This window comes from Escherichia sp. WS3063, assembly GCF_046486595.1.
Lineage (GTDB): Bacteria > Pseudomonadota > Gammaproteobacteria > Enterobacterales > Enterobacteriaceae > Escherichia > Escherichia coli.
The window spans coordinates 1-57,671 of record NZ_JBJQKY010000031.1 but is presented as its reverse complement, the minus strand read 5'-3'; the positions used below and the strand labels follow the sequence as shown (position 1 = coordinate 57,671).

The window sequence follows — 57,671 nt, the reverse complement described above, 5'->3', positions numbered from 1 at the left end:
TCAGCGGAAACGCTGCGTGCTTACACCATTTCCTCCACGCCAGGCGTGAGTGAATACATTACCCTGACTGTGCGGCGGATTGATGACGGTGTCGGCTCCCAGTGGCTGACGCGCGATGTAAAACGCGGTGATTATCTCTGGCTTTCGGACGCGATGGGGGAATTTACCTGCGACGATAAAGCAGAAGATAAATTCCTGTTGCTGGCGGCAGGCTGCGGCGTTACGCCGATTATGTCGATGCGTCGCTGGCTGGCGAAGAACCGTCCACAGGCCGATGTGCAGGTGATCTACAACGTGCGTACGCCGCAGGATGTGATTTTCGCCGATGAGTGGCGTAACTATCCGGTAACGCTGGTGGCGGAAAATAACGTTACCGAAGGCTTTATCGCTGGTCGTCTCACTCGCGAACTGCTGGCAGGTGTCCCTGATTTAGCCTCACGTACCGTGATGACCTGTGGCCCTGCTCCATATATGGATTGGGTAGAGCAGGAAGTGAAAGCGCTCGGCGTGACGCGTTTCTTTAAAGAGAAATTCTTCACCCCAGTAGCGGAAGCGGCGACCAGCGGTCTGAAATTCACCAAACTGCAACCGGCACGAGAATTTTACGCCCCGGTTGGCACCACGCTACTGGAGGCGCTGGAAAGCAATAACGTTCCGGTTGTCGCCGCCTGCCGTGCAGGTGTTTGCGGCTGCTGTAAGACAAAAGTGGTTTCCGGTGAATATACGGTGAGCAGCACAATGACGCTGACCGACGCCGAAATCGCTGAAGGTTACGTGCTGGCCTGCTCCTGCCATCCGCAGGGAGATTTGGTTCTCGCATAATCGCCTGATGCCCGATGATATTCCTTTCATCGGGCTATTTAACCGTTAGTGCCTCCTTTTTCTCCCATCCCTTCCCCCTCCGTCAGATGAACTAAACTTGTTACCGTTATCACATTCAGGAGATGGAGAACCATGAAACAAACGGTTGCAGCTTATATCGCCAAAACACTCGAATCGGCAGGCGTGAAACGCATCTGGGGAGTCACGGGCGACTCTCTGAACGGTCTTAGTGACAGTCTTAATCGCATGGGCACCATCGAGTGGATGTCCACCCGCCATGAAGAAGTAGCGGCGTTTGCCGCTGGCGCTGAAGCACAACTTTCAGGAGAACTGGCGGTCTGTGCCGGATCGTGCGGCCCCGGCAACCTGCACTTAATCAACGGCCTGTTCGATTGCCACCGCAATCACGTTCCGGTACTGGCGATTGCCGCTCATATTCCCTCCAGCGAAATTGGCAGCGGCTATTTCCAGGAAACCCACCCACAAGAGCTATTCCGCGAATGTAGTCACTATTGCGAGCTGGTTTCCAGCCCGGAGCAAATCCCACAAGTGCTGGCGATTGCCATGCGCAAAGCAGTGCTAAACCGTGGCGTTTCCGTTGTCGTGTTACCGGGCGACGTGGCGTTAAAACCTGCACCAGAAGGGGCAACTACCCACTGGTATCATGCGCCACAGCCAGTCGTGACGCCGGAAGAAGAAGAGTTACGCAAACTGGCGCAACTGCTGCGTTACTCCAGCAATATCGCCCTGATGTGCGGCAGTGGCTGCGCGGGGGCGCATAAAGAGTTAGTTGAGTTTGCCGGGAAAATTAAAGCGCCTATTGTTCATGCCCTGCGCGGTAAAGAGCATGTCGAATACGATAACCCGTATGATGTCGGAATGACGGGATTAATCGGCTTCTCGTCAGGTTTCCATACCATGATGAATGCCGATACGTTAGTGCTGCTCGGCACGCAATTTCCCTACCGCGCGTTCTACCCGACCGATGCCAAAATTATTCAGATTGATATCAACCCAGCCAGCATCGGCGCGCATAGCAAGGTAGATATGGCGCTGGTCGGCGATATCAAATCAACCCTGCGGGCATTGCTGCCACTGGTGGAAGAAAAAACCGATCGCAAGTTTCTGGATAAAGCGCTGGAAGATTACCGCGACGCCCGCAAAGGGCTGGATGATTTAGCTAAACCGAGCGAGAAAGCCATTCACCCGCAATATCTGGCGCAGCAAATTAGTCATTTTGCCGCCGATGACGCCATCTTTACCTGTGACGTTGGTACGCCAACGGTGTGGGCGGCACGTTATCTGAAAATGAACGGCAAGCGTCGTCTGTTAGGTTCGTTTAACCACGGTTCGATGGCTAACGCCATGCCGCAGGCGCTGGGTGCGCAGGCAACCGAGCCGGAACGTCAGGTGGTCGCCATGTGCGGCGATGGCGGTTTCAGTATGTTGATGGGCGATTTCCTCTCAGTAATGCAGATGAAATTGCCAGTGAAAATTATCGTCTTTAATAACAGCGTGCTGGGCTTTGTGGCGATGGAGATGAAAGCCGGAGGCTACCTGACAGACGGTACTGAGCTGCACGACACCAACTTTGCCCGCATTGCCGAAGCGTGCGGAATTACGGGTATTCGCGTGGAAAAAGCCTCTGAAGTCGATGAAGCCCTGCAACGCGCCTTTTCCATCGACGGTCCGGTGTTGGTGGATGTGGTAGTAGCCAAAGAAGAGTTAGCCATTCCACCGCAGATCAAACTTGAACAGGCCAAAGGATTTAGCTTGTATATGTTGCGCGCAATCATCAGCGGACGCGGTGATGAAGTGATCGAACTGGCGAAAACGAACTGGCTAAGGTAAAAAGGGTGGCATTTCCCGTCATAATAAGGACATGCCATGATTGATTTACGCAGTGATACCGTTACCCGACCGAGCCGCGCCATGCTCGAAGCGATGATGGCCGCCCCGGTTGGGGACGACGTTTACGGAGACGACCCTACCGTTAATGCTCTGCAGGACTATGCAGCAGAGCTTTCCGGTAAAGAAGCCGCCATTTTTCTGCCGACCGGCACCCAGGCTAACCTGGTCGCTCTGCTCAGTCACTGCGAACGCGGCGAAGAGTATATTGTCGGTCAGGCCGCACACAACTATCTGTTTGAAGCCGGTGGCGCAGCGGTGCTGGGCAGTATTCAACCGCAACCCATCGACGCGGCTGCCGACGGCACGCTACCGCTGGATAAAGTGGCGATGAAAATCAAACCCGACGATATCCATTTCGCCCGCACCAAATTACTCAGTCTGGAAAACACTCACAACGGCAAAGTGCTGCCGCGTGAATACCTCAAAGAAGCATGGGAATTTACCCGCGAGCGCAATCTGGCGCTGCATGTGGACGGTGCGCGCATCTTTAATGCTGTGGTGGCTTACGGCTGCGAACTGAAAGAGATCACACAATATTGTGATTCGTTCACCATTTGCCTGTCGAAAGGTCTTGGGACGCCAGTCGGTTCATTACTCGTCGGTAATCGTGATTACATTAAACGTGCCATTCGCTGGCGGAAAATGACAGGTGGCGGGATGCGCCAGTCCGGCATTCTGGCTGCCGCCGGAATATATGCCCTGAAAAATAACGTTGCGCGCTTGCAGGAAGACCACGACAACGCTGCCTGGATGGCGGAGCAGCTGCGTGAAGCAGGCGCGGATGTGATGCGTCAGGACACCAATATGCTGTTTGTTCGCGTCGGGGAAGAAAATGCTGCCGCGTTAGGCGAATACATGAAAGCGAGAAACGTGCTGATTAACGCCTCGCCGATTGTCCGCCTGGTGACGCATCTTGACGTCTCGCGCGCTCAGCTGGCGGAAGTCGCCGCCCACTGGCGCGCATTCCTGGCGCGTTAAGGAGGGAGACGTGCCGCAACGCATTTTAGTTCTCGGTGCCAGTGGCTACATTGGTCAGCATCTGGTGCGAACACTCAGCCAGCAGGGGCATCAGATCCTGGCGGCGGCACGTCATGTCGACAGGCTTGCAAAGCTGCAACTGGCAAATGTCAGTTGCCATAAAGTCGATCTCAGCTGGCCGGATAACCTTCCGGCCCTGTTGCAGGATATCGATACGGTCTATTTTCTGGTGCACAGCATGGGCGAAGGCGGCGATTTTATCGCTCAGGAGCGCCAGGTGGCTCTCAACGTCCGCGATGCGCTACGTGAAGTCCCAGTTAAGCAATTAATCTTTCTCAGTTCGTTGCAGGCCCCGCCACATGAGCAGTCGGACCATCTGCGCGCCCGTCAGGCTACGGCGGATATTCTTCGTGAAGCGGGTGTCCCGGTGACCGAATTGCGTGCCGGAATAATCGTTGGTGCAGGTTCAGCGGCGTTCGAAGTCATGCGCGATATGGTCTACAACCTGCCAGTGTTAACGCCGCCACGCTGGGTTCGTTCACGCACCACGCCCATCGCGCTGGAAAACTTGCTGCACTATCTGGTGGCGCTGTTAGATCATCCGGCCAGCGAACATCGCATCTTCGAAGCCGCCGGACCAGAAGTGCTCAGTTATCAGCAACAGTTTGAACATTTTATGGCGGTGAGCGGTAAGCGCCGCTGGTTGATCCCCATCCCCTTTCCGACCCGCTGGATTTCGGTGTGGTTTCTCAATGTGATTACTTCCGTACCGCCCACCACCGCCAAAGCGTTGATTCAGGGGCTGAAACACGATCTGCTGGCAGATGACACCGCGTTACGTGCACTCATCCCACAACGGCTGATTGCTTTCGATGACGCGGTACGTCGCACCCTGAAAGAGGAAGAAAAGCTGGTCAACTCCAGCGACTGGGGATACGACGCTCAGGCCTTTGCCCGCTGGCGACCGGAGTACGGTTATTTCGCCAAACAGGCGGGGTTTACCGTTAAAACGTCCGCCAGCCTTGCGGCTTTATGGCAGGTGGTGAATCAAATCGGCGGTAGAGAGCGTTATTTCTTTGGTAATATTTTGTGGCAGACCCGGGCGCTGATGGACCGCGCGATCGGTCATAAGCTGGCAAAAGGCCGCCCGGAGCGTGAATATTTGCAGACCGGAGATGCGGTGGATAGCTGGAAAGTGATTGTCGTTGAACCGCAAAAAAAACTTACGCTGTTATTTGGCATGAAAGCGCCGGGGCTGGGACGACTGTGTTTTACCCTGGAAGATAAAGGTGACTATCGTACTATCGATGTTCGCGCATTCTGGCATCCGCACGGTATGCCAGGGTTGTTTTACTGGTTATTGATGATCCCCGCGCATCTGTTTATTTTTCGCGGAATGGCAAAACGAATCGCCAGACTGGCAGAACAAAGCACAGATTAATCGACAAAACCTGCGTTATTCTTTCATGTTTCCCATTGCATCATGGAGGAAATCACGGAAGAATGCGCACGTTATTTTCTCAACAACAGTGGATTGATATGAAGGTACTGGTTACCGGCGCCACCAGCGGCTTAGGTCGAAACGCGGTAGAGTTTTTATGCCAGAAAGGCATCAGCGTGCGAGCGACCGGTCGCAACGAGGCAATGGGTAAATTGCTGGAAAAAATGGGCGCAGAGTTTGTTCCGGCGGATCTGACCGAGCTGGTCTCATCACAAGCTAAAGTGATGCTCGCGGGCATTGATACGCTGTGGCACTGCTCCAGCTTTACCTCGCCCTGGGGGACACAACAGGCTTTCGATCTGGCTAACGTTCGCGCCACTCGCCGCCTGGGTGAATGGGCTGTCGCCTGGGGTGTGCGTAACTTTATTCATATCTCTTCCCCCTCCCTGTACTTCGATTATCACCACCATCGCGATATTAAAGAAGATTTTCGCCCTCACCGCTTCGCTAACGAGTTTGCCCGTAGCAAAGCAGCCAGCGAAGAAGTGATCAATATGCTTTCGCAGGCAAATCCACAAACGCGCTTTACTATTCTGCGCCCACAAAGTCTGTTCGGACCGCACGATAAAGTCTTTATCCCCCGTCTGGCGCATATGATGCACCACTACGGCAGCATTCTGTTACCGCACGGCGGCAGTGCGCTGGTCGATATGACCTACTATGAAAATGCCGTGCACGCCATGTGGCTGGCAAGCCAGGAAGCCTGCGATAAGCTACCTTCCGGGCGTGTGTACAACATCACCAACGGCGAGCATCGCACACTGCGCAGCATCGTGCAGAAGCTGATCGACGAGTTGAATATTGACTGTCGTATTCGTTCGGTTCCTTACCCGATGCTGGATATGATCGCCCGCAGCATGGAGCGTTTAGGCCGCAAGTCAGCAAAAGAGCCGCCGCTGACCCACTACGGCGTCTCCAAGTTGAATTTTGACTTTACGCTGGATATTACGCGTGCGCAGGAAGAGTTAGGTTATCAGCCAGTCATCACCCTGGATGAAGGTATCGAGAAAACTGCCGCCTGGCTACGCGACCACGGAAAACTGCCGCGCTAATCCTGCCCGTATTTCTCCAGCAACGCTTCGGCAATTGCCTGTGTTTCTGCATCCGCTTCGCCGTTGTATAACGTCGGGCGGAAATGCATCTGGAACGCCATAATCACGCGCCGCTGCTCGCGCGGTGTCATATCAGGTTTAACGTCATAACCGTAGCGCGCCAAAAGCTCCAGCAATGATGCGGTATCTACCGGTGTGTGCGGCGCGCGCCCGGCAAGGTAAAAGTTCACCCGCTGCGCATCCGGCCAGGCACCAATCCCCTGCTGCGCCAGTTGCTGCCAGGGAAATAATGGCCCCGGATCGTCTTTGCGCTGCGGGGCGATATCCGCATGTGCCACTACGTTTTCCGGCTTGATGTGATAACGGGCAATAATATCTTTCGCCAGTGGAATAAGCGCCTGAATCTGTGCCGGTTCAAACGGGGCAAAATATTTCACTCCGGCTGATTTCTGCCAGCCACGGTTTTCCAGCTCAATGCCAATAGAGGTGTCGTTAAGGCGCGTTGCCCCGCGCCAGGCGCTAATCCCCGCATGCCAGGCCAGTTCCTGTTCCGGCACCAGTTGCCAGATGCGCGGTTTACCGTTGTATCGCGGTGGCACCGCAGGGACCAGATAATGCGAGCTGACCTGCTTGTCGGTCAGTGTCGCCAGCGAGCTATCAAAATCATCTGCGGTGTAGTGGATAACCAGCACTTTAATGCGCGGATACGCCGCCTGCGCCTGGCGTCGGGTATCAAGCTGATATCCCTCTTTCTCGACAATGCCCTTTTCGCCGGCACACCCTGCCAGTAACAGAGCGGCGGCGACCAGCCAGAAGACTCTTCTCATCGACGCGTTTTCACCGCCGTACCGCTGACGCTAACCATCAGCATACTGCCGTTTTGCCCGACCGTTTCATAGTCGATATCAATACCGACTACGGCATCGGCCCCCAGCGCCCGGGCCTGATCGCCGAGCTCCTCAAAGGCGATCTCCCGCGCTTTACGCAATTCTTTTTCATAAGCCCCGGAGCGTCCGCCAACGATATCGCGGATACCGGCAAAGAAATCACGGAAAATATTGGCACCTAAAATCGCTTCGCCGGTCACCACACCGCAATATTCGACGATGGTCTGGCCTTCCAGAGTTGGGGTTGTAGAAAATTGCATGATCGATCTCCTTGTTTGTTAAGCCTTCGATCTCTAAAGCATTATCGGACTGATATGCCATGTTGGGAAGAAGGTTTTGATCAGTTTAGGAAATCATCTCATTGTGTCAAAAGCAGGTACATAAGCCTGTACAATTATCTGTTTCGTAACCGGATATTGGTTTTATTATGGAGCACCGCTTACCTGTCGTATTATGTAGTACCAGCAACATTAATGAGTGGGAAGAGTCAACTTATATTGTAAATGATTCCTAAAGTCTTCCCCATCTTGCGCCTGAGGTATATACCTCTGGATTGCTTTTTGGTCAGCCGCCGCAAAACAAGAAAGTAATAAGATCTCAATGCTTTTGTCATTAATATAAGCGAAGATCATTCTTGCAAATTCGTATATAAACGCCCGATCCTGAGCGCTTAATAGTTTAATACAATATTTATTTTTAAGAGAATAAAGTATTTCAAGGAAAGCATCCGCAGCAACCTTCACGTTATTACCGGCGATCATATTATATATATCTCTTGCACAGATAGAGTACAGAGATAGTAAACAGCCATACAAATAATCATTTATTAATTCTTTTGTCCATTTTACTGGCAACCATGGTTTTATCTTGACACCATGCATACTACAGTCATGAAAAAGACATTTACTGAAATTAACTCTTATCATATCAACATTGAAAAAATGGCAGTTAATAAATTTTAAAGAATGAGTATTCACATTGTTAATTTTAACAGTTCTAAACGAAACGTTTTTGAATACATTGTTTACTATATTGCTATTTGTTATTTTAACATCACCTAAACTGCCGTTTTCAAAACAACATTTTTTCAATATGCTTTCATTCACAATAGTGTGTGATAAATAGAGATTACTTATGTTTTGCTTTATTAATGCCACGTCATTAAAATGACTATATTTAATAAAGCAACCATCATTGAGTAGTGTTTTAAGATTGACTAAATTAGTTGCATCTTCACGTACCATCGTGGCAACTGGAACAGGCAACGACATGAAAACTTCTTCATTCACCATCAAGTGGATCATGCATTGCGTTCCCTTTGTCATATCCACACTTACGCTACAAATATCGTTGTAATGCGAAGAGTGCATTTCAGGAAACAAATTAAACACGGTATCTTGAAAGGCACTAAATCGTGTTAATAAATCCTGATAATGAACAGGTTTTGTTTCAAAATTATCATCAGCAAATCCAAGCACTATTGCATGCTCGATATTTAACGCAGTTTCAAATGATTCTTCTTCTGTAAAATCATTATTTAAAACCTCACCTGACGTATTTTCACTGTCATAAAAAGTACTCATCAATGCGATATTGTTTGTTACAGCGTCTTTTGCGATATTCTCACTAATTGCATATCGCCTGCTATAATCATAAAAATGAATAAACGCATCCTTTATAAAGGATATATATTGCTCTTTGTTAAAGTCAATACGACTGTATAATTTTTCAAAAATCACATTCGCAATCTTACTACCCATAGTATGCCTGTATAATAATGGATGCGATTCAATCGTAAAATACTTATCTAATTGATGTTGTAATTTATTCTCATAGTCCAGTGGGAAAAGAAACTTTTGTCTTTCAAGTTTCCCATTCGATACATTACGTATTCCAATGGTAATTCTTTCATTACCCACTTTTATTTCAACTTCGTTATCTTCTGATTTGCCAAGATATTTTTTAACATCAGTCTCGAAAGCATTACTAAAAAATACATTAAATTGATAATTCGCTGATGGAATATTTTCCACTAGCAACTCATCATTTTTTATGAGATCACTATCAGCATTTATTGCTAATATCAGATGCAAGTAGATGGTGTCCCATGTAGACAACTCACCCTTACGACTGGAATTTAATATCGCGAAAAACTCCCTCAGTGAATCGAGGAAATTATCACTTTGATTCAGTTGTGTGCCTGGAAATGATGATGCTTGATCAGATATATTGTTTATCATATTAAAAATCACCCAAGGGAAAAGATATTCCACTGAACTCCTCGTGCTTTATTATTATAAAAGCACAACGCATTTATACTCATATTAATTAACGAAACACTGATACAGTTTGATTTATTCTTCGCTCAAACTCATTAGCTTAAATTCTTTACCCACAACTGTAGCATATATAATATTATCAAAAGTCAAAGCTGGGACTATCAAATTTCGCTCATTTTCAAAAATACAATGTAATTTTAGCAATCATCTTAATTGCAGGATCTCTTATTGCATGTGAAAAATTCTGTAATGATTAGACAATAACCGCGTTCATTTATCACGCGTTATAAATGTGAAACTGGCTTCTTGCAGATGCTCTTAACCTCTACAGGAGGATTTATCCCGCCATTTCAGAACTATCATATTTACCTTAAATGATCATTTCAGCCATATAACACGCTCAACCTCACAAATGGTTTACACTGTCTATTGTTTGGGTAATTTAAGTAAGTCAGCTACGAGCAACCTTGAGTGGGTAGCCAGCAATGGACTCAAACCCAATCAGGTGTTCAGATTGTTTCAGAATTGTATTAAAAACAATGTATTAAATAATCTGATAACGTTTGGTCGTAGTGTGACGCAGACAGCAAGCTAATAAGGAAATGATTATGCGCTACCGTTCACTATCTCTACTTATTCCATGTGCACTGCTGCTGAGTGCCTGTACCACCGTCACGCCAGCTTATAAAGATAACGGCCCCCGCACCGGTTCCTGTGTCCAGGGTGGCCCTGACAGCGTGGCTCAACAATTCTATGACTACCGCATTCAACATCGCAGCAATGACATTACCGCCCTGCGCCCCTATTTGAGTGACAAACTGGCAACCCTACTTAGCGATGCCAGCCGCGATAACAGTCATCGTGAATTGTTAAGTAGCGATCCGTTCTCCAGTCGAACCACCTTGCCAGACAGCGCCCACGTTGCCAGTGCATCGACTATCCCTAATCGTGATGCCCGTAACATTCCATTGCGCGTGGATCTCAAACAGGGTGACCAGGGCTGGCAGGATGAAGTGTTAATGATTCAGGAAGGCCAGTGTTGGGTCATCGACGATGTGCGCTACTTAGGCGGTAGCGTTCATGCCACAGCGGGTACGCTCCGTCAGTCCATCGAGAATCGCTAACGCCTTGATCAACCAATAAACCCCGTAAATTGTCCGGCATTTCGTGAGGAATGCCGACATTTATGCTCGCCGACCACCGCCCCCGTTATTTTGTGCTATGTTTATTGAATAATGCGCTTTGCTTTTAACTTTTAAAGCAGAAATATTGCATAATTATTCTGTCAAAGGTACTATCTTCGACCTCAATAGCTATCAGACTGCCAGTATACGAGTGTCAATGAGTATTCAATTAAACGGCATTAATTGCTTCTACGGCGCGCATCAGGCGCTGTTCGATATCACGCTGGATTGCCCACAGGGCGAAACGCTGGTGTTACTTGGCCCCAGCGGCGCGGGTAAAAGCTCGCTGCTGCGTGTACTCAATCTGCTTGAGATGCCGCGCTCCGGTACGCTCAACATTGCAGGCAACCATTTCGATTTCACCAAAACACCCTCTGACAAAGCGATTCGCGATTTGCGTCGTAACGTTGGCATGGTGTTTCAGCAATACAACCTGTGGCCGCATCTGACCGTGCAGCAAAACCTGATTGAAGCGCCCTGCCGTGTACTGGGGTTGAGCAAAGATCAGGCGCTGGCCCGTGCAGAAAAACTGCTGGAACGTCTGCGTCTCAAACCTTATAGCGATCGTTACCCGCTGCATCTTTCTGGTGGTCAGCAGCAGCGTGTTGCTATTGCCCGTGCGTTGATGATGGAACCGCAGGTACTGCTGTTCGATGAACCGACCGCCGCACTGGACCCGGAAATTACGGCACAAATCGTCAGCATCATTCGTGAGCTGGCAGAAACGAATATTACCCAGGTGATCGTCACCCACGAAGTTGAAGTGGCGCGTAAAACCGCCAGCCGAGTGGTGTATATGGAAAACGGTCATATCGTAGAACAAGGCGACGCGAGCTGCTTTACCGAGCCGCAAACCGAAGCATTTAAAAACTATCTCTCTCACTAATATTCGGGATAACAACAATGAAAAAAGTTCTGATTGCCGCGTTAATTGCAGGTTTTAGTCTTTCCGCCACAGCTGCCGAAACTATTCGTTTTGCTACCGAAGCCTCCTATCCTCCGTTTGAATCGATTGATGCAAACAACCAGATCGTTGGTTTTGACGTCGACCTGGCACAAGCGCTGTGTAAAGAGATTGATGCAACCTGCACTTTCTCCAACCAGGCATTTGACAGCCTGATCCCAAGCCTGAAATTCCGTCGCGTGGAAGCGGTGATGGCCGGGATGGATATCACCCCAGAACGTGAAAAGCAGGTGCTGTTTACCACCCCTTACTATGACAACTCTGCCCTGTTTGTGGGTCAGCAGGGTAAATACACCAGTGTTGATCAGCTGAAAGGCAAAAAAGTCGGCGTTCAGAACGGGACGACACACCAGAAGTTCATTATGGATAAGCACCCGGAAATCACCACCGTTCCGTATGACAGCTACCAGAACGCAAAACTGGATCTGCAAAACGGTCGTATCGACAGCGTATTCGGTGACACCGCAGTGGTCACCGAGTGGCTGAAAGACAACCCGAAACTGGCGGCAGTGGGCGACAAAGTGACCGATAAAGATTACTTCGGTACTGGTCTCGGCATCGCGGTACGTCAGGGCAACACTGAACTGCAGCAGAAACTCAACACTGCGCTGGAAAAAGTGAAGAAAGATGGCACTTACGAAACCATCTACAACAAATGGTTCCAGAAGTAATTCCTGATGAATGAATTTTTTCCTTTAGCAAGCGCCGCCGGGATGACCGTCGGCCTTGCCGTTTGTGCATTGATTGTCGGGCTGGCGCTGGCGATGTTCTTTGCGGTATGGGAGTCTGCAAAATGGCGTCCCGTCGCGTGGGCAGGTTCAGCGTTGGTGACGGTTCTGCGCGGCCTGCCAGAAATTCTGGTGGTGCTGTTTATCTATTTTGGCTCCTCGCAGCTGCTGCTGACGCTTTCGGATGGCTTCACTATCAATCTTGGGTTCGTGCAGATCCCGGTGCAGATGGACATTGAGAACTTCGACGTTAGCCCGTTCCTTTGTGGTGTCATCGCTCTGTCGCTGCTGTATGCCGCCTATGCCTCGCAAACGCTGCGCGGCGCGTTGAAAGCGGTGCCGGTGGGCCAGTGGGAATCCGGACAGGCGCTGGGGCTGTCGAAATCGGCTATCTTTTTCCGTCTGGTGATGCCGCAGATGTGGCGTCATGCGCTGCCTGGTCTCGGTAACCAGTGGCTGGTGCTGCTGAAAGATACCGCGCTGGTCAGTTTGATAAGCGTGAATGATTTAATGCTACAAACCAAAAGCATCGCTACCCGTACCCAGGAACCGTTTACCTGGTACATTGTGGCGGCGGCGATTTACCTGGTGATCACCCTGCTCAGTCAGTACATTCTCAAACGCATTGACCTGCGCGCGACACGTTTTGAGCGGAGGCCCAGCTAATGTTTGAGTATTTACCCGAACTGATGAAAGGGCTGCACACCAGCCTGACGCTAACCGTTGCCTCGCTGATTGTGGCACTGATTCTGGCATTGATTTTTACCATCATCCTGACGCTGAAAACGCCGGTGCTGGTGTGGCTGGTGCGGGGCTATATCACGCTGTTTACCGGTACGCCGCTGCTGGTGCAGATCTTCCTGATTTATTACGGACCGGGCCAGTTCCCGACGTTGCAGGAGTATCCGGCACTGTGGCATTTGTTGTCAGAACCGTGGTTATGTGCGCTGATTGCGTTGTCGCTGAACAGTGCGGCGTACACCACGCAGCTGTTTTACGGTGCCATTCGCGCGATCCCGGAAGGTCAATGGCAGTCCTGTAGCGCCCTGGGAATGAGCAAAAAAGATACGCTGGCGATCCTGCTGCCGTACGCGTTTAAACGCTCGCTCTCTTCTTATTCCAACGAAGTGGTGCTGGTGTTCAAAAGTACCTCTCTGGCTTACACCATTACGCTGATGGAAGTGATGGGATACAGCCAGTTGTTGTACGGACGCACCTACGATGTCATGGTGTTCGGTGCGGCAGGGATTATTTACCTGGTCGTCAACGGCCTGCTGACGCTGATGATGCGTCTGATCGAGCGTAAAGCGCTGGCATTCGAACGGCGGAATTAATGCAGCTGCATGCTGATGCCGGATGCGGCGTGGACGCCTTATCCGGCCTACATAGTGCATAAATTCTTATAATGAAGACGGACAACTCACTAAGTTGTCCGTCTTTTTTTATTTCATTTAAATTATTTAATCATATTTATTGCATATAAATTCACTTGATGGCATTGTTATCCCATGCCGCAGACACGGCCAAAAATCATAAGATTGACAGACGGGAGTTCCATCATGAAAAAGTTAGTTCTTGCCGCTTTACTTGCTTCCTTTACTTTCGGTGCTTCTGCCGCAGAGAAAATCAACTTTGGCGTTTCAGCCACCTATCCACCCTTTGAATCTATAGGTGCTAATAATGAGATTGTCGGCTTTGATATCGATCTGGCAAAAGCCTTGTGCAAACAAATGCAGGCAGAATGTACTTTTACTAATCACGCGTTCGACAGCCTGATCCCGTCACTGAAATTCAGAAAATATGACGCCGTAATCTCCGGAATGGATATCACGCCGGAGCGTAGCAAACAGGTATCGTTTACCACGCCCTACTACGAAAACTCAGCCGTCGTGATTGCCAAAAAAGATACCTACAAAACGTTTGCCGATCTGAAAGGCAAACGTATTGGGATGGAAAACGGCACCACGCACCAGAAATATATTCAGGATCAGCACCCGGAAGTGAAAACTGTCTCCTATGACAGTTATCAGAATGCCTTTATCGATCTGAAAAATGGCCGTATTGATGGGGTATTTGGTGACACAGCGGTGGTTAATGAATGGCTGAAAACCAATCCGCAACTGGGCGTTGCTACTGAAAAAGTGACCGATCCGCAATACTTCGGCACCGGCCTGGGTATCGCTGTACGTCCGGATAACAAAGCTCTGCTGGAAAAACTGAATAACGCGCTGGCAGCAATTAAAGCTGACGGTACATATCAGAAAATCAATGACCAGTGGTTCCCACAGTAAGATTCAGAAAGCCGCACCTGCGGCTTTTTTATTGCTTAACCAGCAGTGTCAGCACTTCGTAATGCGCAGTGTGCGGGAACATATCAAATAGCTGTACCCGTTCAATACGGTAACCTGGCAGTTCGCGGATATCTTTCGCCATGGTTTGGGCGTTACAGCTGGAGTAGATGATAAAACGCGGTGCCATCGTTGAGAGATAATCACACAGCGGTATACCAATGCCGCGGCGCGGCGGGTTAACCAGCACCAGCTCCGGCACTTCCCCCTGGGCGGTGGCAAACTGCGTGGAGTCCAGCGCCTGAAATTGCAAACGCGTTAAGCCCAGTTCAGCGGCTGACTGCTTCGCACAGGCAATGGCCTCTGGTGCAATTTCGATCCCGGTTAACTGAATGTCAGGCGTCGCGCAGTGTAAACCAAAGCCCCCCACACCGCAGAACAGATCCCACATATGTTTAACCGGCAGCTGTCGTACCCAGTCGCGCGCAGTGGCGTACAGCTGGCTGGCGACCGCCGGATTAGTCTGGAAGAAACTTTGCGGACGGATCCACAGCGGTACGTCATTAAAACGCTCTGCCAGTGCCTGTTGTTCGGTCAGGTAGATCTCCGTCTCCCCTTCCATAATCGCCATATGTACCGGCTGAATATTGACGGTAATAACTTTCAGCTGCGGTAGTTGTTCCTGTAACCACGGCAGCGCCTTACGCAGTTGCGCCAGCTTGGTATCAGAACGCAGTACAAAGCGCAGCATCATGCCGCCATCGCTCTGGCTTTCGGTCAGCAGAATGTATTTCAGTTCGCCACGTTTGCGCGCCACGTTGTAAGGCGTAAGCCCGGCGCGAGCAATAAATGGTTTCAGTGCCGCAAAAACGGGCGCAAATGAGGCAGGATAAAGCGGGCAGTCACAAAGGTCTTCCGGTGTACCATCTCGATGCAGCATACCGAGCAGTGGTTTTTCAACGCTACCACTCACCACCATTTTGGCTTTATTACGAAACCCTTGTTCCGGGCCTGACACCGGCGCACACCATTCCTCAACCGGAAAATCGGCGAGCAGATTTTTAAGATCGCCGGTTTTAGCGGAGAGTTGCTCTGGAATCGGCTGCGTTATCCACTGACAGGAACGACAGCGACCCGCGTCGTAAAGTGCGCACTGCATACATTGACCTTCACATCATCAGGGGCGACGATTATACACATTATTGCAACTGGAAGAACCGCCGACTGGTCGAGGGAACGAACAGCAGCATCAGGATGAGCATATCCGGCAGCTTCTGCAGCATCAGGCTATGGAAGATTTCACGTTTTGATTCACCGGGAATGCTGAACAGCTCCGGATAACCATACCCCAGCGAAGCCGCCCACAAGTAACTTGCGGCCGTGATTTGAGTCAACAGATACAGCCAGCGCGCCCAGCGACGCCCTTTCACCAGTGAAAACGCACACCAGATCTCAATAAAAACCAGCACCAGACTGCTTAAAAAGACCAGCGTTAAACTCCAGGTTTGTACGCTGCGATGAATAAACTCGCCAATACCGCGCACGCCCAGCGTATTGAAAATCATCAGCACGTCGAGGCCACGGATCATAATAATGGCGAGCGCCGCTACCTGCACCAGCGCAGGCACATTCAGGCGAGCATGAGATGAAGATGTTTTCTTAAAAAATCCCAACGTTTCGTCTTCCATGAAAACAATGCCGCGACATGCGCGGCATTATGTAGCCAGGTTGGCAAATTTTAGTGTCTTCAGCCACGTCTTGCACGCTGGATATCGCGTATCCGCTGTTTTTCTGCGCGCGCCATCAGATACCAGGCGATAAATCCGACAATTCCGACCGCGCCGAGGATTAATGTTGCCAGGGCGTTGATTTCCGGATTCACCCCCATCCGCACGCTGGAAAAGACCAGCATCGGTAACGTGGTGGCTCCCGGCCCTGAAACAAAGCTGGCGATCACCAGATCATCAAGCGACAAAGTAAAAGCCAGTAACCAGCCAGAAATGATCGCGGGCATGATCATCGGTAGCGTAATGACGAAAAACACTTTCAGCGGCGTCGCACCAAGATCCATCGCGGCTTCTTCAATGGAACGGTCCAGCTCCCGCAATCTTGAAGAAATAACGACCGCCACATAAGCCATACAAAAAGTGACATGCGCCAGCCAGATGGTGAGCATACCGCGGTCCGCAGGCCAGCCAATGGCATGAGCAAGCGCGACGAATAATAACAACAGCGACAAGCCCGTGATGACATCTGGCATTACCAGCGGCGCGGTGATCATAAAGGCAAAGCCATTTGATCCGCGAAACCTGCCAAAGCGCACCAGCACCACCGCCGCAATCGTCCCGAGGATCGCCGCCGCCGTCGCCGCACAGGCCGCAATTGTCAGGCTTAAACCAACCGCACTCATCATCGCGTCATCGCGCAATAATTCGCCATACCAGCGCGTTGACCAGCCGGCCCACACCGTCACCAGCTTCGAGCTGTTGAATGAATAGATCACCAGCATCAGCATTGGCGCGTAGAGAAAGGTGAAGCCCAGCAGCAAAATCACAATCCGCCAGGGCGAACGAACTACCGGTAAATTATTCATCCGTGTTCTCCCACGCTTTTTTGCTGATGCTTGTGGAACCACATTATCGGCACAATTAGCAGCAGCAACATGATGATCGCTACCGCTGAGGCCACCGGCCAGTCGCGGTTGTTAAAGAACTCCTGCCACAGCACGCGCCCGATCATGATGCTGTCCGGGCCACCGAGCAGTTCAGGGATCACAAACTCGCCCACAGCCGGGATAAACACCAGCATCGATCCGGCAATAATCCCGCCTTTGGTCAGCGGCACGATCACAGTAAAGAACGTTTTCAGCGGTCGTGCACCGAGATCCAGTGCTGCTTCCACCAGCGAATAATCAATTCGAATCAACGCGGTATAAATCGGCAGTACCATAAACGGCACGTAAGCGTAAACAATGCCAATATAAACTGCCAGATTGGTATGTAGAATGGTCAGCGGTTGATCGATAACCCCCAGCCACAGCAGAAAATTATTCAGCACACCGTTGTTTTTTAATATTCCCATCCAGGCGTAGACACGAATCAGAAACGAGGTCCACGACGGCAGGATCACCAGTAGTAATAAGATATTACGGGTCGAAGGCTTACTGTGCGCCACCGCCCACGCCAGCGGATAGCCGATCAGTAAACAGCAAATAGTCGAAATCGCCGCCACCTGTAACGACTGGAGATAAGCATCGAAATAGAGCGGATCGTCAGTCAGTTGCAGAAAATTACCGAGATTAAGAGTGATGGAAAGTTGCCCGTCAGCCCACTTCATCAGTTCGGTATAAGGTGGAATAGCGCGCGCCATCTCCGCCAGGCTTATTTTAAAGACAATCAGAAATGGCAGCAGAAACAGCAGGATTAGCCAGATATACGGCAGCGCAATCACCAGTTTGCGCCCATGCTTCATTTGCAGCTGCGACAACCACAGCTTAAATCCGCCCGGCGGTTTCGACTGGGCAGCAGGTTCAAGTGTACTCATTCTTGCTCCTTAAACCGTCAGCACCACACAGCTGTCCACTTCCCAGCACAAACGCACTTCATCGCCCCAGGTCGGTAACCCTTTACGATGACGATGGGCGTTTTGCAGCTGGGCGCTGATCATCTGCCCACTTTTCAGACGAACGTGATACACCGAAAGATCGCCGAGATAGGCAATGTGTATCACCTCCCCCACCGCGAAGTTACAACCATTGGCGGGCGGTTCCTCGCAAAGCATGATTTTTTCCGGGCGAAGCGCCACATGCACCGGCACGTTATCGACCACTGAAGCATCCGCATCGACTTTCAGTGGGTGCACCAGTCCCGGCGAATAAAGCACCAGACCATCTTCCTGACGCTCTTTGAGTACACCTTCAAAGACATTAACCGAACCGATAAATTCAGCGCTATAGCGGGTGGTCGGATGCTCATAGATCTCTTCCGGTTCGCCAATCTGGACAAATTTCCCACGATTCATAATGGCGATACGCCCCGCCATGGTCATCGCCTCTTCCTGATCGTGAGTAACCATCACGCAGGTCACACCGACGCGCTCCAGAATATCCACCACTTCAAGCTGCATCCGGTCACGCAGCTTTTTATCCAGCGCGCCCATCGGCTCATCGAGCAGTAATAGTTTCGGGCGCTTGGCAAGGCTTCGGGCCAGGGCCACACGCTGTCGCTGACCACCGGAAAGCTGATGCGGTTTGCGTTTGGCGAACTCCTGCATATGCACCAGCCCGAGCATCTCATTGACCCGGCTGGCAATTTCCGCTTTCGGTAGTTTGTCCTGTTTCAGGCCAAAAGCGATGTTCTGTTCCACGGTCATATGCGGAAACAGCGCGTAAGACTGAAACATCATATTGATGGGGCGCAGGTAAGGCGGCACCTGTGACAAATCGACGCCATCGAGCATAATCTGCCCGGCAGAAGGTTGTTCGAAACCTGCCAGCATACGCAGCAGCGTGGACTTGCCACAGCCGGATGCGCCCAGCAGCGCGAAGATTTCGCCTTTATAGATGGTCAGGCTGACATCATCGACCGCATGCTGACCATCGTAAGATTTAGTCAGATTACGGATTTCTAATAGCGGCGTCAGCGCCTTACGGGTTTTCGCCTGCGGGCGAGGGATAGCGTCATTCACGGCTGCTCTCCGGCATTGAATGTGTGCAAGCGCACCATAATGGTGCGAATTGCCGGCGGGTGTGTTGCGCCCGTCCGGCATCTACGACTGCGGATTATTTTCCGCTCTTCACTTTGGTCCACGCGCGGGTGCGCACACGGTCTATTTTTGGATCCTGCACTTTCAGAGTGAACAACTTCGCACGAACGTCCGCCGGAGGATAAATCCCTGGATTATCACGCACTTCCGCGCTTACCAGCGGCGTAGCTTCTTTGTTCGCGTTGGCATAGAACACATGGTCGGAAATATGCGCCACCACATCCGGGCGCAGCAGGTAATTCAGGAACTGATAGGCTTCGTCTTTATTTTTGGCATCCGCAGGCATGGCGAAGACATCAAAGAACGCCATCGCCCCTTCTTTCGGAATCGAGAACGAGACATTAACGCCATTCTTCGCTTCCTTCGCGCGGTTTGACGCCTGCCAGACATCGCCCGCCCAGCCAATAGCGACGCAGATATCGCCGTTTGCCAGGTCGTTAATGTATTGAGATGAATGGAAATAACGAATGTTCGGACGCAGCTTTAACAGCAGATCGGTTGCCGGTCCGGTGTAATCATCTGCTTTAGTGCTGTTGGGATCTTTACCGAGATAATTCAGCACGGTAGCAAACACTTCTTCCGGTGCATCAAGGAAAGAGACGCCGCAGCTTTTCAGTTTTTCCAGATTTTCAGGCTTGAGGATCAAGTCCCAGCTATCGACGGGCGCGTTTTCGCCCAGCACCGCTTTAACTTTATCAACGTTATAGCCAATCCCGGTCGTCGCCCACATATAGGGCATAGCAAATTTATTGTCGGGATCGTGTTTGGCAACCAACTTCAGCAGCTCCGGATCGAGATTCTTCCACTCCGGCAATTTGCTTTTGTCCAGCGGCTGGAAAACTCCCGCAGTCAACTGGCGTTCAAGAAAGCTTGCTGACGGCACCACCAGGTCAAAGCCGGTGCTACCCGCCATTAATTTGCCTTCCAGTACTTCGTTAGAGTCGAAAACATCGTAGACGACTTTAATACCGGTTTCTTTTTCAAAATTGGCCACCGTGTCCGGGGCGATATAATCAGACCAGTTATAAATGTGGAGTATTTTTTGTTCAGCCGCGAGCGTGCTGACAGAGACGGCCATCAGAGCACCCGCAACCAGACCCGATAGCCATTTTTTATTTAAGGCGGTCATATCTCTTTCCTTCTGAAAGTTCGTTAACAAACGAACAAAAGTTGTCACACTGAAAGATATGCAATAAACGTGCATATTTTTTATCGGCGCGGTGTAAGAAAAGAGAACTCTCTCCCGGCCAGCACTGCTCGCTATATAAAAGCATCGCAAGAATAACTTTAGCCAGGGTTTGAGACTATAGCTCGGATTAAAAAACGGTATTTAACAAATTTTTATGCGTATTTGCTCTATGTGATAAAGCCAAATCGACACAAGAGAAGTGAAACAATCTTTAAGAAAAGGTTAAAAACAGCAGATAATTTTGCAGCGCGCAGTCACTGCACCAGCGACTGCGTGCTCGAAAGGAGTTATCAGTGGAGGAAATAGTTTTCAGTAACGTTGTTTTGCCCTTCATCGTCAGTCGGTAACAGCAGTTGATGGGCATTAGCTTCAAGAATGACCATCGAAATCTGCTCTTCGCTCTGACGCACGAACCATGCAAACTGCTCATAGGTTACGCCCTGCATAACGGATAAAGACTGGCAAACCACCAGCTTTGGCAGATTATCATCCTGCATATCAAGAAATGCTTTCACGGTCAGCGAACTGGCATTGATGGCAGATAAATCCGCCGCCAGCGGCAATACGGCTGAAGGTCGGACTTCCGCCATGGCAGAAAACAGGATCGTGTTATCGATCAGATCGATTTTGGCATCAAAGACACCGTCGAAATTCTGCATATGGGGCAGATGCAGAGCCTGACAGTTATCACATTCAAAAAAACTCATCCCCAGGTCATCGAGCCATTGACGCAGCGTATCCAGACCAGGAACGACCAGCGATGTCATAATTTTGTACAACCTCTTTCGATAAAAAGACCGGCACAGCTTACGCAAAAAGCGCAGGCAAAACCATGATCAGTAATGTGATTGCGACTAACCACCCGTTTTCAGGCAATATTCCGTCGTAGCGTGGCGTTCGATCCAGCGGATCATTTTACCCGCGATGTCGATACCGGTGGTTTTTTCTATTCCTTCCAGCCCTGGCGACGCATTCACTTCCATCACCAACGGCCCGCGATTAGCACGCAGAATATCCACACCAGCAACGTCCAGCGCCATCGTTCGCGCGGCTTTTATCGCGATTTCACGCTCCTGTGGTGTGATACTGGCGACGCTTGCCGCGCCGCCACGATGCAAATTGGAACGAAAATCGCCCTCTTTCGCCCGCCGTTCAATCGCAGCGACCACTTCATCGCCAACAACCAGACAGCGGATATCGCACCCTTGCGCCTCTTTGATATATTCCTGCACCAGAATATGCGCGTTCAGACCGCGGAAAGCGTCAATCACGCTTTCCGCCGCCTGACGCGTCTCCGCCAGCACGACGCCAATTCCCTGCGTGCCTTCAACCAACTTGACCACCAGCGGCGCACCACCGACCATGTCGATTAAATCGCTGGTATCATCCGGCGAATGCGCAATGCCCGTGACAGGCAGGTCGATGCCCTGACGCGCCAGCAGTTGCATCGAACGCAATTTGTCACGCGCCCGGGCAATGGCGACCGACTCATTGAGCGGATAGCTCCCCAGCATCTCGAACTGGCGCAGTGCCGCCGTCCCATAAAAGGTAATGGCGGTACCAATACGCGGGATCACAGCATCAAAATGGGGTAACTTGCGGCCTTTGTAGTGAATAGAAGACGCCGCAGGATTTATGTTCATGTAGCAAGAAAGCGGATCAAGAATTTCAACCAGGTGACCGCGCTGTATAGCGGCTTCACGCAGCCGCTTACACGAATAGAGCGTTCCATCCCGGGACAATATGGCAATTTTCACCCTGCACCTCTCTTTCAGACCTGGTCAAAAGCCCGCGTATCATACATCGACGTGGCGGTTTTAGCGCGTCGCCCAACCCTGTTTGTGCAAATAATCCAGAATAAATGGGCGGCTTTCTTTAATGATTGTTCGGCGGATATGATCGCTCCAGGTATCCCGGCGATTATTGCTGCCACGGGTGAGGTAATATTCCGCCAGTTGTTCGTCATACTGCGCCAGTGCGTCTTTATCCAGCGGTTGATAGCTGTTTTCATGCACCAAAATGGAGGCCGGTAAACGCGGCTTAAGATCCGGATTATCCGCAGGCCAGCCAAGGCACAGCCCAAACAACGGCAGAACATGCCGCGGTAATTTCAGCAGCTCCGTCACCGCTTCAATATTATTGCGCAGGCCGCCGATATATACCCCGCCCAATCCCAGCGATTCCGCTGCGGTTAATGCATTCTGCGCCATCATTGCCGTATCAACGACACCGAGCAACAGTTGTTCCGCCAGGCCGAGCTGAGCATCCGGACAGATCTGTAAATGGCGGTTAAAGTCGGCACAGAACACCCAGAACTCCGCCGCTTGCGCTACGTGTTTTTGCCCGCCGGTAAGCGTCACCAGTTCATCACGTAACGCTTTGTCGGAAATGCGAATAATGCTACTGCACTGCAAAAAACTGGAACTGGACGTCGCACGGGCGCTGTTAATAATCGCCTCACGCTGCGCTTCGGAAATGGGTTCATCAGTGAAATGGCGAATGGAGCGATGGCCACAAATAAGTTCAATGGTTGGCGTCATTATCTTTTTCTCTTTCTGAACGTGAATATTGCGGTGGACGGTTCATCAGCTGTGGGGCAAGACGTTTTGCCACCTGAAGAATAACCACCACCGCAGCGGGAAGCATGAGCAAAACACCGAGAAAAATCATCAGAATCTGCACTTCTGGCCGAGAAAATGGCTCAGGTAGCGACAGGGAGTCGCTTACCGACAGCAGCGCCACCGCCAGCAACATCATTCCGATAAATTCCAGTATCAACACGCTTTTAGGCAATTTACCGATCGCGCGCATACGCTTCCCTCTGCAAAGTGAGCCTTCAGTCTAAAACTTTTCACTGTATTGTGTTTAACAGTTATAGCTTTTAGCAATTAATGCAACAGGTTAAACCTACTTTCAGCGAATACATTTTAGCGTGATCATTACAGGCATAAATCTATGAGGAGAGAAATAATGCAAACCGTTATTTTTGGTCGTCCGGGTTGCCCTTACTGTGTGCGTGCAAAAGATCTGGCTGAGAAATTGAGCAATGAACGCGATGATTTTCAGTATCAGTATGTAGATATTCGTGCGGAAGGGATCACTAAAGAAGATCTACAACAAAAGGCAGGTAAACCCGTAGAAACCGTGCCGCAGATTTTTGTCGATCAGCAACATATCGGCGGCTATACCGATTTTGCTGCATGGGTGAAAGAGAATCTGGACGCCTGATCGTCTGACAAGCCCTCGCGTTGAGGGCTTTATTGATTTTTTCTGTGCTGTGGTTTAAACAAACTACTGATAAATAAGAAACACAGTGCCCCCAGCGCACACCAGAACACCGCACTTAATAACCATGCCAGCTCTTGCCAGAATGAGCGCGTCGGTGAAAAAAACAGCCGCATAATAAGCATTGAACAGGGTGCCGCCAGCATTGCGCCAAACAGAGGTTTCAGGACTTCTCTACGCTGTGAAAAGAAGCTGGCAACTGCTCCAGGAAGAATGAAAAACAGCAAGCCGATTTCAGGATGCCCGGCAGCCCGAAAAGCGCCTTTCATGTGCGTCGCCAGAAAAAGGCACACCACAATGAAGAGGACAAAACAGCAGATTGCCCCCGCCCAACGTTGTTTATGTTTCACTCGTTCCTCCTGACACTGCGTCTATCGAACACATTTTTCGCCAGTGTGGCGTTCAGTAAGATAAAGCCGCTTCGCATTCCATGCTAATATAGGCCAACGCAATTCATATAGCCGTTGATACCTAATGTGATTACACTAGTAAAATATATTGTTACTTTACTATCGTTTAGGTGCGCTGAATGAATCTGCGCCCTGAATTCTGGTAAAAAACATTATCGTAAATTACCATTTCTTTCAACAGCTTACTAGTAAACAAGAAGTTAGCCTCCGTGAATATAAACGTCGCCGAATTGTTAAATGGGAATTACATTCTGTTATTATTTGTGGTCCTCGCGCTTGGGCTATGTCTCGGGAAATTACGACTTGGTTCGATCCAACTGGGTAATTCCATTGGCGTTTTAGTCGTATCGCTGTTATTAGGCCAACAACATTTCAGCATTAACACCGACGCGCTTAATCTTGGCTTTATGCTGTTTATTTTCTGCGTCGGGGTCGAAGCCGGACCGAACTTTTTTTCCATTTTTTTTCGCGATGGGAAAAATTACCTAATGTTAGCACTGGTGATGGTTGGCAGTGCGCTGGTCATCGCCTTAGGGTTAGGTAAGCTGTTTGGCTGGGATATTGGCCTGACGGCCGGTATGTTAGCAGGCTCTATGACGTCAACACCGGTTTTGGTCGGTGCTGGCGATACACTGCGTCATTCCGGCATGGAAAGCAGGCAGCTCTCACTGGCACTGGATAATCTGAGCCTCGGGTATGCCTTAACCTATTTAATCGGTCTGGTGAGTTTGATTGTTGGTGCGCGTTACTTGCCGAAATTGCAGCATCAGGACTTACAGACCAGCGCCCAGCAAATCGCCCGCGAACGTGGCCTGGACACAGATGCCAACCGTAAGGTTTATTTGCCGGTGATCCGCGCCTACCGCGTCGGCCCGGAGCTGGTGGCCTGGACCGACGGCAAAAATCTGCGTGAACTGGGTATTTATCGACAAACTGGCTGTTACATTGAACGTATTCGGCGTAACGGGATTCTGGCAAATCCAGACGGTGATGCCGTACTACAAATGGGCGATGAAATAGCGTTGGTAGGCTATCCCGACGCCCACGCCCGACTCGATCCCAGTTTCCGTAATGGCAAAGAAGTTTTCGATCGTGACCTTCTCGACATGCGTATCGTCACTGAAGAAGTGGTCGTTAAAAACCATAACGCTGTAGGCAAACGTCTCGCACAACTGAAGTTGACCGATCACGGTTGCTTCCTTAACCGCGTCATTCGTAGCCAGATTGAGATGCCGATTGATGACAACGTTGTGCTTAACAAAGGTGACGTTTTACAAGTCAGCGGCGATGCCCGCCGCGTAAAAACCATCGCCGATCGCATCGGCTTTATCTCGATTCACAGCCAGGTCACTGACTTGCTGGCATTCTGCGCCTTCTTTGTGATTGGGCTAATGATCGGGATGATCACCTTCCAGTTCAGCACATTCAGTTTCGGCATGGGGAACGCTGCCGGGTTGTTATTCGCCGGAATTATGCTGGGCTTTATGCGTGCTAACCACCCGACCTTCGGTTACATTCCGCAAGGTGCATTAAGCATGGTGAAAGAGTTCGGCTTGATGGTGTTTATGGCAGGCGTTGGTCTGAGCGCCGGTAGCGGTATTAATAACGGCCTGGGCGCGATTGGCGGTCAAATGTTGATTGCCGGATTGATTGTCAGTCTGGTGCCAGTGGTTATCTGCTTCTTGTTCGGTGCTTATGTATTGCGAATGAACCGCGCACTGTTGTTCGGCGCAATGATGGGCGCACGCACCTGCGCGCCGGCAATGGAGATCATCAGTGATACAGCTCGCAGTAATATCCCGGCGCTGGGCTATGCGGGCACTTACGCAATCGCCAACGTCCTGCTGACGCTAGCAGGGACAATCATCGTCATGGTATGGCCAGGATTAGGATAAAACTGAAGTTGCCCTGAAAATGAAATTTTTTTGCACAACCGCAGAACTTTTCCGCAGGGCATCAGTCTTAATTAGTGCCACTGCTTTTCTTTGATGTCCCCATTTTGTGGAGCCCATCAACCCCGCCATTTCGGTTCAAGGTTGGTGGGTTTTTTGTTGTCTAAAATTTATCTACTACCCTGCAACCCTCTCAACCATCCTCAAAATCTCCTCGCGCGATAGCGGCTTACGGTCGGTGACAAAATGCAGCGTCATCCCCTCAATAAACGCATCAAGCGCGCGGGCGGTTCCGGGTTCAAACCATTGTTCGAGCGTTTGCTGACTGCGCTGCATCCAGTTTTGCATTACCGTTTTTAATAGCGGTTTTCGGCTAGCCAGCGCGTAGAGCTGGTACATCAGCTCCATGTTATCCGGCGTTGCAACCTGTGAGCTGTAGATCATATCGGTGATAGCCTGGCATGCGCCCGGAGCATCACTAACATCGCTAAAAAATGCCTGATATTGCCGGGACATGATCTCAGTAAAACGGCTGAACGCCTCCAGCAACAACTCATCAATTCCTGAAAAATAGTAAGTCATCGATCCCAACGGTACCCCGGCAAGGGTAGCAATTTTGCGGTGTGTAACAGCATGTATTCCATAAAGTTTCACCGCCTCCAGCGTGGCCTGGATAATTTTTTCTCGCCGTTGCGGATCGTTAGCGCGACGCATGTCATTTCCTCTCTCTACAATTGTGTACAAATGTACACAATCTTGCTAATGTTGTCTTCCCTCTTCTTATTTTGACGTGGTCTATGACCGTAAATTCTTCACGTAATGCATTGAAACGCCGAACCTGGGCGCTGTTTATGTTCTTCTTTTTGCCAGGCCTGTTAATGGCGTCCTGGGCAACCCGTACGCCTGCTATCCGCGATATTCTCTCTGTCTCGATCGCTGAAATGGGCGGTGTTCTCTTTGGTCTGTCGATCGGTTCGATGAGCGGTATTCTCTGCTCGGCGTGGTTAGTGAAACGCTTTGGGACGCGTAATGTCATCCTTGTGACGATGTCCTGCGCATTGATTGGGATGATGATACTAAGCCTGGCACTCTGGCTGACATCGCCCCTGCTCTTCGCGGTTGGTCTCGGCGTCTTTGGGGCAAGTTTTGGTTCTGCGGAAGTGGCGATAAACGTTGAAGGTGCCGCCGTTGAGCGAGAAATGAATAAAACGGTTTTGCCGATGATGCACGGTTTTTATAGCCTGGGCACGCTGGCAGGCGCTGGTGTCGGGATGGCACTGACGGCCTTTGGCGTTCCGGCAACGGTGCATATTTTATTGGCGGCGCTGGTAGGCATCGCACCTATTTATATCGCCATTCAGGCAATCCCTGACGGTACGGGCAAAAATGCTGCCGATGGCACCCAGCATGGCGAAAAAGGCGTACCTTTTTATCGCGATATCCAGTTGCTGTTGATTGGTGTTGTGGTGCTGGCGATGGCCTTTGCCGAAGGTTCTGCCAACGACTGGTTACCCTTATTAATGGTTGACGGTCACGGTTTTAGTCCTACTTCCGGCTCGCTGATTTATGCCGGTTTTACCCTGGGGATGACCGTTGGACGCTTCACCGGCGGTTGGTTCATCGACCGTTACAGTCGCGTTGCCGTGGTTCGGGCCAGTGCACTAATGGGGGCGTTGGGTATTGGGCTGATTATTTTTGTCGATAGCGCCTGGGTCGCAGGAGTGTCTGTTGTACTTTGGGGACTAGGTGCCTCGCTGGGCTTCCCGCTGACCATTTCTGCCGCCAGCGATACCGGCCCCGATGCACCAACCCGCGTCAGTGTGGTAGCAACGACCGGTTATCTGGCTTTCCTCGTCGGGCCGCCGCTACTGGGCTATCTCGGCGAACATTATGGATTACGTAGTGCAATGCTGGTTGTACTGGCGCTGGTTATTCTCGCGGCTATTGTCGCGAAAGCCGTCGCCAAACCCGATACCAAAACGCAGACGGCGATGGAGAATAGTTGATGAGCATTAAATTAATTGCGGTAGACATGGATGGTACTTTCTTAAGCGATCAAAAAACCTATAACCGTGAGCGGTTTATGGCTCAGTATCAGCAAATGAAAGCACAAGGCATTCGCTTTGTGGTCGCCAGCGGGAATCAATATTATCAGTTGATCTCTTTCTTTCCGGAAATTGCTAATGAAATAGCCTTTGTGGCTGAAAACGGCGGCTGGGTAGTGAGCGAAGGCAAAGATGTTTTTAATGGCGAGCTGTCGAAGGATGCGTTTGCTACTGTCGTGGAACATTTGCTGACGCGCCCGGAAGTGGAAATTATTGCCTGCGGAAAAAATAGCGCCTATACCCTCAAAAAATATGACGATGCCATGAAAACGGTGGCGGAAATGTATTATCACCGTCTGGAATACGTCGATAACTTTGACAACTTAGAAGATATCTTCTTTAAGTTTGGTCTGAATCTTTCCGATGAACTGATTCCACAAGTACAAAAAGCATTACATGAGGCCATCGGCGATATTATGGTGCCGGTCCACACCGGCAACGGCAGCATCGATCTGATTATCCCCGGCGTACATAAAGCCAATGGCCTTCGCCAACTGCAGAAATTATGGGGAATAGACGACAGCGAAGTGGTGGTCTTTGGCGATGGCGGTAACGATATTGAGATGCTGCGTCAGGCAGGCTTTAGTTTTGCAATGGAAAATGCCGGCAGCGCGGTCGTCGCAGCAGCAAAATACCGGGCAGGCTCCAATAACCGTGAAGGCGTACTGGATGTGATCGATAAAGTTCTTAAACACGAAGCGCCATTTAACCAATAAAAACGGCAGCACGCCCGGCAACACAATGCCTGAATGAAGGCTGCATAATTCGCGGAAATTAACCCGCTGCATTATTTCAGGCGAAATGATTATGAAAAATTGTCTACTGTTGGGCGCGCTTTTAATGGGCTTTACTGGTGTGGCGATGGCGCAAAGTGTCACCGTCGATGTGCCGAGTGGATACAAAGTGGTTGTGGTTCCTGATTCAGTCAGCGTTCCACAAGCGGTCAGCGTCGCGACTGTGCCGCAAACCGTCTATGTGGCTCCTGCGCCAGCTCCGGCTTACCGCCCGCATCCTTATGTTCGCCATCTTGCCAGCGTAGGTGAAGGGATGGTTATCGAACACCAGATTGACGACCATCACCATTAATTTGAGAATGCCTGATCGCACAAAGCAATCAGGCATTTTTTTACCCTTCGTGCGAATTTCCCATCTGTTTATCTTTTAAAAAGATAACCATCAGCAACAGCCACAAAATGCCGTTGACAAGGTTGAAGAGATTAAACAGTCCGTTGCCCCCGTTCAGCCAGGCATGTTTGCTGATTTCAATACCGACGGTAAAGATCAGCATTTGCAGCATCCCCATCGCCGCAGAAACCGTACCTTTACTCATATCGCTGGCAAACAGGGTTAATCGCACCAGTCCCGCATTCGCCAGACCAATACCGAAAGCATAAAGACTTAACCCGGCGGTCATCCATAAATACGCATGCGATGAGATAACCGTTGCCGCAGCAGCGACCAACAGACCAATCATAATCGGCCAGCCGCCCATAATAATCAGCGAACGTACGGTGCGGCGCGAGGTCAGACGCGCTAACAGCAAGTTACCCGCAATTAACGCCCCGAAAATAGGCACTTGCAGCAAACCATATTCATAGCTGCTCAACTGCTCGCCGGTAATGATGATAATCGGCGACTGGGCGATCCACGCCAGCAATGGCAGGCTAACGAATCCCAGCGCCAGCGCCCCCGCCACAAAGCGACCGTTCTTCAGCACCAGCTTATAGTCACGACCGAGTTCTTTCAGCGACAGTTTCTCGCCTATACGCGTGGCGGTTTCAGGCATGGCTCGTTGTAGACCGAAAAAGGAGATCGCTGCCAATGCGGCAAACAAGACAAACATCCCCTCCCAGGGCAGCACATGGATCCACGCCGCGCCCACCAGCGGACCAAGTAGCGGAGCAATCAGCGCCACGTTCGCCATCAGCGCGGTGATCTTGATACAAACCGCCTCTTCGAAGGATTCCTGAATTGCGGCGTATCCCACAGCGCCAATGAAACAGAGGCTTATGCCCTGCAAGAAGCGCAACAGGGTGAATTGTTCAATGTTTTGCGCCAGTAATATTGCCAGACAGGTGACGATAAACCACACCACTCCCGCCAGCATCACCGGACGGCGGCCAATACGATCCGACAGCGGCCCCAGGAGCCATTGTAAAAACATCCCGCCCGCCAGATACGCGGTCATCGAAGTAGGAACCCAATCAATGCCCGCCTGATATTGTTCCACCACCGCCAACATACCGGGTTGAATCATATCGTTGCCGATATAGGTTGAAAATTCGTAAAGCACCAGACAGAGAGGGAAAAGTAACGCCTGACGTCCAAGCCTGGCACCGGAAGCTAATTTATTTTGCATGCAATTTCTTCGCCAATAATAATCGCGCAAAGTTTAATAAAAGCGCAGCTAACGAGAAAGCGAATTTTGTAGCTGAAACCACGGTTAAGCACATTCTTACATTATTGCGAGTATAGCTACGCTTTCTTTAAGTTTTATTTAACCTATGCCCGTTACAATCACCCACCGTAAACAGGCCGCTTGAGGGAAATAAGACGATGCCGCTTTACCCAGTTTAACCTGCACTTTATTCTCAACGACTTGCCTGTATTGGCTCCCTTTTAATCACTTTGCGTCGGGAAGTTATGCTGGAAAATTTGAATCTCTCTCTATTCTCTCTTATTAACGCGACGCCAGACTCTGCGCCGTGGATGATCTCGTTGGCGATTTTTATTGCAAAAGATTTGATTACCGTGGTGCCGCTGCTGGCCGCAGTACTTTGGTTGTGGGGGCTTACAGCACAACGGCAACTGGTGATAAAAATCGCTATCGCGCTGGCGGTCAGCCTGTTTGTGTCCTGGACGATGGGGCATCTTTTTCCGCACGACCGACCCTTTGTCGAAAATATCGGCTATAACTTCCTGCATCATGCGGCGGATGACTCATTCCCGAGCGATCACGGTACGGTGATTTTCACCTTTGCACTGGCATTTTTATGCTGGCATCGCCTGTGGTCCGGCTCACTTTTAATGGTGCTGGCCGTCGTCATTGCCTGGTCGCGCGTTTATCTTGGTGTCCACTGGCCGCTGGATATGCTCGGTGGATTGCTGGCAGGTATGATTGGCTGCCTTAGCGCCCAGATTATCTGGCAAGCGATGGGGCATAAACTCTATCAACGTCTGCAATCGTGGTATCGCTTCTGTTTTGCATTACCGATCCGCAAAGGCTGGGTGCGTGACTGATCTCTGCTAAAAAGTGTAGTATTGAGCGGCTCGCTTCAATAACTATTCAGAGGGATTATGGAAACACGTCGCGAAGAGCGTATCGGGCAGCTGCTGCAAGAATTAAAACGCAGCGATAAGTTACATCTTAAAGACGCCGCCGCCCTGCTTGGGGTTTCGGAGATGACGATTCGTCGCGATCTGAACAACCACAGTGCGCCCGTCGTTTTGCTCGGCGGCTATATTGTTCTGGAACCGCGCAGTGCCAGCCATTACCTGTTAAGCGATCAAAAATCCCGCCTGGTGGAAGAAAAACGCCGGGCGGCAAAACTGGCTGCGACGATGGTAGAACCCGATCAGACCCTCTTTTTTGACTGTGGCACCACCACACCGTGGATTATTGAAGCGATTGATAATGAAATCCCTTTTACCGCCGTTTGTTATTCGCTAAATACCTTTCTGGCGCTGAAAGAGAAACCTCATTGCCGCGCGTTTCTGTGTGGTGGTGAATTTCACGCCAGCAACGCCATTTTCAAACCCATCGATTTTCAGCAAACGCTGAATAATTTTTGCCCGGATATCGCTTTTTATTCTGCTGCGGGCGTGCATGTCAGTAAAGGCGCTACCTGTTTTAATCTTGAAGAGTTGCCGGTAAAACACTGGGCCATGTCGATGGCGCAAAAGCATGTGCTGGTTGTCGACCACAGTAAATTTGGCAAGGTGCGTCCGGCGCGCATGGGTGACCTGAAACGCTTTGATATTATGGTGAGCGATTGTTGCCCGGAAGATGAGTATGTGAAGTACGCGCAGACGCAGCGTATTAAGTTGATGTATTAATGAAGTATAACCGGATGACGTTTCGCGCCATCCGGTTATCAGAAGATTAAGAGAACCAGCTGCCGAACCACTGATGGAATTTCATCATCACGAAATCCCACATCCGACCAAAGAATCCGCCCTCTTCCACATTTTCCATCACGATCAGCGGACGCTGCTCAATGGATTTACCGTTAAGCTGGAAATCAATGGTCCCGACAACCTGACCTTTTTTCAGCGGTGCGGTAAGCTGCGGTTCCGTTAACGTATAACTCGCTTTCAGGTTTTTCAGCTGCCCACGCGGTATGGTCACTGAGCCCGCTTCACCTGCCCCGAGATTCACTTCGCTCTTATCACCAAACCAGACGCGCTGAGTCACAAAGGTGGCATCAGGTTTAATTGGCGTCACGGTTTCAAAGAAGCGGAAACCCCAGGTCAATAATTTCTCAGACTCATTAAAACGGATACGGTCAGTTTTCGCCCCCAGCACTACGGAGATTAAACGCATATCACCCTGGGTAGCCGAAGCAACCAGATTATATCCCGCGCCTGCAGTGGTTCCTGTCTTCATGCCATCAACATTCAGATTGCTGCTCCACAGCAGACGGTTACGGTTAGGCTGACGAATTTTGTTGAAGGTGAACTCTTTCTCTTTATGAATGGCGTACTCTTCCGGCACATCGTGGATTAATGCTTTACCCAGCAATGCCATATCGCGCGCGGTACTGAACTGCCCCGGCGCATCCAGACCGTGCACCGTCTGGAAGGTAGTGTTGGTCAGACCCAGTTTTTTGGCATAACCATTCATCAAACCAATAAATGACTCCTGGCTCCCGGCAACGTAATCGGCCAGCGCAATACAGGCGTCATTACCGGACTGGATAATCACACCTTTGTTCAAGTCTGCCACCGAAACCTGATCGCCCGGTTTGAGGAACATTACCGATGAACCACGCAGTGCCGGATTTCCCGTCGCCCAGGCATCTTTACCGACCGTCACCATATCGGTGAGTTTAATCTTATCGGCCTTAAGCGCCTGCCCAACCACATAGCTGGTCATGATTTTAGTCAGGCTCGCGGGATCCAGTTTCTCATCCGCGTTGCCTTCTGCCAGCACTTTACCGCTGGCGTAATCCATTAAAATCCATGCACGCGCATCCACGCTCGGCGCTTCAACGGTTTGTTCCGCCGCGAATGCCGTTGGGGCAAAAAGGAATAAAAATGCAGAACCCGCTGCAAGACCACGAAGGAGAGAGGAGTATTGCGTCATAAATGCCACCCGAGTATCCATTCAAAAAAAATACGTTATATCGCCGTATGATAAGTTCGGTGATTAATAACGCACACACAAACTTAAAGAAACCGTAAGTTGGTAAAGTTTTTAAAGTTTATGCAATATCCTGCCGCTTCGCTGCTTCTGGTATCATTTTTTGCCAGCTGTTGCTTAAAAGTTAACTTTACTTCACCATCAAAGTCCTGTTCAGCCTGTGGCTGCCTGTCGGAAAAGGGGTGAGTATGATTACGCTGTGGGGTCGGAATAATTCAACCAACGTAAAAAAAGTATTGCTGACGCTCGAAGAACTGGAACTACCTTATGAGCAAATTCTCGCGGGCCGTGAGTTTGGGATAAATCACGATGCTGATTTTCTGGCGATGAACCCTAACGGGCTGGTGCCATTGTTGCGTGACGACGAAAGTGATCTCATTCTTTGGGAATCAAACGCCATTGTCCGCTATCTGGCGGCACAGTACGGGCAAAAACGCCTGTGGATCGACTCACCGGCACGTCGTGCGGAAGCAGAAAAATGGATGGACTGGGCAAACCAGACGCTCAGTAATGCTCATCGCGGGATCCTGATGGGATTAGTCAGAACACCACCGGAAGAGCGCGATCAGGCCGCCATTGATGCCAGTTGCAAAGAGTGCGACGCCCTGTTTGCCCTGCTCGATGCGGAACTGGCAAAAGTAAAATGGTTCTCTGGCGACGAGTTTGGTGTGGGCGATATCGCTATCGCACCGTTCATCTACAATTTGTTTAACGTTGGCCTGACCTGGACACCGCGTCCAAATCTGCAACGCTGGTATCAGCAACTCACTGAACGCCCAGCAGTGCGCAAAGTGGTGATGATTCCCGTTAGCTAATTGCGTGGGCTAACTTTAAGTAATTCCCCACTAGATTCGTCGGTGAGAACGTATAAATAACCGTCGGATCCAGTGCGAACATCACGAATTCGCTGCCCTCTGTCCGTTAAAATACGGCCATCTTCTGTCACTTTGTCGCCGTTGACGCTCATCACAATGACATCTTTATCTTTCAGCGCGCCAATAAATAATTTTTGCTGCCACTGGGGGAATTTATCGCTGTTATAGAAGGCCATGCCGCTCACGGCGGGCGAATCTTTCCAGTAAAAAACAGGTTGCTCGGTCCCGGCGACGATCTCCCCTTTCGCTTCCGGTATCTTAAAGCCCGAATAGTTGATTCCCCAGGTTGCCAGCGGCCAGCCGTAGTTTTTGCCTTTTTGCGGGATATTAATTTCATCGCCACCGCGCGGGCCATGTTCATTCAGCCATAGTGCATTACTCCACGGATTCATCGCCATTCCTTGCGGATTACGAATGCCATAAGACCAGATCTCGGCGCGCTCACCGGATTCCTTTACAAAAGGATTATCATCCGGGATTTCGCCCAGGTCGGTCAGACGCACCAGTTTGCCCTGTAATTTATCCAGATCCTGCGCCGTCGGGCGCTGATTGTTTTCGCCCAGAGCAATAAAAAGATAACCTTTACCGTCGAATACCAGCCGCCCGCCAAAATGGTTGCCGGTAGACAGTTTTGGCATCTGGCGAAAGACGGTGCGGAAGTCGGTCACTTTTGAGAGATCATCACTTAAGCGGCCATAACCCACAGCAGTTCCGGCTTTGCCATCATCGCCAACTTCGGAATAACTTAACCAGATGCGGCGCGACTGAGCAAAATCAGACGCTAAAACCACGTCCAGCAGACCGCCCTGCCCGTGCGCCCAAACGTCCGGCACTCCGGAAAGCGGCGCAGATAATCCTTTTCCTGCTTGCCAGTGACGCAACTCGCCGCCGCGCAGAGTGATTAACATACCGTGATTGTCGGGTAAAAAGGCCAGCGCCCAGGGATGGTCGAGTTTGTCTTGCAGTACTTCGACATTTACCGTTGCAGGAGCCGCCCAGAGAGCGGAAGAAAGACAAATAAGGGACACAAGGAAAAAGGATTGTCGATGCATAACGCCTCCGGATTGACTCTGGCTTAAAGCGTAGTCAGTGGAGGAGAGAACAAATTCATTTTTACAAAAACTTAAACATGAAGGGGGAGACGCTTTCTCCCCCTTAGTTTTCAGGCCTTCTCAAGCATGGCGTGCTTCTGCAGGCTCTGGATACTCAGCGTTAAGCTCATCAGACAATTTTCAAGCTTATCGGCGTTGACGGTAATAACAGTCGGGCAATCATGGTGCCCACTCATCAAACATACTGCGGCTGTCGCTAATGCTTCTTCAGCATGATGAAGAGCACTCCACTCTTCCTGATCCAGATGAAGATTCAACCGCAGCGATTTATCGTGCAGTTCGCGATTCAGTTTAAAAAAGTTATCTCGTAGATGATTGCTTTCGCTGACGGACATGTATCCTTTTGCCTTCCTCAGTTGCACGTATGCGGCGAGGTCAACGCGTGCGTCGATCAACCGGTTCAGCAGATCGATTCGCTGTCTGTCAACGAACATACTTCGATCCTCCTCTTTCCAGCCTTGTTGCAATTAAATAGTATGGCTATTTTTTGAGCAAAATGCTGTCCAGGATCAATTCTTCACGCCGAATTAACAAAATTTACATTTCCTTCGCCTCCGCCAGCGTATGAGATTGCGATACAAATTTTATCCAGAACTCTGTAGAATCCCTGCCCTGACCTTTCCTGTAACTGAATATTTTTTAAGCTATGAGCAAAGTAACTCCCCAGCCGAAAATCGGCTTTGTTTCCCTTGGCTGTCCGAAAAACCTTGTCGATTCAGAGCGTATTCTCACCGAACTACGCACTGAAGGTTATGACGTGGTACCGAGCTATGACGATGCGGACATGGTGATCGTCAACACCTGCGGCTTTATTGACAGCGCGGTACAAGAATCACTGGAAGCCATTGGTGAAGCGTTGAATGAAAACGGCAAGGTAATTGTGACCGGTTGTCTGGGGGCAAAAGAAGATCAGATCCGCGAAGTCCACCCGAAAGTGCTGGAAATCACCGGGCCTCATAGCTATGAGCAGGTTCTGGAGCACGTTCATCACTACGTGCCAAAACCGAAACACAACCCATTCCTGAGCCTGGTGCCAGAACAAGGCGTGAAACTGACGCCGCGTCATTATGCCTATCTGAAAATTTCTGAAGGCTGTAATCACCGCTGCACCTTCTGCATTATTCCGTCTATGCGCGGCGACCTGGTGAGCCGTCCGATTGGCGAAGTGTTAAGTGAAGCGAAACGTCTGGTTGATGCGGGCGTTAAAGAGATTCTGGTGATCTCGCAGGATACTTCCGCGTATGGCGTCGATGTTAAACATCGTACTGGCTTCCACAACGGCGAGCCGGTAAAAACCAGCATGGTCAGCCTGTGCGAACAGTTATCGAAACTGGGGATCTGGACACGTCTGCACTACGTTTACCCTTATCCGCATGTGGACGACGTCATCCCACTGATGGCAGAAGGCAAAATCCTGCCGTATCTGGACATTCCGCTGCAGCACGCCAGCCCGCGCATTCTCAAACTGATGAAACGTCCGGGTTCTGTAGATCGCCAACTGGCGCGCATTAAACAGTGGCGCGAAATCTGCCCGGAACTGACCCTACGCTCAACCTTTATTGTTGGCTTCCCTGGCGAGACGGAAGAAGATTTCCAGATGCTACTCGACTTCCTGAAAGAAGCACGTCTGGATCGCGTTGGCTGCTTTAAATACAGCCCGGTTGAAGGTGCAGACGCCAATGCCCTGCCTGACCAGGTTCCGGAAGAAGTGAAAGAAGAACGCTGGAACCGTTTCATGCAGTTGCAGCAGCAAATTTCCGCCGAGCGCCTGCAAGAGAAAGTGGGCCGTGAAATTCTGGTGATTATCGACGAAGTGGACGAAGAAGGCGCGATTGGTCGCAGCATGGCAGATGCACCGGAAATCGACGGCGCGGTTTATCTCAATGGTGAAACCAACGTTAAGCCGGGTGATATCCTGCGTGTGAAAGTCGAGCACGCCGATGAGTACGATTTGTGGGGTAGCCGGGTTTAATTAATTTAAAGGCAGATCTAACAAGGATATTGTTCTTCGATCTGCCTCTGCTACCCTTCCCGATGTCCTACCCTTACGCACAAAATCCCCTGACGCATAAATCGAGAAAAATGTATCGTACTCGAGGCAACTCTCACTTTTTCACACCAAATTAAAGTTTTGATCGCAATTACTTGAAATAAGCGTAATGGTTACTATAGTAAACATTACCACAAGGATGGATGTATGGGTGTGTATAAGGCAAGACGATTCAGCCAAAGCACGAAAAAACTTGGTATTCACGATAAAGTTCTCATGGCTGCCGCTGAAGAAGTGATGCAGGGCATATGGGAAGCTGATTTAGGTAGCGGTGTCATCAAAAAACGTTTACCCCTCCAACAAGGAAAGAGTGGTGGAGCCAGAACAATTATCTTTTTTAAATCAGCAAATCATGTGTTTTTTTATGATGGTTGGTCCAGGAGTGGTCTAAGCAGTAAAGGAACCAAAGAAATCGAAGATGATGAACTGGCGGCCTACAAAAAAATGGCAAATGCATTTCTGGCCTTTAGCAATAAGCAAATAGAGGATTTGATCGAAACTGGCTTTTTGATTGAGGTGAAAAATGAGCGATAAATTACAAATGATGCTGGAAGATGCAAAGGAACTGAATGCACTGGGCCTGATGTCTGATAGTGAAGTTGATGCCATTGCCGTCATGGTCAAAGCTCGTGAAGTCAGCGCCCGTATAGCCAAAGTCAAATCAATGACGGGTGAAGAGATCAAAGCCATCCGCACCCGATACGGCATGTCACAATCCGTGCTGGCACATACAATGGGAATGTCAAAAGAAAGTGTCTCGAAATGGGAACGTAATGAAATAAAACCGAGCGGCCCGGCATTACGTATTTTGAATACATTGGCAATAAAAGGGCCGGAAGTTTTTGCAAAGTAAAATGTTTGCAAATGATTTACCACATTCATTAGTACCCCTTGATTAAGGGGTACTAACACTATTCTAATTCTACTGCCAGCTAATCTGCGCCCTGCCGTTTTTCTTACTCTTATACAGCCGCTCATCCGCCAGCATTTTCAAGCGTTCGACGGTAGGACATTCGTTTGAATGCGCTACACCGATACTGGTACTTAAATTAATGCTTCCCACCTGGAAATGAACGATTTCTTTTAGAATCGATAGCAACTCTTCCAGCGTTCCACCCGTATAAATCACCGCAAATTCGTCACCACCGAAGCGGTAGACTTTACCTTTATCTACGGGGATCTGTGATTTAAGGATTTTCACCACTTTCATCAACACTTCATCGCCCAGCAAATGACCGAAGGTGTCGTTAATGTTTTTGAATTTATCGACGTCAAACAGGCACAAATAACCGCCTTTTTCCGGCAGGGCTTTTAAATCTTCGTCAAAGGATTTTCTGCCCATCGCTTTGGTCAGGTCATCCAGGAACGCCGAGTTATACAGACTGTAGAGTTTTTTGACATCGGCAGCCGAAAAGAAAAGCCCACCGTCCAGGACGCGTTCAAAATGGTTATTAATAATGGCTTCTTTCTCCACAATGCCACGATTAATCACTCTGCGTACCAGATAGAGGCAACTGGCACCCGATATCACTGCCACCAATGCAGCAAAGAAAATAATCAACATACATACCTGAAAATAAACGTCTTTTTTATACGCAAATACGTACAATCCGGTCGGCAAATAGGCGAAGTGCTCCATCGCTTCCGAAACGGTGAAGATGGCGTTTTTAGCGTTATATTCATCACCGGTCACCGATTTACCGTTCTTGAACAGGGAGAACATCAGGTTCTCGCTATCCATCGCCAGCGATTTTGACAGTAAAGAAAAACGTTCCAGACCAAGCAAAAATATCAGACTACGATTGTGAGTTACCGGATAGAGGTAATAGACGAAGGTTTTACCATCAAAAGAGATAAACCCTGTATTTTTGACATGTCGATACTTAACAACCTGCATAATATCTGCACAATAATTTTTCTCGAACTCCTTTACCTGAATACATTCGTCACTGGAAATCAGATAAGGACCGACATCGTACAAATAAGAGGGTGAAAGCGAGTCGGCGTAAGCCAACCAACAGCTGTTCCTCCGTAGGATTTAGCGTGTTGATCAGATCAATTGCCACACTACGCCGATATTCAGCAATATTTGCCACCGCAAAAGCAGTATCAATAACGGACTGTTTCAGGCCATACACCCGTTCCTTTACCATTTGAGTGTAGATCCCGCAGGCAACTGCTGAAATCATGATAAAAATCAGCAGACTGACTGTAAGTACGAATTTATTGATTCTGGACATACGTAAACTACTCTTTTACTAATTTTCCACTTTTATCCCAGGCGGAGAATGGCATGGGTTTCTGGTACAGATACCCCTGAGCCTGAACACATCCTAATTTGATTAATTCACGCGCAACGTCTTCGCTCTCTACGCCTTCCGCAATCACCGGGATCCGGTTATAGCGTGCCAGATCGAAAATAATGCGCACAATTTTTCCCGCAGTACCGAAAATATCGCCGGTAAATTGCGAGTCCACTTTTATGCTATCTGGATTAATTTCATAAAAACGTTTCAGGTTTGACAAACCGGTGCCAAAGTCATCAATCGATATCCGTACCCCTTGTTTACGCAGTTGTTCAATATTGAGATAAAAATGTTCATTAATTCGCTCGATCACGGTTTCAGTGATCTCAACACAGAGGCTGTTCGCCTTCAGGCCATTTTCTTCCATGATGGTGGTAAAACGCTCATGAAAGTGTGGTTCGTTTAACTGCCAGGGCGAAACATTAATATGCAGTAAGAAATCATCCTTCAGCGACGCACGCTGACTAAAATGTCTGAATTCACCCATTGCCGTTTTAATAATCTGATAACCCAGCTCATTGATAAACCCGATATCTTCAGCAATGGTAATGAACTTTAGCGGTGAAATGATCCCCCGCTCCGCAGACACCCAACGGCACAACGCCTCCGCGCCCAAAATGGTGCGGGTGTTAATATCAACAATCGGTTGATAGACCAGGAATAGTTCGCCAATTTCCATTGCATGGCGAATATTACGCGCAATCCAGATATTCTCTTCTATTTCGTTGAGTTTCGCATCATCACAGAAAATAAACTCTGAGAACATATGGTTGCGGATACTGGAAATCGCCAGTTTCAGCTTTTCTGCGTAACTCCAGGCGTTTTCCCCCTGCAAAGGTTCACAAATAGCAGACTTATGGATGCGCAGATTGCGGTAGCCAAAACTGCTGTCAAAATCGTTTACCGTCGCTATCTTACGGGTAAACGTCTGTACATTTTCCCGGCACAGGAGTAAATAAAGATCGGCATTAAATGTCACGATATCGCAGCATTGCGCATATTTCTCAGCAATTCGCTGACACAATTTCCTGACGATTTTATTGCGTTCATCAACACCAAACACCGCTTCCACGGCTTCCAGACCACACAGTTTGATGATCCCCACAGCCAGATACTGATTATTGTTGGACTCAATAATCGCCATATTTTTAATAAAACCGCTTTCCTGATCGTAAGAGATCAGTGAGAGCAATTTATTTGACCGTTCAATTTCGGCATCTTTCATTTCCGCGATCGAATTTTTGATGCTGATAATCTCTTTCGCATCGCCTTCGCGAATTTTCAGAGCCTCGATCTGATCCGTTGAGTCGGGCAAAAACGCCAGCGTATTAACCAGCTCGGTCATTTCAGAAAATTGCCGACGGAACACACGAGTGGTCATTAAATAAACCACCAGCAATACGATAATAATGAAAGCAAACGGCAGATAAAAAAGTTTATCTGATGCGTTCAATAAATTACCACCAGGATAATAAAAATAGATTTCGAATAATGCGTTGTTTGGCACCGCTGATGTTTTTTCAATATATTCCGTATCGACAGAATCAATAATATTATAATTACCTTCGCTATTATAAATAATCAATTTTTCACGAGCGAGTTGATTCTTAGCAATGATCTCATGACCTTGCTTTAAAAATAGAACTTCATCATTAGCGCTGATTTGATCAAGATACTCGTTCAGATATCGCCAGTTTAAATCGACATGAATTTTATCCACCGCTAACAAATCGTGATCTTTGCCGTTGATATGTAGCGTAAAAGAGATACATTTTTTACCCGGACGATCAAAGCAATTGTATGCCGGATTCCAGCTGTTGTTAGAGTCATCTGAAGCCACCGACCACGGTCGTTTCGATGGGTTAAAATCGGCAAAAATAACCCGCCCTGACTCGTCGACAAGCGGTCCATTTACTTGTTCCTGATGATAAACAACGATTTTATCATTCGCCCTCCGCGAAAAGAGATAATATTTATTATCATCAAGTACCAGTCCCACCGAGTCTAAAAATGGCATCATTTCCATTTTCAGAATTACGGCGCGTTGAATCTCCTCTGTATTTTTTAATAAATACAGTGAGTCCTTTAATGTCAGGGCCGAACGTTCAATATCTTTAAAGAAATAGCCAACGTTTTTCTGAATAAGTTCAAAGCGGCTATCGGCACGTTTTACCGCGCGTTCCGATACCAGTTGATAGTTAATGATGAAAAAAAGACCAATAAATGACAGTGCTGCCAATAAAAATAAAATTATCAGCCTTATCTTTATCTTTTCGTATAAACTCAGCATGTTAATACATTTAACAAAATAACTGTCTGAACGCTGTGCCGCTGCAAAATAGTCCCTTGCTGCGGCTTTTTAACCAAATTACCCGATTCTACAAAATCAGCAGAAAGTTACAACACTTGCTTAGGGCAATAATTTCCTGTGAGGTGATTACCCTTTCAAGCAATATTCAAACGTAACTATCCTTTAATTTTCGGATCCAGCGCATCGCGTAAACCATCGCCCAACAAATTGAACGCCAGTACGGTCAGAAAAATAGCCAGGGCCGGAAAAACAGCGACATGCGGCGCGATAACCATATCCGCTCGTGCCTCATTGAGCATTGCTCCCCACTCTGGTGTCGGCGGCTGCGCACCGAGGCCGAGAAATGACAGGCTGGCGGCAGAGATAATCGAGGTACCAATGCGCATGGTGAAAAACACCACGATAGAAGAGACGGTCCCAGGCAGGATATGACGCAATAAAATGGTCATATCGCTGGCACCAATACTGCGTGCTGACTCAATAAAGGTTTGCTGTTTCAACACCAGCGTGTTGCCGCGCACCAGTCGGGCAAACGCGGGGATGGAAAAAATGGCGACTGCGATAATCACGTTAGCAATGCCGCTTCCCAACACCGCAACAACAGCGATCGCCAGTAAAATACCCGGGAAGGCAAACAGCACATCGCAAATGCGCATGATCAGCCGATCCCACCAGCCTTCATAATATCCAGCCAGCAAGCCCAGCAACGTCCCGATCGCCGCACCGATAAACACGGCAAACACGCCCGCCGCCAGCGAGATTTGCGCACCAACCAGGACACGGCTGAAAATGTCACGCCCCAGTGAATCGACGCCAAACCAGTGCTGCAAAGAAGGTCCGTTATTCAGATTGTCATAATCAAAATAATTTTCGGCGTCATAGGGAGCAATCCAGCGTGCAAAAATGGCCACCACAATCAATAAAATAACGAACAATGCGGCGGTCATCGCCATATGCTGACGGCGAAATCGTCGCCAGAATTCATGCCACGGTGTACGTACCTGGTCAGGTTTGACCAGTGGCATGGCGTTTAACACCGCCTGACGTCGCCAGTTAAATAGTCGCATCCTTACTTGTACCTGATAGCCGGGTTAATGGCGGCGTAAAGCACATCCACCACTAAGTTGATAAGAATAAATTCCAGCGAGAAAAGCAGAATTTCCGCCTGAATCACCGGGTAATCGCGCATTTCTACGGAGTCAACGAGTAAGCGTCCAAGTCCGGGCCAGTTGAAAACTTTCTCCACCACGATGGAACCACCGAGCAAAAAGCCAAACTGTAAGCCCATCATGGTCACTACCGGGATCATCGCGTTGCGTAGCCCGTGCTTGAGGACAACCCAGGTTTCGCTCACCCCTTTCGCCCTCGCGGTACGCATATAATCTTCGCTTAAAACGTCGACAAACGACGCGCGGGTAAAGCGCGCCATCACGGCTGCCACTGCCGCGCCGAGCGTCAGGGAGGGTAAAATGTAGTGCTGCCAACTGTCTGCTCCCACGGTAGGCAGCCAGCCCAGTTCAACGGAGAATACCTGAATTAAAAGCATCCCCAGAGCAAATGCCGGAAACGAGATCCCCGACACCGCAATGGTCATACTCAATCGATCCGGCCAACGATTACGCCAGACGGCGGCGATAATTCCCGCCGCCATACCAAATATCACCGCCCAGACCATACTGGTTATGGTCAGCCACAGCGTTGGCATAAAGCGGCTGGCAATCTCATCGCCAACCGGACGACGCGACACCATCGACAGGCCAAAATCCCCCTGCACAGCATTGCTGATATAGTGCCAGAACTGGTGATACAGCGGCTGATCCAACCCCAGCTGCTGACGCACCAGTTCTATAACCTGCGCATCAGCTTCGGGCCCGGCAATCAATCGCGCCGGATCGCCGGGCAGCATATGGACAAATAAAAACACCAGCACCGAGACGATAAACAGCGTCGGAATCAACCCCAGCAAGCGTTTGATAACGTAATTAAGCATTCCACTCCCTGCGTTGCTTATTGCAAATCCGCGTCTTCAAAGCTGAAGCCGGTGTCTGGCATGATCCAAAAACCGGTCAGGTTTTTACTGTGTGCCGACACCAGTTTTTCTACCACCAGCGGGATCCACGGCGACTCTTGCCAGATGATATCCTGCGCCGCCTTATAAAAACGGGTCTTTTCCGCCGGATCATTAGTTTTCAGTGCCTGAGCCAGGAAGTCATCCACCTGTTTATTGCTGTAAAACGCGGTATTAAACAGCGTCGGTGGCCAGTTTTGCGAGGCAAACAGCGGCGATAGTGCCCAGTCAGCTTCGCCGGTTGAAGCCGACCAGCCAGTGTAGAACATCCGCACGCCGCTCTCTTTTTGCCCTTTACCTTCGACTTCTGCCGCCCGCTGTCCGGCATCCATCGCAGTCACCTGGGCTTTAATCCCGACCTGCGCTAACTGCTGCTGGGTAAATTGCAGCACTTTCTGCGCGGTGCTGTGGTTATGTGACGACCACAGCGTGGTACTGAAACCGTTGGGATATCCCGCCTCTTTCAGTAATTCGCGCGCTTTCACTGGATCGTAAGGCCACGGTTTATAACTTTGCGCGTAGGCGATACTCGGCGGTACCACACCACTAGCTGGCGTTGCATAGCCCGCGAAGGCCACTTTCACCAGCGCCGGGCGGTTAATGGCGTAATTCAGCGCCTCACGGACCTTCGGGTTATCGAATGGCTGTTGCGTCACGTTCATACTGATATAACGCTGCATAATTGACGGACTGGCCATCAACTCGATATTTTTGTTTTTCTCCAGCAATGCGGCCTGCTCGTAAGGAATGGGGAAAGCAAACTGCGCTTCACCGGTTTGTAGCATGGCCGCGCGGGTGTTGTTATCCGCAACCGGACGCCAGGTTATGCTGTCCAGTTTGGGCAATCCTGGCTGCCAGTAACCCGCGAATTTTTTCACTTTCACAAAATCGGTCTGATTCCAGGTATCCAGTTCATACGGCCCGGTTCCCACCGGATGAAAACCAATATCCTTGCCATATTTTTCCAGCGCTGCCGGCGAAATCATCGCGGTCGCCGGATGGGCAAGAATATTAATAAACGCTGAGAACGGCTGTTTGAGGGTAATCTTTACCGTTGTTGGATCGATCGCTTCCGTTTTGGCAATATTCTTATACAGGTTGTAGCGTTTAAGATGATTCGCCGGATCGCTGGCCCGGTCCAGATTCGCTTTTACCGCCGCTGCGTTGAAGTCGGTTCCATCCTGGAATTTAATTCCTTCCCGCAGTTTCACGGTGTAAGTAAGGCCGTCATCGGAAACGGTATAGCTCTCCGCCAGCACGTTTTTCAGTTTCATCTCTTTATCGAGACCGAACAGCCCCTGGTAAAACGATTTCGCTACGGCCTGAGATAACGTGTCATTCGCGTCATATGGATCGAGCGTGGTGAAGTTCGATCCTACCGCCACCACCACATCTTTGGCAGCGAATGCACAAGATGCCATCAACGCTGTCGCAATGCCCAGCGCCACTAACCCACTACGGTGTACAGCTCTTGCCATTTTATTCTCCGCCTGAATGTTATCTACGCATGAATGCGTATTCTGATTGTGGTTGTGCGACGTAATGCCCCGGCCCGACGCATTGCAACGAGACGGCTACAACCTCTTCACCACGCAGATGAATATTGCTGGGAAGATCGTCCGACAGCAGTACACGCTGCGGTCGTTGTCGGGACGGTTCAGCGACCGGAACTGCCGCCAGTAATTTACGCGTATAAGGATGCTGCGGGTTTTCGAAGACCGCGCGCCGTGGACCAATTTCAACAATTTGTCCGAGATACATCACCGCCACACGATGACTAATCCGCTCTACCACGGCCATATCGTGGGAGATAAACAGATACGCAATGCCGAAATCACGCTGGAGATCGAGCAACAAGTTGATAATCTGCCCGCGAATAGAAACATCCAGCGCCGAGACGGCTTCGTCGGCAATGATCACTTTTGGATTCAATGCCAACGCGCGAGCAATGCAGATGCGCTGGCGCTGACCGCCGGAAAACTCATGAGGGTAACGCCAGGCATGTTCCGGTAACAGGCCTACGCGCTCCAGCAACCACGCAACGCGTGCAGCCGCTTCTTTACCTGGCAATAAACCGTGTACGCGCAGCGGTTCGATAATCGAATCACCGATGGTCTGACGTGGGTCCAGCGAAGCGTAAGGGTCCTGAAAAATAAACTGAATATCGCGGCGCAATGCCTGAAGTTTACCGGATGACAAGGTATCGATTCGCTGACCGTTAAAGATAATTTCGCCGCCCTGCGATTCGACCAGGCGCAGCAACGCCCGCCCGGTAGTGGATTTACCGCTGCCAGACTCGCCCACCAGCGATAGCGTTTCGCCAGGCCAGAGATCAAAACTCACTTTCTCAACGGCATGCACTTCCCGCGTTACGCGATTCAACAAACCGCTGCGCAAAGGGAAACGGGTGACCAGATTACGCACCCGTAAAACAGGTTCGCCATCCACCACCGTTTTCTGCTCGATGGGTGGTTCCTGTTTCGCTGGATGTTCAAGCGATATCAATGGGAAACGTCGGGGATAATCTAACCCTTTCATCGCACCAAGTTGCGGAACAGCAGCTAACAGCGCACGGGTATAAGGATGTTGCGGTGCATGAAAAATCTGTTCGACGCTACCCGTTTCCACCGCCTCGCCCTGATACATCACCAGAACCCGATCGGCAATCTCTGCCACCACGCCCATATCGTGCGTGATAAAGATAACGCCCATCGACATCTCTTTTTGCAATACTTTGATTAATTGCAGGATCTGCGCCTGAATAGTGACATCCAGCGCGGTGGTTGGCTCATCGGCAATCAGCACCGCCGGGCGGCATGACAGCGCCATCGCAATCATCACTCGCTGGCGCATCCCGCCAGAGAGTTGATGCGGATAACGTGAAAGAATGGTTTGTGCCTCCGGAATGCGTACCTGATCCAGCATCCGCTTCGCCTCGACCATTGCTTCTTCACGACTGGCGTTTTGATGCAGACGAATAGATTCAGCAATCTGTTCACCCACAGTAAATACCGGGTTCAGCGATGTCATCGGTTCCTGAAATATCATCGCCATATCCGCACCGCGCACATGGCGCATTTGTGCAGCGCTCTGCTCGCTAAGTTCAATCACTTCGCGACTGCGCCGCCGCAACAGCATTTTATCGCACTGTACTAAACCGCCCGCCTGTTCCAACAGACGCATCAATGCCAGCGCAGTCACTGACTTACCGGAGCCGGATTCGCCAACAATTGCCAGCGTCTCACCACGTTGCAGGCTAAAAGAGAGATTGCGGACCGCAGCTATTTTCTGCTGGTCCTGCATAAAGGCAATATTCAGATTTTCAACCGCCAGCACACCACCGGCATTAAGTTCATCACTGTGTGGCAACGGTGTCCCCTTTTTCACGGTAGATACCGGTGGTTGGCGTATCGCCTGCGTAGCCCCAGGCGCGATACATTCCTTCGGTGTTAAACGGTAGCGCGACGTTACCTTCATGGTCGATAGCGATTAAGCCACCGCTACCGCCAAGCGCAGGGAGTTTTTCCATTACTACCCGCTCGCAGGCTTCCGCGAGACTTAATCCGCCGTAATCCATTAACGCGGCGATGTCATATGCCGCCAGCGCGCGGATGAAGACTTCGCCCGTGCCGGTACAAGAAACCGCCACACTGGCGTTATTGGCGTAGCATCCGGCGCCCACTAAGGGACTATCGCCAACTCGTCCGGGTAATTTATTGGTCATTCCGCCCGTGGACGTGGCTGCCGCCAGATTGCCGTCTAAATCCAACGCCACGGCCCCCACGGTGCCCATTTTCTGTTTTTCATCCAGTGGCGCACCGCTATGGTCGAGGACTGTTGCCCCTTCCTCGCGCGCTGCCAGTAGTTGTTCATAACGCAAAGGCGTGGAGAAAATCTCCGGTGAGACGCGCTCCATGCCATGAGCAAACGCAAAATTTTCTGCCCCTTCGCCAATCATCATCACATGCGGGCTTTGCTCCATCACCAGCCGGGCGGCAAGAACCGGATTACGCAGATGACTAACGCCCGCCACCGCACCGGCTTTCAGGGTGTTACCATCCATCACACAGGCGTCCAGTTCATGGGTTTCATCACGCGTAAAGACAGCGCCAATTCCGGCGTTAAACAGTGGACACTCTTCCAGCAGACGCACCGCTTCCGTCACCACATCCAGCGCACTTTCGCCCGCTTCCAGCATTTTCTGCCCGGTTTCAACAATGGCAGACAGCGCCTCGATGTAGCGTAATTCCTGTTGCAGACTCATCTGCGCGCGGCTAATTGCACCTGCGCCGCCATGAATTGCAATGACTGCTTTGCCCATAGTATTCGTCCATTAAGGGTGGCTCGCCACTTTTGCTATAAATATCAGAATTTTTATGAATTACTCATTCAATTTTTGAATATAGAAAGATGGATATGGCATGTAAAGGCAGGAGCCAGCGCTACGCCCGAGGTGGCATACAGTCTGTGGCGTTTTTCTGACATAATAGGCAAATTCGATTTTGCCTCCGCAGGAGTGTTTTCATGGAATTTACCACCGGATTGATGTCGCTCGACACCGCGCTTAATGAGATGCTTTCTCGCGTTACCCCACTGACCGCCCAGGAAACGCTGCCACTGGTTCAGTGTTTTGGTCGTATTCTGGCGAGCGATGTCGTTTCGCCACTGGATGTCCCGGGGTTTGATAACTCCGCTATGGACGGCTACGCGGTGCGTTTAGCCGATATTGCCTCCGGGCAACCGCTGCCCGTTGCCGGTAAATCCTTTGCCGGTCAGCCGTACCATGGTGAATGGCCTGCGGGTACCTGCATTCGTATTATGACCGGTGCGCCGGTGCCAGAAGGCTGCGAAGCGGTGGTGATGCAGGAGCAGACTGAACAAACGGACAATGGCGTGCGTTTTACTGCTGAAGTGCGTAGCGGGCAAAATATTCGCCGTCGCGGTGAAGATATCTCTGCAGGTGCGGTTGTTTTCCCGGCGGGGACTCGCCTGACTACCGCTGAACTGCCAGTGATTGCTTCGCTAGGGATTGCCGAAGTTCCGGTGATTCGTAAAGTGCGTGTAGCGCTTTTTTCTACCGGTGATGAACTCCAGTTGCCCGGTCAGCCGCTGGGCGACGGCCAAATCTACGATACCAACCGTCTCGCCGTACACCTGATGTTAGAACAGTTGGGATGCGAGGTAATCAACTTAGGGATTATCCGCGACGATCCCCATGCCCTGCGCGCCGCATTTATTGAAGCCGACAGCCAGGCGGATGTAGTGATCAGTTCCGGCGGTGTTTCAGTGGGTGAAGCGGATTACACCAAAACGATTCTTGAAGAGCTGGGGGAGATCGCCTTCTGGAAACTGGCGATTAAACCGGGTAAACCGTTCGCGTTCGGTAAACTTTCTAATAGTTGGTTCTGCGGCCTGCCGGGCAACCCGGTTTCAGCGACGCTGACCTTCTATCAACTGGTACAGCCTTTGCTGGCAAAACTAAGCGGCAATACCGCCATCGGCCTGCCCGCGCGCCAGCGTGTGCGCACGGCATCGCCTCTGAAGAAATCGCCAGGACGCCTTGATTTCCAGCGCGGCGTGCTGCAACGCAACGCCGATGGCGAACTGGAAGTGACGACCACCGGACATCAGGGTTCACATATATTTAGCTCCTTTAGCCTCGGCAACTGCTTTATCGTGCTGGAACGCGATCGCGGCAATGTGGAAGTGGGCGAATGGGTGGAAGTAGAACCGTTTAACGCGTTGTTCGGAGGCCTGTAATGGCGGAACTCAGCGATCAGGAGATGCTGCGCTACAACCGGCAAATCATTCTGCGCGGTTTTGATTTTGACGGTCAGGAGGCGCTAAAAGATTCTCGTGTGCTGATCGTCGGCCTCGGTGGACTCGGCTGTGCAGCTTCGCAGTATCTGGCAAGCGCCGGTGTCGGCAACCTGACGCTGCTCGACTTCGACACGGTTTCGCTCTCGAATCTGCAACGCCAGACTCTGCACAGCGATGCCACGGTCGGGCAACCGAAGGTGGAATCCGCCCGTGACGCCCTGACGCGGATCAACCCACATATCGCGATTACGCCAGTCAATGCGCTGCTTGATGACGCTGAACTTGCTGCGATGATTGCAAAACACGATCTGGTGCTCGACTGTACGGATAACGTTGCAGTACGTAATCAACTGAACGCAGGCTGTTTTGCCGCGAAGGTGCCGCTGGTTTCCGGCGCGGCAATTCGTATGGAAGGGCAAATCACGGTCTTCACTTATCAGGACGGCGAACCGTGCTATCGCTGCCTTAGCCGTTTGTTTGGCGAGAACGCGTTAACCTGCGTAGAAGCAGGCGTGATGGCACCGTTGATCGGCGTAATTGGTTCGTTGCAGGCAATGGAAGCGATCAAACTGCTGGCAGGTTATGGCAAACCGGCCAGCGGAAAAATCGTGATGTACGATGCGATGACCTGTCAGTTTCGCGAAATGAAACTGATGCGTAATCCGGGGTGTGAGGTGTGCGGGTAGTAACTGCCACCTCCAGGCCAGATAAGACGCGACACTCCGCCACGTCATCAGCAATTTATGAGGATGCAGAACGTCCGGTTAAATCGACGTTCTGCCAAACGCTCCCTGCCAGTCCTGCTCAAACTTCGCCACAGCGGCATCAACCGCCGGATAGCTAATCATCTGTTGTGCCACATCCAGTGGCAGAGTAATTGATTCACATCCTGCCAGTAAGCAGTCCAGCGCCTGACGCGGGGTTTTGAAACTCGCGGCTAACACTTTCGCCTGCGGCGCATGCATTTTCAATAACTGGTGTAAGTCGGTCACAGTCTGAATACCGCTACCGCCCTGAGCATCAATACGATTAACGTAAGGCGCAACATATTCCGCACCTGCCAGCGCCGACAGTAGCCCTTGTGCTGCGCCATATACCGCGGTTCCCAGCGTCGGAATCCCTTCCGCTTTTAACATCTTAATCGCTGCCAGCCCCTCGGCGGTCACCGGAACTTTCACCACGATATCCGCAATAATAGAACGCAGCTTAAGCGCGTCATTCACCATCCCTTCGGCAGTGGTAGCCATTACCTGGGCAAACAGACGCCCCTGACCGCCCATCGCCTCGTGAAGTTGCGGAAGCACAACCTCCAGCGGTTTTTTACCCGCGGCGATAATGCTTGGGTTAGTGGTCACACCCGCCAGCGGAAAAATACGTGACAGCGCCTTCACCGCAACAACGTCTGAAGTATCCAGATACAGTTCCATAACCATCCTCAAAATGTACTTTTTGTCTGAATGTAGACTATCACGGGAAAACTCTCTGAACAGTTGACGCACATCAATCTAACTTTCATTCGAAAGTATTTTAATGTTTGAACGAAACAGAGAGGCAACTATGATTTTCAATATTCAGCGCTACTCGACCCATGATGGCCCCGGTATCCGCACGGTCGTATTTCTTAAAGGCTGTTCGCTGGGCTGCCGCTGGTGTCAGAACCCGGAAAGCCGCGCCCGCACGCAGGATCTGCTGTATGACCCACGTCTGTGCCTGGAAGGCTGTGAGCTGTGCGCTAAGGCCGCGCCGGACGTGATTGAGCGCGCGTTGAATGGTTTGCTTATTCATCGGGAAAAGTTAACCCCGGAGCATCTGACGGCGCTAACCGACTGCTGCCCGACACAGGCGTTAACCGTGTGTGGTGAAGTGAAAAGCGTTGAGGAGATCATGGCGACCGTTCTGCGCGATAAACCGTTTTACGATCGCAGCGGCGGCGGCTTAACGCTTTCTGGCGGTGAACCGTTTATGCAGCCGGAAATGGCGATGGCGCTACTGCAAGCCAGCCACGAGGCTGGCATTCATACTGCGGTAGAAACCTGTCTGCATGTGCCGTGGAAATATATCGCCCCTTCTCTGCCCTATATCGATCTGTTTCTTGCCGATTTAAAACACGTTGCCGACGCGCCGTTTAAACAGTGGACCGACGGTAACGCCGCCAGAGTGCTGGATAACCTGAAAAAACTCGCCTCAGCGGGCAAAAAAATCATTATCCGCGTACCGCTGATTCAGGGCTTTAATGCCGACGAAACCTCTGTAAAAGCCATTACCGATTTTGCCGCCGACGAGCTGCACGTTGGCGAAATTCATTTTCTGCCCTACCACACGCTGGGCATCAACAAATATCACTTACTTAATCTGCCCTATGACGCCCCGGAAAAACCGCTTGATGCGCCAGAACTGCTCGACTTTGCCCAGCAGTACGCCTGCCAGAAAGGGTTAACCGCGACCTTACGAGGATAACAACCATGACCACACTGAAACTGGACACGCTCAGCGACCGCATTAAAGCGCACAAAAATGCGCTGGTGCATATTGTGAAACCACCAGTCTGTACCGAGCGCGCGCAGCACTATACCGAGATGTATCAACAACATCTCGATAAGCCGATCCCGGTACGTCGCGCGCTGGCACTGGCGCATCACCTGGCGAATCGCACCATCTGGATCAAGCACGATGAGTTGATCATCGGCAACCAGGCAAGCGAGGTTCGCGCCGCGCCGATCTTCCCGGAATATACCGTCTCGTGGATCGAAAAAGAGATTGATGATCTGGCAGATCGTCCGGGTGCTGGTTTTGCGGTGAGCGAGGAGAACAAACGTGTTCTGCATGAAGTGTGCCCGTGGTGGCGCGGTCAGACGGTACAGGATCGCTGCTACGGCATGTTTACCGATGAGCAAAAAGGTCTGCTGGCGACCGGCATCATTAAAGCGGAGGGCAATATGACCTCCGGCGATGCGCACCTGGCGGTGAATTTCCCGCTACTGCTGGAAAAAGGGCTTGATGGTCTGCGTGAGAAAGTGGCGGAACGTCGCTCGCGCATCAATCTGACGGTACTGGAAGATCTGCACGGCGAGCAATTCCTGAAAGCGATTGATATCGTGCTGGTGGCAGTCAGTGAACACATTGAACGTTTCGCTGCCCTGGCGCGTGAAATGGCCACGACCGAAACCCGCGAAAGCCGTCGCGATGAACTGCTGGCGATGGCAGAAAACTGCGATCTTATCGCCCACCAACCGCCGCAGACTTTCTGGCAGGCGCTGCAACTGTGTTACTTCATCCAGTTGATATTGCAGATCGAATCTAACGGTCACTCAGTATCTTTTGGTCGTATGGACCAGTATCTCTATCCATACTATCGCCGTGACGTTGAACTGAACCAGACACTGGATCGCGAACACGCCATCGAGATGCTGCATAGCTGCTGGTTGAAATTGCTGGAAGTGAACAAAATCCGCTCCGGCTCACACTCAAAAGCCTCTGCGGGAAGTCCGCTGTATCAGAACGTCACCATTGGCGGGCAAAATCTGGTTGATGGTCAACCGATGGACGCGGTAAATCCACTCTCTTATGCGATCCTCGAATCTTGCGGTCGCCTGCGTTCGACTCAGCCTAACCTCAGCGTGCGTTACCATGCGGGTATGAGTAACGATTTCCTCGACGCCTGTGTTCAGGTGATCCGCTGCGGCTTCGGGATGCCGGCGTTCAACAACGACGAAATCGTCATCCCGGAATTTATTAAACTCGGTATTGAACCGCAGGACGCTTACGACTATGCAGCGATTGGTTGTATCGAAACCGCCGTCGGTGGCAAATGGGGCTATCGCTGTACCGGCATGAGCTTTATCAACTTCGCCCGCGTGATGCTGGCGGCGCTGGAAGGCGGTCGTGATGCCACCAGCGGCAAAGTGTTCCTGCCACAAGAAAAAGCGTTGTCAGCGGGTAACTTCAACAACTTCGATGAAGTAATGGACGCATGGGATACGCAAATCCGTTACTACACGCGTAAATCAATCGAAATCGAATATGTCGTCGACACCATGCTGGAAGAGAACGTACACGATATTCTCTGCTCGGCGCTGGTGGATGACTGTATTGAGCGAGCGAAAAGTATCAAGCAAGGCGGCGCGAAATATGACTGGGTTTCTGGCCTGCAGGTCGGCATTGCTAACCTCGGCAACAGCCTGGCGGCAGTGAAGAAACTGGTATTTGAACAGGGCGCGATTGGTCAGCAACAGCTGGCTGCCGCACTGGCGGATGACTTCGACGGCCTGACTCACGAGCAGCTGCGTCAGCGGCTGATTAACGGTGCGCCTAAGTACGGCAACGACGATGATACTGTCGATACGCTGCTGGCTCGCGCTTATCAGACCTATATCGACGAACTAAAACAGTACCATAACCCGCGCTATGGTCGTGGTCCGGTTGGCGGCAATTATTACGCGGGTACGTCATCTATCTCCGCTAACGTACCCTTTGGCGCGCAGACGATGGCAACGCCGGACGGACGTAAAGCGCATACCCCGCTGGCAGAAGGCGCTAGTCCGGCCTCCGGTACTGACCATCTCGGCCCAACGGCGGTCATTGGCTCAGTGGGTAAACTGCCTACGGCCGCGATTCTCGGCGGCGTGCTGCTCAACCAGAAACTGAATCCAGCAACGCTGGAGAACGAATCTGACAAGCAGAAACTGATGATCCTGCTGCGCACCTTCTTTGAAGTGCATAAAGGCTGGCATATTCAGTACAACATCGTTTCCCGCGAGACGCTGCTGGAGGCGAAAAAACATCCCGATCAGTATCGCGATCTGGTAGTGCGCGTCGCGGGCTATTCCGCCTTCTTCACCGCGCTCTCTCCAGACGCTCAGGACGATATCATCGCCCGTACTGAACATATGCTGTAATCTTCTCAGCCCGGCGGCGGCGTCGCCGGGCTAAATCATTCACATCATCAATTTCAGCCTCGCTTTCATTCGAAATATAATTTGTGCTCTGCGTCACATTGTTATTACACTGTTACGGTTTCATTTTCGAGCCAGGAGCACACCTATGAGCGTAAAAGTTATCGTCACAGACATGGACGGTACTTTTCTTAACGACGCCAAAACGTACAACCAACCACGTTTTATGGCGCAATATCAGGAACTGAAAAAGCGCGGCATTGAGTTCGTTGTCGCTAGCGGTAATCAGTATTACCAGCTTATTTCGTTCTTTCCTGAGCTAAAGGATGAGATCTCTTTTGTCGCGGAAAACGGCGCACTGGTTTACGAACATGGCAAGCAGTTGTTCCACGGCGAACTGACCCGACATGAATCGCGGATTGTGATTGGCGAGTTGCTAAAAGATAAGCAACTCAATTTTGTCGCCTGCGGTCTGCAAAGTGCATATGTCAGCGAAAACGCCCCCGAAGCATTCGTCGCACTGATGGCAAAACACTACCATCGCCTGAAACCTGTAAAAGATTATCAGGAGATTGACGACGTACTGTTCAAGTTTTCGCTCAACCTGCCGGATGAACAAATCCCGTTAGTGATCGACAAACTGCACATAGCGCTCGATGGCATTATGAAACCCGTCACCAGTGGTTTTGGCTTTATCGACCTGATTATTCCCGGTCTACATAAAGCAAACGGTATTTCGCGGTTACTGAAACGCTGGGATCTGTCACCGCAAAATGTGGTAGCGATTGGCGACAGCGGTAACGATGCGGAGATGCTGAAAATGGCGCGTTATTCCTTTGCGATGGGCAATGCTGCGGAAAACATTAAACAAATCGCCCGTTACGCTACCGATGATAATAATCATGAAGGCGCGCTGAATGTGATTCAGGCGGTGCTGGATAATATCGCTCCTTTCAATAGTTGATCTTCCCCCTGGCCGAAGTGACCACTTCGGCCTCTCTCCTTTTTGCTCGCTTTGTGCACTGACTCAAGATTTTTATCTTGCGTTAACTTATTTTTAACTTAATGTATCAATCGTAATCATTTTACTTTCGAATGAAAGAAGCGAGGTTGATATGACTTTTTCCTGTGAGACGCTGCCCACAGATGCGAAAGCGGCTATCCGAGAGATGAAAGCTGCGCTGCGAGGACAGCTCGGTGATGTGCAACAGGTTTTCGATACACTCTCTGCAAAAATCGAAACGCGTGTTGCTGAAATCGATGCCCTAAAAGCGCAAGGGCTGCCGGTTTGGCCGGAAGTTTCTTATAGTGATATTGCCGCAGGTACAGTAAGCGATGCCACTCGCAATGAAATTAAACGTCGCGGCTGTGCAGTCATAAAAGGCCATTTCCCTCGCGAGCAGGCGATGGCGTGGGATCGTGCCATGCTCGATTATCTTGATATCAATCATTTTGATGATGTTTATAAAGGCCCTGGCGACAGTTTTTTCGGCTCGCTGGAGGCTTCTCGTCCCGAAATCTATCCCATTTACTGGTCGCAAGCACAGATGCAGGCGCGGCAGAGCGAAAACATGGCTGCTGTGCAATCTTTTCTAAACCGACTGTGGACGTCTGAAAGCAACGGCAAACAGTGGTTTAATCCTGATATCAGTGTGATTTATCCAGACAGGATCCGCCGCCGCCCTCCAGGTACTACATCTAAAGGCCTGGGCGCGCATACCGATTCTGGTGCGCTGGAACGGTGGTTATTACCCGCTTATCAGCGCGTTTTTGCCAATGTGTTTAATGGTAATTTCGATGATTACGATCCCTGGGATGCAGCACACCGGACCGATGTCGAAGAGTACACGGTAGATAACACTACAAAATGTTCGGTGTTCCGCACGTTTCAAGGCTGGACGGCGCTCTCTGATATGTTATCGGGTCAGGGATTGTTACATGTGGTGCCTATCCCGGAAGCGATGGCGTATGTTTTATTGCGCCCGCTGCTGGATGACGTACCGGACGATGAACTGTGCGGGGTTGCACCTGGCAAAGTTCTGCCCATTTCAGAGAAATGGCATCCACTACTGCTTAAAGCGCTGACTTCCATTCCCGCGATAACAGCAGGGGATTCCGTCTGGTGGCACTGCGATGTGATTCACTCCGTCGCGCCAGTAGACAATCAACAGGGTTGGGGCAACGTGATGTATATCCCTGCTGCGCCAATGTGCGAGAAAAATCGGGCTTATGCACACAAAGTCAAAATGGCGCTGGAAAAAGGCGCATCACCTGGCGACTTCCCGCGGGAAGATTATGAAGCAAACTGGGAAGGCCGCTTTACGCTGGAGGATCTGAACATTCACGGTAAGCGCGCACTGGGCATGGATGTTTGAGAGTTAATGGAAGTGAATTGATGTGGGATTAAGAAAATCGATTCGACGTTACTCAGATTGCTGACAAATGCGCTTTGTTAATGCCTGATGCGGCGTTAACGCCTTATCCGGCCTACAAAGTCCTGCAGATTCAATATATTGCAGGTACTGCGTAGATACTGTTATGGCCTGCAAGTTTTTTCCTGGTCCGGTTTCCCGGATTGCAGGCATGCCAGACACAGCGCCGTCAGGCGCTGTTGTTTCATCCCTTCCGCGATTTTT

General features: G+C 50.4%; 53 protein-coding genes and 2 pseudogenes (1 of these 55 running past the window's edge). 28 read left to right on the top strand and 27 right to left on the bottom strand.

From position 1 onward, the window contains the following. The 5 genes from hcr to ACJHYW_RS21940 all read left to right on the top strand — a co-directional run. Positions 1-822 carry the 3' portion of an NADH oxidoreductase gene (gene hcr, locus ACJHYW_RS21960; protein ID WP_000178672.1) on the top strand. The gene continues 147 nt to the left of window position 1, outside the view, so the window shows 822 of its 969 coding nt (coding positions 148-969); the start codon falls outside the window, past its left edge; the stop codon is at positions 820-822. Positions 823-954: 132 nt separating this feature from the next. Continuing rightward, the gene (gene poxB, locus ACJHYW_RS21955; protein ID WP_000815366.1) at positions 955-2,673 is read left to right on the top strand and encodes a ubiquinone-dependent pyruvate dehydrogenase; all 1,719 of its coding nucleotides are present in this window, start codon (positions 955-957) and stop codon (positions 2,671-2,673) included. Positions 2,674-2,709: 36 nt separating this feature from the next. After that, complete coding sequence (gene ltaE, locus ACJHYW_RS21950; protein WP_000566375.1) at positions 2,710-3,711, top strand: low-specificity L-threonine aldolase; 1,002 nt, start codon at positions 2,710-2,712, stop codon at positions 3,709-3,711. A gap of 10 nt (positions 3,712-3,721) precedes the next feature. After that, entirely contained in the window at positions 3,722-5,152 is a 1,431-nt protein-coding gene (locus ACJHYW_RS21945) for an SDR family oxidoreductase (protein ID WP_001136541.1), read from the top strand. Between the two features lie 98 nt (positions 5,153-5,250). Next, positions 5,251-6,264 carry an NAD-dependent epimerase/dehydratase family protein gene (locus tag ACJHYW_RS21940; protein ID WP_001338420.1) on the top strand — a complete coding sequence of 338 codons (1,014 nt, stop codon included), beginning with the start codon at positions 5,251-5,253 and terminating at the stop codon, positions 6,262-6,264. On the opposite strand, the gene amiD is transcribed toward ACJHYW_RS21940, so the two are convergent. The 3 genes and pseudogenes from amiD to ACJHYW_RS21925 all read right to left on the bottom strand — a co-directional run. After that, complete coding sequence (amiD, locus tag ACJHYW_RS21935; RefSeq protein WP_001255167.1) at positions 6,261-7,091, bottom strand: N-acetylmuramoyl-L-alanine amidase AmiD; 831 nt, start codon at positions 7,089-7,091, stop codon at positions 6,261-6,263. The genes ACJHYW_RS21940 and amiD overlap by 4 nt on opposite strands. Continuing rightward, the gene (locus tag ACJHYW_RS21930) at positions 7,088-7,411 is read right to left on the bottom strand and encodes a heavy metal-binding domain-containing protein (RefSeq protein ID WP_001160731.1); all 324 of its coding nucleotides are present in this window, start codon (positions 7,409-7,411) and stop codon (positions 7,088-7,090) included. The genes amiD and ACJHYW_RS21930 overlap by 4 nt, the downstream gene beginning before the upstream one ends. Positions 7,412-8,185: 774 nt before the next feature. Continuing rightward, a pseudogene (locus tag ACJHYW_RS21925) lies at positions 8,186-9,424 on the bottom strand (pentapeptide repeat-containing protein); the annotation flags it as partial. A 614-nt stretch (positions 9,425-10,038) separates the two neighbouring features. Between ACJHYW_RS21925 and ACJHYW_RS21920 the strand changes: the two are divergent. The 6 genes from ACJHYW_RS21920 (at position 10,039) to artJ (ending at position 14,597) form a co-directional block, all read left to right on the top strand. Further along, positions 10,039-10,554 (top strand): lipoprotein, encoded by a 516-nt coding sequence (locus ACJHYW_RS21920; RefSeq protein WP_001270657.1) that lies wholly within the window; start codon positions 10,039-10,041, stop codon positions 10,552-10,554. A gap of 217 nt (positions 10,555-10,771) precedes the next feature. Further along, positions 10,772-11,500 (top strand): arginine ABC transporter ATP-binding protein ArtP, encoded by a 729-nt coding sequence (gene artP, locus ACJHYW_RS21915; RefSeq protein ID WP_000027205.1) that lies wholly within the window; start codon positions 10,772-10,774, stop codon positions 11,498-11,500. Between the two features lie 17 nt (positions 11,501-11,517). Continuing rightward, complete coding sequence (artI, locus tag ACJHYW_RS21910; RefSeq protein ID WP_000756575.1) at positions 11,518-12,249, top strand: arginine ABC transporter substrate-binding protein ArtI; 732 nt, start codon at positions 11,518-11,520, stop codon at positions 12,247-12,249. 6 nt (positions 12,250-12,255) lie between these two features. After that, entirely contained in the window at positions 12,256-12,972 is a 717-nt protein-coding gene (gene artQ, locus ACJHYW_RS21905) for an arginine ABC transporter permease ArtQ (protein WP_001001702.1), read from the top strand. After that, positions 12,972-13,640, top strand: coding sequence for an arginine ABC transporter permease ArtM (artM, locus tag ACJHYW_RS21900; protein WP_000464491.1), 669 nt, complete (start codon positions 12,972-12,974; stop codon positions 13,638-13,640). Before artQ ends, artM begins: the two co-directional genes overlap by 1 nt. A 225-nt stretch (positions 13,641-13,865) precedes the next feature. After that, a complete protein-coding gene (gene artJ / locus ACJHYW_RS21895; protein ID WP_001295905.1) occupies positions 13,866-14,597 on the top strand; it encodes an arginine ABC transporter substrate-binding protein ArtJ in 732 nt (243 codons plus the stop codon). A 28-nt stretch (positions 14,598-14,625) separates the two neighbouring features. On the opposite strand, the gene rlmC is transcribed toward artJ, so the two are convergent. The 10 genes from rlmC to ACJHYW_RS21845 all read right to left on the bottom strand — a co-directional run bounded on the left by rlmC (position 14,626) and on the right by ACJHYW_RS21845 (position 23,358). Further along, positions 14,626-15,753 (bottom strand): 23S rRNA (uracil(747)-C(5))-methyltransferase RlmC, encoded by a 1,128-nt coding sequence (gene rlmC / locus ACJHYW_RS21890; protein WP_001149759.1) that lies wholly within the window; start codon positions 15,751-15,753, stop codon positions 14,626-14,628. 40 nt (positions 15,754-15,793) lie between these two features. Then, the gene (locus tag ACJHYW_RS21885; RefSeq protein ID WP_000389260.1) at positions 15,794-16,282 is read right to left on the bottom strand and encodes a YbjO family protein; all 489 of its coding nucleotides are present in this window, start codon (positions 16,280-16,282) and stop codon (positions 15,794-15,796) included. Between the two features lie 59 nt (positions 16,283-16,341). Next, on the bottom strand, positions 16,342-17,187 hold the full coding sequence (potI, locus tag ACJHYW_RS21880; RefSeq protein WP_001061648.1) for a putrescine ABC transporter permease PotI: 846 nt from the start codon (positions 17,185-17,187) through the stop codon (positions 16,342-16,344). After that, entirely contained in the window at positions 17,184-18,137 is a 954-nt protein-coding gene (gene potH / locus ACJHYW_RS21875) for a putrescine ABC transporter permease PotH (RefSeq protein ID WP_000105440.1), read from the bottom strand. The genes potI and potH overlap by 4 nt, the downstream gene beginning before the upstream one ends. 9 nt (positions 18,138-18,146) lie before the next feature. Further along, on the bottom strand, positions 18,147-19,280 hold the full coding sequence (gene potG / locus ACJHYW_RS21870; protein ID WP_000996007.1) for a putrescine ABC transporter ATP-binding subunit PotG: 1,134 nt from the start codon (positions 19,278-19,280) through the stop codon (positions 18,147-18,149). Positions 19,281-19,374: 94 nt separating this feature from the next. Continuing rightward, entirely contained in the window at positions 19,375-20,487 is a 1,113-nt protein-coding gene (gene potF, locus ACJHYW_RS21865; protein WP_000126093.1) for a spermidine/putrescine ABC transporter substrate-binding protein PotF, read from the bottom strand. A gap of 350 nt (positions 20,488-20,837) precedes the next feature. Further along, on the bottom strand, positions 20,838-21,314 hold the full coding sequence (locus ACJHYW_RS21860) for a YbjN domain-containing protein (RefSeq protein ID WP_000203025.1): 477 nt from the start codon (positions 21,312-21,314) through the stop codon (positions 20,838-20,840). 87 nt (positions 21,315-21,401) lie between these two features. Then, complete coding sequence (rimK, locus tag ACJHYW_RS21855; RefSeq protein ID WP_000684321.1) at positions 21,402-22,304, bottom strand: 30S ribosomal protein S6--L-glutamate ligase; 903 nt, start codon at positions 22,302-22,304, stop codon at positions 21,402-21,404. 60 nt (positions 22,305-22,364) lie between these two features. Further along, entirely contained in the window at positions 22,365-23,087 is a 723-nt protein-coding gene (gene nfsA / locus ACJHYW_RS21850) for a nitroreductase NfsA (protein ID WP_000189132.1), read from the bottom strand. Further along, positions 23,071-23,358: a DUF1418 family protein gene (locus tag ACJHYW_RS21845; RefSeq protein WP_001201576.1), complete on the bottom strand. Its 288-nt coding sequence runs from the start codon at positions 23,356-23,358 to the stop codon at positions 23,071-23,073. The genes nfsA and ACJHYW_RS21845 overlap by 17 nt, the downstream gene beginning before the upstream one ends. A gap of 159 nt (positions 23,359-23,517) precedes the next feature. On the opposite strand from ACJHYW_RS21845, the gene grxA reads away from it, so the two are divergent. Then, a complete protein-coding gene (grxA, locus tag ACJHYW_RS21840; protein ID WP_001195231.1) occupies positions 23,518-23,775 on the top strand; it encodes a glutaredoxin 1 in 258 nt (85 codons plus the stop codon). A 29-nt stretch (positions 23,776-23,804) separates the two neighbouring features. On the opposite strand, the gene ACJHYW_RS21835 is transcribed toward grxA, so the two are convergent. Beyond that, positions 23,805-24,182 carry an inner membrane protein YbjM gene (locus ACJHYW_RS21835; RefSeq protein ID WP_000681108.1) on the bottom strand — a complete coding sequence of 126 codons (378 nt, stop codon included), beginning with the start codon at positions 24,180-24,182 and terminating at the stop codon, positions 23,805-23,807. 269 nt (positions 24,183-24,451) lie between these two features. Between ACJHYW_RS21835 and ACJHYW_RS21830 the strand changes: the two genes are divergently transcribed. Further along, positions 24,452-26,137: an aspartate:alanine antiporter gene (locus ACJHYW_RS21830; protein WP_001024876.1), complete on the top strand. Its 1,686-nt coding sequence runs from the start codon at positions 24,452-24,454 to the stop codon at positions 26,135-26,137. A gap of 174 nt (positions 26,138-26,311) precedes the next feature. Here the strand turns inward: ACJHYW_RS21830 and rcdA are convergent, their stop codons facing one another. Then, a complete protein-coding gene (gene rcdA / locus ACJHYW_RS21825; protein WP_001361715.1) occupies positions 26,312-26,848 on the bottom strand; it encodes a DNA-binding transcriptional regulator RcdA in 537 nt (178 codons plus the stop codon). 83 nt (positions 26,849-26,931) lie between these two features. On the opposite strand from rcdA, the gene ACJHYW_RS21820 reads away from it, so the two are divergent. The 3 genes from ACJHYW_RS21820 (at position 26,932) to ybjH (ending at position 29,325) form a co-directional block, all read left to right on the top strand. After that, the gene (locus tag ACJHYW_RS21820) at positions 26,932-28,140 is read left to right on the top strand and encodes an MFS transporter (protein ID WP_000217859.1); all 1,209 of its coding nucleotides are present in this window, start codon (positions 26,932-26,934) and stop codon (positions 28,138-28,140) included. Continuing rightward, positions 28,140-28,955: a 5-amino-6-(5-phospho-D-ribitylamino)uracil phosphatase gene (ybjI, locus tag ACJHYW_RS21815; protein ID WP_001305939.1), complete on the top strand. Its 816-nt coding sequence runs from the start codon at positions 28,140-28,142 to the stop codon at positions 28,953-28,955. The genes ACJHYW_RS21820 and ybjI overlap by 1 nt, the downstream gene beginning before the upstream one ends. Positions 28,956-29,040: 85 nt before the next feature. Beyond that, on the top strand, positions 29,041-29,325 hold the full coding sequence (ybjH, locus tag ACJHYW_RS21810) for a protein YbjH (protein WP_000605480.1): 285 nt from the start codon (positions 29,041-29,043) through the stop codon (positions 29,323-29,325). 40 nt (positions 29,326-29,365) lie between these two features. On the opposite strand, the gene mdfA is transcribed toward ybjH, so the two are convergent. Beyond that, on the bottom strand, positions 29,366-30,598 hold the full coding sequence (gene mdfA, locus ACJHYW_RS21805) for a multidrug efflux MFS transporter MdfA (RefSeq protein ID WP_001330495.1): 1,233 nt from the start codon (positions 30,596-30,598) through the stop codon (positions 29,366-29,368). A gap of 284 nt (positions 30,599-30,882) precedes the next feature. On the opposite strand from mdfA, the gene ybjG reads away from it, so the two are divergent. Both ybjG and deoR read left to right on the top strand, forming a co-directional pair. Then, positions 30,883-31,479, top strand: coding sequence for an undecaprenyl-diphosphate phosphatase (gene ybjG / locus ACJHYW_RS21800; protein WP_000892317.1), 597 nt, complete (start codon positions 30,883-30,885; stop codon positions 31,477-31,479). 57 nt (positions 31,480-31,536) lie between these two features. After that, positions 31,537-32,295 (top strand): DNA-binding transcriptional repressor DeoR, encoded by a 759-nt coding sequence (gene deoR, locus ACJHYW_RS21795; protein WP_000450130.1) that lies wholly within the window; start codon positions 31,537-31,539, stop codon positions 32,293-32,295. Between the two features lie 46 nt (positions 32,296-32,341). On the opposite strand, the gene dacC is transcribed toward deoR, so the two are convergent. Then, complete coding sequence (gene dacC / locus ACJHYW_RS21790) at positions 32,342-33,544, bottom strand: serine-type D-Ala-D-Ala carboxypeptidase (protein WP_000195961.1); 1,203 nt, start codon at positions 33,542-33,544, stop codon at positions 32,342-32,344. Between the two features lie 245 nt (positions 33,545-33,789). Between dacC and gstB the strand changes: the two genes are divergently transcribed. Next, on the top strand, positions 33,790-34,416 hold the full coding sequence (gene gstB / locus ACJHYW_RS21785; protein ID WP_001295292.1) for a glutathione S-transferase GstB: 627 nt from the start codon (positions 33,790-33,792) through the stop codon (positions 34,414-34,416). On the opposite strand, the gene yliI is transcribed toward gstB, so the two are convergent. Continuing rightward, positions 34,413-35,528: an aldose sugar dehydrogenase YliI gene (gene yliI, locus ACJHYW_RS21780; RefSeq protein ID WP_410233380.1), complete on the bottom strand. Its 1,116-nt coding sequence runs from the start codon at positions 35,526-35,528 to the stop codon at positions 34,413-34,415. The two genes, gstB and yliI, sit on opposite strands and share 4 nt — an antisense overlap. A 110-nt stretch (positions 35,529-35,638) precedes the next feature. Beyond that, positions 35,639-36,022 carry a biofilm formation regulator BssR gene (gene bssR, locus ACJHYW_RS21775; RefSeq protein ID WP_000497137.1) on the bottom strand — a complete coding sequence of 128 codons (384 nt, stop codon included), beginning with the start codon at positions 36,020-36,022 and terminating at the stop codon, positions 35,639-35,641. Positions 36,023-36,234: 212 nt separating this feature from the next. Between bssR and rimO the strand changes: the two genes are divergently transcribed. The 3 genes from rimO (at position 36,235) to ACJHYW_RS21760 (ending at position 38,491) form a co-directional block, all read left to right on the top strand. Next, a complete protein-coding gene (gene rimO, locus ACJHYW_RS21770; protein WP_000049367.1) occupies positions 36,235-37,560 on the top strand; it encodes a 30S ribosomal protein S12 methylthiotransferase RimO in 1,326 nt (441 codons plus the stop codon). Between the two features lie 225 nt (positions 37,561-37,785). After that, on the top strand, positions 37,786-38,172 hold the full coding sequence (locus ACJHYW_RS21765) for a type II toxin-antitoxin system RelE/ParE family toxin (RefSeq protein WP_000539524.1): 387 nt from the start codon (positions 37,786-37,788) through the stop codon (positions 38,170-38,172). After that, entirely contained in the window at positions 38,162-38,491 is a 330-nt protein-coding gene (locus ACJHYW_RS21760; protein ID WP_001280945.1) for a helix-turn-helix domain-containing protein, read from the top strand. The genes ACJHYW_RS21765 and ACJHYW_RS21760 overlap by 11 nt, the downstream gene beginning before the upstream one ends. 69 nt (positions 38,492-38,560) lie before the next feature. Here ACJHYW_RS21760 and ACJHYW_RS21755 read toward each other — a convergent pair. The 7 genes and pseudogenes from ACJHYW_RS21755 to iaaA form a co-directional block, all read right to left on the bottom strand. After that, a pseudogene (locus ACJHYW_RS21755) lies at positions 38,561-39,878 on the bottom strand (diguanylate cyclase). Positions 39,879-39,885: 7 nt separating this feature from the next. Further along, complete coding sequence (locus ACJHYW_RS21750) at positions 39,886-42,234, bottom strand: EAL domain-containing protein (protein ID WP_000950331.1); 2,349 nt, start codon at positions 42,232-42,234, stop codon at positions 39,886-39,888. A gap of 176 nt (positions 42,235-42,410) precedes the next feature. After that, entirely contained in the window at positions 42,411-43,322 is a 912-nt protein-coding gene (gene gsiD / locus ACJHYW_RS21745; protein ID WP_001236044.1) for a glutathione ABC transporter permease GsiD, read from the bottom strand. A 2-nt stretch (positions 43,323-43,324) separates the two neighbouring features. Continuing rightward, positions 43,325-44,245, bottom strand: coding sequence for a glutathione ABC transporter permease GsiC (gene gsiC / locus ACJHYW_RS21740; protein ID WP_000936052.1), 921 nt, complete (start codon positions 44,243-44,245; stop codon positions 43,325-43,327). 17 nt (positions 44,246-44,262) lie between these two features. After that, positions 44,263-45,801 carry a glutathione ABC transporter substrate-binding protein GsiB gene (gsiB, locus tag ACJHYW_RS21735; RefSeq protein WP_000090153.1) on the bottom strand — a complete coding sequence of 513 codons (1,539 nt, stop codon included), beginning with the start codon at positions 45,799-45,801 and terminating at the stop codon, positions 44,263-44,265. Between the two features lie 19 nt (positions 45,802-45,820). Then, complete coding sequence (gene gsiA / locus ACJHYW_RS21730; protein WP_001361716.1) at positions 45,821-47,692, bottom strand: glutathione ABC transporter ATP-binding protein GsiA; 1,872 nt, start codon at positions 47,690-47,692, stop codon at positions 45,821-45,823. Next, positions 47,679-48,644, bottom strand: coding sequence for a beta-aspartyl-peptidase (gene iaaA / locus ACJHYW_RS21725; protein WP_000513761.1), 966 nt, complete (start codon positions 48,642-48,644; stop codon positions 47,679-47,681). Before iaaA ends, gsiA begins: the two co-directional genes overlap by 14 nt. Positions 48,645-48,847: 203 nt before the next feature. Here iaaA and moeA point away from each other — a divergent pair, with 203 nt between their 5' ends. Together moeA and moeB are read left to right on the top strand one after the other, a co-directional pair. After that, positions 48,848-50,083 (top strand): molybdopterin molybdotransferase MoeA, encoded by a 1,236-nt coding sequence (gene moeA / locus ACJHYW_RS21720; protein ID WP_000397356.1) that lies wholly within the window; start codon positions 48,848-48,850, stop codon positions 50,081-50,083. Beyond that, positions 50,083-50,829 (top strand): molybdopterin-synthase adenylyltransferase MoeB, encoded by a 747-nt coding sequence (gene moeB, locus ACJHYW_RS21715; protein WP_000829220.1) that lies wholly within the window; start codon positions 50,083-50,085, stop codon positions 50,827-50,829. Before moeA ends, moeB begins: the two co-directional genes overlap by 1 nt. Before the next feature lie 78 nt (positions 50,830-50,907). Here the strand turns inward: moeB and fsa are convergent, their stop codons facing one another. Then, positions 50,908-51,570, bottom strand: a complete 663-nt coding sequence (gene fsa, locus ACJHYW_RS21710) for a fructose-6-phosphate aldolase (RefSeq protein ID WP_001361717.1) — start codon at positions 51,568-51,570, stop codon at positions 50,908-50,910. A gap of 130 nt (positions 51,571-51,700) precedes the next feature. On the opposite strand from fsa, the gene ACJHYW_RS21705 reads away from it, so the two are divergent. The 4 genes from ACJHYW_RS21705 (at position 51,701) to ACJHYW_RS21690 (ending at position 57,410) form a co-directional block, all read left to right on the top strand. Then, entirely contained in the window at positions 51,701-52,600 is a 900-nt protein-coding gene (locus ACJHYW_RS21705; protein ID WP_001361718.1) for a glycyl-radical enzyme activating protein, read from the top strand. Between the two features lie 5 nt (positions 52,601-52,605). Continuing rightward, the gene (locus ACJHYW_RS21700; protein ID WP_000209369.1) at positions 52,606-55,038 is read left to right on the top strand and encodes a glycyl radical protein; all 2,433 of its coding nucleotides are present in this window, start codon (positions 52,606-52,608) and stop codon (positions 55,036-55,038) included. A 145-nt stretch (positions 55,039-55,183) separates the two neighbouring features. Next, positions 55,184-55,999, top strand: a complete 816-nt coding sequence (ybiV, locus tag ACJHYW_RS21695) for a sugar-phosphatase YbiV (protein ID WP_000114247.1) — start codon at positions 55,184-55,186, stop codon at positions 55,997-55,999. Positions 56,000-56,150: 151 nt separating this feature from the next. Continuing rightward, positions 56,151-57,410 carry a DUF1479 domain-containing protein gene (locus ACJHYW_RS21690; protein WP_000144241.1) on the top strand — a complete coding sequence of 420 codons (1,260 nt, stop codon included), beginning with the start codon at positions 56,151-56,153 and terminating at the stop codon, positions 57,408-57,410. Positions 57,411-57,671 lie beyond the last annotated feature (261 nt).

Coding starts and splice junctions, on each gene's coding strand:
- poxB (WP_000815366.1), top strand. CDS start 955: ATGAAACAAACGGTTGCAGCTTATATCGCCAAAACACTCGAATCGGCA.
- ltaE (WP_000566375.1), top strand. CDS start 2,710: ATGATTGATTTACGCAGTGATACCGTTACCCGACCGAGCCGCGCCATG.
- ACJHYW_RS21940 (WP_001338420.1), top strand. CDS start 5,251: ATGAAGGTACTGGTTACCGGCGCCACCAGCGGCTTAGGTCGAAACGCG.
- amiD (WP_001255167.1), bottom strand. CDS start 7,091: ATGAGAAGAGTCTTCTGGCTGGTCGCCGCCGCTCTGTTACTGGCAGGG.
- ACJHYW_RS21930 (WP_001160731.1), bottom strand. CDS start 7,411: ATGCAATTTTCTACAACCCCAACTCTGGAAGGCCAGACCATCGTCGAA.
- ACJHYW_RS21920 (WP_001270657.1), top strand. CDS start 10,039: ATGCGCTACCGTTCACTATCTCTACTTATTCCATGTGCACTGCTGCTG.
- artP (WP_000027205.1), top strand. CDS start 10,772: ATGAGTATTCAATTAAACGGCATTAATTGCTTCTACGGCGCGCATCAG.
- artI (WP_000756575.1), top strand. CDS start 11,518: ATGAAAAAAGTTCTGATTGCCGCGTTAATTGCAGGTTTTAGTCTTTCC.
- artQ (WP_001001702.1), top strand. CDS start 12,256: ATGAATGAATTTTTTCCTTTAGCAAGCGCCGCCGGGATGACCGTCGGC.
- artM (WP_000464491.1), top strand. CDS start 12,972: ATGTTTGAGTATTTACCCGAACTGATGAAAGGGCTGCACACCAGCCTG.
- artJ (WP_001295905.1), top strand. CDS start 13,866: ATGAAAAAGTTAGTTCTTGCCGCTTTACTTGCTTCCTTTACTTTCGGT.
- rlmC (WP_001149759.1), bottom strand. CDS start 15,753: ATGCAGTGCGCACTTTACGACGCGGGTCGCTGTCGTTCCTGTCAGTGG.
- ACJHYW_RS21885 (WP_000389260.1), bottom strand. CDS start 16,282: ATGGAAGACGAAACGTTGGGATTTTTTAAGAAAACATCTTCATCTCAT.
- potI (WP_001061648.1), bottom strand. CDS start 17,187: ATGAATAATTTACCGGTAGTTCGTTCGCCCTGGCGGATTGTGATTTTG.
- potH (WP_000105440.1), bottom strand. CDS start 18,137: ATGAGTACACTTGAACCTGCTGCCCAGTCGAAACCGCCGGGCGGATTT.
- potF (WP_000126093.1), bottom strand. CDS start 20,487: ATGACCGCCTTAAATAAAAAATGGCTATCGGGTCTGGTTGCGGGTGCT.
- ACJHYW_RS21860 (WP_000203025.1), bottom strand. CDS start 21,314: ATGACATCGCTGGTCGTTCCTGGTCTGGATACGCTGCGTCAATGGCTC.
- nfsA (WP_000189132.1), bottom strand. CDS start 23,087: ATGACGCCAACCATTGAACTTATTTGTGGCCATCGCTCCATTCGCCAT.
- ACJHYW_RS21845 (WP_001201576.1), bottom strand. CDS start 23,358: ATGCGCGCGATCGGTAAATTGCCTAAAAGCGTGTTGATACTGGAATTT.
- grxA (WP_001195231.1), top strand. CDS start 23,518: ATGCAAACCGTTATTTTTGGTCGTCCGGGTTGCCCTTACTGTGTGCGT.
- rcdA (WP_001361715.1), bottom strand. CDS start 26,848: ATGCGTCGCGCTAACGATCCGCAACGGCGAGAAAAAATTATCCAGGCC.
- ACJHYW_RS21820 (WP_000217859.1), top strand. CDS start 26,932: ATGACCGTAAATTCTTCACGTAATGCATTGAAACGCCGAACCTGGGCG.
- ybjI (WP_001305939.1), top strand. CDS start 28,140: ATGAGCATTAAATTAATTGCGGTAGACATGGATGGTACTTTCTTAAGC.
- ybjH (WP_000605480.1), top strand. CDS start 29,041: ATGATTATGAAAAATTGTCTACTGTTGGGCGCGCTTTTAATGGGCTTT.
- mdfA (WP_001330495.1), bottom strand. CDS start 30,598: ATGCAAAATAAATTAGCTTCCGGTGCCAGGCTTGGACGTCAGGCGTTA.
- ybjG (WP_000892317.1), top strand. CDS start 30,883: ATGCTGGAAAATTTGAATCTCTCTCTATTCTCTCTTATTAACGCGACG.
- deoR (WP_000450130.1), top strand. CDS start 31,537: ATGGAAACACGTCGCGAAGAGCGTATCGGGCAGCTGCTGCAAGAATTA.
- dacC (WP_000195961.1), bottom strand. CDS start 33,544: ATGACGCAATACTCCTCTCTCCTTCGTGGTCTTGCAGCGGGTTCTGCA.
- gstB (WP_001295292.1), top strand. CDS start 33,790: ATGATTACGCTGTGGGGTCGGAATAATTCAACCAACGTAAAAAAAGTA.
- yliI (WP_410233380.1), bottom strand. CDS start 35,528: ATGCATCGACAATCCTTTTTCCTTGTGTCCCTTATTTGTCTTTCTTCC.
- bssR (WP_000497137.1), bottom strand. CDS start 36,022: ATGTTCGTTGACAGACAGCGAATCGATCTGCTGAACCGGTTGATCGAC.
- rimO (WP_000049367.1), top strand. CDS start 36,235: ATGAGCAAAGTAACTCCCCAGCCGAAAATCGGCTTTGTTTCCCTTGGC.
- ACJHYW_RS21765 (WP_000539524.1), top strand. CDS start 37,786: ATGGGTGTGTATAAGGCAAGACGATTCAGCCAAAGCACGAAAAAACTT.
- ACJHYW_RS21760 (WP_001280945.1), top strand. CDS start 38,162: ATGAGCGATAAATTACAAATGATGCTGGAAGATGCAAAGGAACTGAAT.
- ACJHYW_RS21750 (WP_000950331.1), bottom strand. CDS start 42,234: ATGCTGAGTTTATACGAAAAGATAAAGATAAGGCTGATAATTTTATTT.
- gsiD (WP_001236044.1), bottom strand. CDS start 43,322: ATGCGACTATTTAACTGGCGACGTCAGGCGGTGTTAAACGCCATGCCA.
- gsiC (WP_000936052.1), bottom strand. CDS start 44,245: ATGCTTAATTACGTTATCAAACGCTTGCTGGGGTTGATTCCGACGCTG.
- gsiB (WP_000090153.1), bottom strand. CDS start 45,801: ATGGCAAGAGCTGTACACCGTAGTGGGTTAGTGGCGCTGGGCATTGCG.
- iaaA (WP_000513761.1), bottom strand. CDS start 48,644: ATGGGCAAAGCAGTCATTGCAATTCATGGCGGCGCAGGTGCAATTAGC.
- moeA (WP_000397356.1), top strand. CDS start 48,848: ATGGAATTTACCACCGGATTGATGTCGCTCGACACCGCGCTTAATGAG.
- moeB (WP_000829220.1), top strand. CDS start 50,083: ATGGCGGAACTCAGCGATCAGGAGATGCTGCGCTACAACCGGCAAATC.
- fsa (WP_001361717.1), bottom strand. CDS start 51,570: ATGGAACTGTATCTGGATACTTCAGACGTTGTTGCGGTGAAGGCGCTG.
- ACJHYW_RS21705 (WP_001361718.1), top strand. CDS start 51,701: ATGATTTTCAATATTCAGCGCTACTCGACCCATGATGGCCCCGGTATC.
- ACJHYW_RS21700 (WP_000209369.1), top strand. CDS start 52,606: ATGACCACACTGAAACTGGACACGCTCAGCGACCGCATTAAAGCGCAC.
- ybiV (WP_000114247.1), top strand. CDS start 55,184: ATGAGCGTAAAAGTTATCGTCACAGACATGGACGGTACTTTTCTTAAC.
- ACJHYW_RS21690 (WP_000144241.1), top strand. CDS start 56,151: ATGACTTTTTCCTGTGAGACGCTGCCCACAGATGCGAAAGCGGCTATC.